The organism is Nocardia sp. 852002-20019_SCH5090214 (assembly GCF_001665865.1).
GTDB classification, from domain to species: domain Bacteria; phylum Actinomycetota; class Actinomycetes; order Mycobacteriales; family Mycobacteriaceae; genus Nocardia; species Nocardia nova.
This window is the reverse complement of sequence record NZ_LZMK01000402.1, coordinates 1-43172: the sequence shown is the minus strand read 5'-3', so window position 1 is coordinate 43172 and position 43172 is coordinate 1. Positions and strand designations below refer to the sequence as shown.

36 protein-coding genes and 1 tRNA gene are annotated in these 43172 nt (G+C 67.8%); 14 read left to right on the top strand and 23 right to left on the bottom strand.

What is annotated here, in order from left to right:
• The coding region (locus A5780_RS33755) for a ClpP family protease (protein ID WP_197521943.1) at positions 1–378 on the top strand (378 nt) is incomplete at its 5' end.
• Positions 379–427: 49 nt separating this feature from the next.
• Here A5780_RS33755 and A5780_RS33750 read toward each other — a convergent pair.
• The 5 genes from A5780_RS33750 to A5780_RS33730 form a co-directional block, all read right to left on the bottom strand.
• On the bottom strand, positions 428–919 hold the full coding sequence (locus tag A5780_RS33750) for a helix-turn-helix transcriptional regulator (RefSeq protein ID WP_082857344.1): 492 nt from the start codon (positions 917–919) through the stop codon (positions 428–430).
• Positions 920–1079: 160 nt separating this feature from the next.
• Positions 1080–1526 (bottom strand): DUF5130 domain-containing protein, encoded by a 447-nt coding sequence (locus A5780_RS33745; RefSeq protein WP_104364151.1) that lies wholly within the window; start codon positions 1524–1526, stop codon positions 1080–1082.
• Between the two features lie 10 nt (positions 1527–1536).
• A complete protein-coding gene (locus A5780_RS33740; RefSeq protein WP_030512693.1) occupies positions 1537–1815 on the bottom strand; it encodes a hypothetical protein in 279 nt (92 codons plus the stop codon).
• A 50-nt stretch (positions 1816–1865) separates the two neighbouring features.
• Complete coding sequence (locus A5780_RS33735) at positions 1866–3449, bottom strand: glycoside hydrolase family 13 protein (RefSeq protein ID WP_064911079.1); 1584 nt, start codon at positions 3447–3449, stop codon at positions 1866–1868.
• A gap of 131 nt (positions 3450–3580) precedes the next feature.
• On the bottom strand, positions 3581–3985 hold the full coding sequence (locus A5780_RS33730; protein ID WP_030512691.1) for a globin: 405 nt from the start codon (positions 3983–3985) through the stop codon (positions 3581–3583).
• A 344-nt stretch (positions 3986–4329) separates the two neighbouring features.
• Here A5780_RS33730 and A5780_RS33725 point away from each other — a divergent pair, with 344 nt between their 5' ends.
• Together A5780_RS33725 and A5780_RS33720 are read left to right on the top strand one after the other, a co-directional pair.
• Positions 4330–5049, top strand: a complete 720-nt coding sequence (locus A5780_RS33725) for an HNH endonuclease (protein WP_227462928.1) — start codon at positions 4330–4332, stop codon at positions 5047–5049.
• A gap of 117 nt (positions 5050–5166) precedes the next feature.
• Positions 5167–6108: an NAD-dependent epimerase/dehydratase family protein gene (locus A5780_RS33720; RefSeq protein WP_063017511.1), complete on the top strand. Its 942-nt coding sequence runs from the start codon at positions 5167–5169 to the stop codon at positions 6106–6108.
• A 15-nt stretch (positions 6109–6123) separates the two neighbouring features.
• Here A5780_RS33720 and A5780_RS33715 read toward each other — a convergent pair whose 3' ends face one another.
• The 7 genes from A5780_RS33715 to A5780_RS33685 form a co-directional block, all read right to left on the bottom strand.
• Positions 6124–6777, bottom strand: a complete 654-nt coding sequence (locus A5780_RS33715) for a hypothetical protein (protein ID WP_063017531.1) — start codon at positions 6775–6777, stop codon at positions 6124–6126.
• A 32-nt stretch (positions 6778–6809) separates the two neighbouring features.
• A complete protein-coding gene (locus A5780_RS33710) occupies positions 6810–7184 on the bottom strand; it encodes a thioesterase family protein (protein ID WP_051755158.1) in 375 nt (124 codons plus the stop codon).
• A 243-nt stretch (positions 7185–7427) separates the two neighbouring features.
• Entirely contained in the window at positions 7428–12329 is a 4902-nt protein-coding gene (locus A5780_RS33705) for an NAD-glutamate dehydrogenase (protein WP_064911077.1), read from the bottom strand.
• Between the two features lie 247 nt (positions 12330–12576).
• Positions 12577–14253, bottom strand: a complete 1677-nt coding sequence (gene ettA / locus A5780_RS33700; RefSeq protein WP_030517883.1) for an energy-dependent translational throttle protein EttA — start codon at positions 14251–14253, stop codon at positions 12577–12579.
• 75 nt (positions 14254–14328) lie between these two features.
• On the bottom strand, positions 14329–14838 hold the full coding sequence (locus tag A5780_RS33695; protein ID WP_082857342.1) for a single-stranded DNA-binding protein: 510 nt from the start codon (positions 14836–14838) through the stop codon (positions 14329–14331).
• 161 nt (positions 14839–14999) lie between these two features.
• Complete coding sequence (locus A5780_RS33690) at positions 15000–15950, bottom strand: threonine/serine dehydratase (RefSeq protein ID WP_082857341.1); 951 nt, start codon at positions 15948–15950, stop codon at positions 15000–15002.
• Positions 15947–17983 carry a cytochrome c oxidase assembly protein gene (locus A5780_RS33685; RefSeq protein WP_064911076.1) on the bottom strand — a complete coding sequence of 679 codons (2037 nt, stop codon included), beginning with the start codon at positions 17981–17983 and terminating at the stop codon, positions 15947–15949. The genes A5780_RS33690 and A5780_RS33685 overlap by 4 nt, the downstream gene beginning before the upstream one ends.
• Positions 17984–18165: 182 nt before the next feature.
• Here A5780_RS33685 and A5780_RS33680 point away from each other — a divergent pair.
• The 5 genes from A5780_RS33680 to A5780_RS33660 all read left to right on the top strand — a co-directional run bounded on the left by A5780_RS33680 (position 18166) and on the right by A5780_RS33660 (position 23414).
• Positions 18166–18239, top strand: a tRNA-Arg gene (locus A5780_RS33680).
• A 328-nt stretch (positions 18240–18567) separates the two neighbouring features.
• Positions 18568–20394, top strand: coding sequence for a glycoside hydrolase family 15 protein (locus A5780_RS33675; RefSeq protein ID WP_064906475.1), 1827 nt, complete (start codon positions 18568–18570; stop codon positions 20392–20394).
• Positions 20391–21764 (top strand): glucose-6-phosphate dehydrogenase, encoded by a 1374-nt coding sequence (locus A5780_RS33670; protein WP_064911075.1) that lies wholly within the window; start codon positions 20391–20393, stop codon positions 21762–21764. The genes A5780_RS33675 and A5780_RS33670 overlap by 4 nt, the downstream gene beginning before the upstream one ends.
• A gap of 6 nt (positions 21765–21770) precedes the next feature.
• Positions 21771–22298: a gluconokinase gene (locus A5780_RS33665; RefSeq protein ID WP_064911074.1), complete on the top strand. Its 528-nt coding sequence runs from the start codon at positions 21771–21773 to the stop codon at positions 22296–22298.
• Positions 22299–22598: 300 nt separating this feature from the next.
• Entirely contained in the window at positions 22599–23414 is an 816-nt protein-coding gene (locus A5780_RS33660) for an enoyl-CoA hydratase/isomerase family protein (protein ID WP_064911073.1), read from the top strand.
• On the opposite strand, the gene A5780_RS33655 is transcribed toward A5780_RS33660, so the two are convergent.
• The 3 genes from A5780_RS33655 to A5780_RS33645 all read right to left on the bottom strand — a co-directional run bounded on the left by A5780_RS33655 (position 23396) and on the right by A5780_RS33645 (position 25752).
• On the bottom strand, positions 23396–23815 hold the full coding sequence (locus tag A5780_RS33655) for a PPOX class F420-dependent oxidoreductase (protein WP_063017493.1): 420 nt from the start codon (positions 23813–23815) through the stop codon (positions 23396–23398). The genes A5780_RS33660 and A5780_RS33655 overlap by 19 nt on opposite strands.
• Before the next feature lie 49 nt (positions 23816–23864).
• A complete protein-coding gene (locus tag A5780_RS33650) occupies positions 23865–24425 on the bottom strand; it encodes a DUF2165 domain-containing protein (RefSeq protein WP_063030408.1) in 561 nt (186 codons plus the stop codon).
• Positions 24426–24528: 103 nt separating this feature from the next.
• Positions 24529–25752: a cytochrome P450 gene (locus tag A5780_RS33645; RefSeq protein WP_064911072.1), complete on the bottom strand. Its 1224-nt coding sequence runs from the start codon at positions 25750–25752 to the stop codon at positions 24529–24531.
• A 171-nt stretch (positions 25753–25923) separates the two neighbouring features.
• Here A5780_RS33645 and A5780_RS33640 point away from each other — a divergent pair, with 171 nt between their 5' ends.
• Positions 25924–27423, top strand: a complete 1500-nt coding sequence (locus A5780_RS33640) for an aldehyde dehydrogenase (RefSeq protein ID WP_063018699.1) — start codon at positions 25924–25926, stop codon at positions 27421–27423.
• Positions 27424–27506: 83 nt separating this feature from the next.
• Here the strand turns inward: A5780_RS33640 and A5780_RS33635 are convergent, their stop codons facing one another.
• Together A5780_RS33635 and A5780_RS33630 are read right to left on the bottom strand one after the other, a co-directional pair.
• Positions 27507–29147 (bottom strand): amidohydrolase family protein, encoded by a 1641-nt coding sequence (locus A5780_RS33635; protein ID WP_064906461.1) that lies wholly within the window; start codon positions 29145–29147, stop codon positions 27507–27509.
• A gap of 44 nt (positions 29148–29191) precedes the next feature.
• On the bottom strand, positions 29192–30349 hold the full coding sequence (locus A5780_RS33630; protein ID WP_063018695.1) for an aromatic ring-hydroxylating dioxygenase subunit alpha: 1158 nt from the start codon (positions 30347–30349) through the stop codon (positions 29192–29194).
• A gap of 220 nt (positions 30350–30569) precedes the next feature.
• Between A5780_RS33630 and A5780_RS33625 the strand changes: the two genes are divergently transcribed.
• Both A5780_RS33625 and A5780_RS33620 read left to right on the top strand, forming a co-directional pair.
• Positions 30570–31280 carry a TetR/AcrR family transcriptional regulator gene (locus tag A5780_RS33625; RefSeq protein WP_231983180.1) on the top strand — a complete coding sequence of 237 codons (711 nt, stop codon included), beginning with the start codon at positions 30570–30572 and terminating at the stop codon, positions 31278–31280.
• Positions 31264–31692 carry a nuclear transport factor 2 family protein gene (locus A5780_RS33620; RefSeq protein ID WP_063018693.1) on the top strand — a complete coding sequence of 143 codons (429 nt, stop codon included), beginning with the start codon at positions 31264–31266 and terminating at the stop codon, positions 31690–31692. The genes A5780_RS33625 and A5780_RS33620 overlap by 17 nt, the downstream gene beginning before the upstream one ends.
• Positions 31693–31736: 44 nt before the next feature.
• On the opposite strand, the gene A5780_RS33615 is transcribed toward A5780_RS33620, so the two are convergent.
• On the bottom strand, positions 31737–32915 hold the full coding sequence (locus tag A5780_RS33615; protein ID WP_063018691.1) for a thiolase family protein: 1179 nt from the start codon (positions 32913–32915) through the stop codon (positions 31737–31739).
• A 118-nt stretch (positions 32916–33033) separates the two neighbouring features.
• The gene (locus A5780_RS33610; protein WP_064911071.1) at positions 33034–34740 is read right to left on the bottom strand and encodes an amidohydrolase family protein; all 1707 of its coding nucleotides are present in this window, start codon (positions 34738–34740) and stop codon (positions 33034–33036) included.
• Positions 34741–34917: 177 nt separating this feature from the next.
• Here A5780_RS33610 and A5780_RS33605 point away from each other — a divergent pair, with 177 nt between their 5' ends.
• A complete protein-coding gene (locus A5780_RS33605) occupies positions 34918–35718 on the top strand; it encodes an SDR family NAD(P)-dependent oxidoreductase (RefSeq protein ID WP_197516544.1) in 801 nt (266 codons plus the stop codon).
• Between the two features lie 24 nt (positions 35719–35742).
• Positions 35743–35931, top strand: coding sequence for a ferredoxin (locus A5780_RS33600; protein ID WP_030517864.1), 189 nt, complete (start codon positions 35743–35745; stop codon positions 35929–35931).
• Positions 35932–36047: 116 nt separating this feature from the next.
• On the opposite strand, the gene A5780_RS33595 is transcribed toward A5780_RS33600, so the two are convergent.
• Together A5780_RS33595 and A5780_RS33590 are read right to left on the bottom strand one after the other, a co-directional pair.
• Complete coding sequence (locus tag A5780_RS33595) at positions 36048–37256, bottom strand: amidohydrolase family protein (protein ID WP_064911070.1); 1209 nt, start codon at positions 37254–37256, stop codon at positions 36048–36050.
• A gap of 104 nt (positions 37257–37360) precedes the next feature.
• A complete protein-coding gene (locus tag A5780_RS33590; protein WP_063018683.1) occupies positions 37361–38437 on the bottom strand; it encodes a Zn-dependent alcohol dehydrogenase in 1077 nt (358 codons plus the stop codon).
• 261 nt (positions 38438–38698) lie between these two features.
• On the opposite strand from A5780_RS33590, the gene A5780_RS33585 reads away from it, so the two are divergent.
• Complete coding sequence (locus tag A5780_RS33585) at positions 38699–39874, top strand: amidohydrolase family protein (RefSeq protein WP_064911069.1); 1176 nt, start codon at positions 38699–38701, stop codon at positions 39872–39874.
• A gap of 168 nt (positions 39875–40042) precedes the next feature.
• On the opposite strand, the gene A5780_RS33580 is transcribed toward A5780_RS33585, so the two are convergent.
• Both A5780_RS33580 and A5780_RS33575 read right to left on the bottom strand, forming a co-directional pair.
• Complete coding sequence (locus tag A5780_RS33580; protein WP_064911068.1) at positions 40043–42331, bottom strand: CoA transferase; 2289 nt, start codon at positions 42329–42331, stop codon at positions 40043–40045.
• A 132-nt stretch (positions 42332–42463) separates the two neighbouring features.
• Positions 42464–43172, bottom strand: a 709-nt coding sequence (locus A5780_RS33575; RefSeq protein WP_064911067.1) for an LLM class flavin-dependent oxidoreductase, incomplete at its 5' end; no start/stop codon positions are given.

Below are 43172 nucleotides of genomic sequence, written 5' to 3'. Positions count from 1 at the left end.
GATCTGTCGGCGAAGCTGGCGATCTACGACACCATGCAGCACATTTCGTCTCCGGTGGCGACCACGTGTGTCGGCCAGGCCATCGCGGTCGGCGCGGTGCTGCTGGCCGGCGGCGCGGCGGGCCGGCGGGCGATGCTGCCGCATGCGCGCGCCGTCCTGCATCAGCCGGCGACCCGCGGACAGGGAGCGATCCCCGATCTCATCATCCAGGCCGACGAACTCGTCCGGATGCGCGCCGAAATCGAGACGATCCTGTCCCGCCACACGGGCCAGGACGTCGCGACGCTACGACACGACACCGATCGCGACCGGGTGTTCACCGCGCAGGCAGCGGTGGAATACGGTTTGGCCGACACCATCCTCGGCGCCCGGACCTGACCGGATCGCGGTGAGCGCTCGCCGGTCCCCAGTGCGGCGCGGCGCGGACTCAGGCGGCGCGGGCGAACATGGTGGGGCCGGCCGGTGGGCGGGCGGCCAGCGGGCGTACCGGCGCCAGGCGAGTGGCACGCAGCAGGTCGGCGGCGATCTCCGCGGTCAGTTCGCCCAATGTGGTGCCGAGCGCACCGGCGAGCGCGGCGATCATCTCGCTCGAAGGTTCCTTGCGACCGCGTTCGATCTCCGACAGATACTGCGGTGAAATCCCGGCTCGGTTCGCCGTTTCGGTCAACGTCTCGCCGTGGTCGTGGCGCAGTTCGCGCAACCGTTCGCCGAGTACCTCACGCCACAGCGGTTCCCGGGCGGTGCGGGACTCCCGAGGCCGCCCGGGGCGCGACGGCACCGACCGCAGCACGTCTCGCTGCGGTCGAGGATCGGTTTCGGCCGGCGGTGCGGACTCTGCCGCAGTGTCCGCACCGGTCGAGGACGGGGACTCGAGGTCACGTCCGCCGGGGATCGAATGCAGTTGCGGATACTCGGCCATGCGGTGAGCCTACGGCCACCGGCGGGCCGGGACCGCTCGCTTACGCTCACAGCGTATTTCGGGTCGTCCGCATACAGCCGCACCCCTCCCCGGTCGTTCCGGGAAGGGGTGCGTGGCCCTGATGCGAACCGGCGCGAGCGTGCCGATCAGTGCGAACGAATCAGCTCGGGCGGCCTATCGCGGACGCCATCACGCGGACGGCGGAGACGACTCCGTCGATGAGCTGGCCCTGCCGCAGCGACGCGAGCGCCGCGGTGACGCCCAGCTGGCAGACCCGGTCGTTCACGCGGTCGGCGACATCGCGACCGGAACGAACCTCGACCGCCTTGTCGTTGGGCGAGACGGCGATGAGCACCGAACGTGCCGCCTCGGGGGTCGACGGAAACACCGCGTCGGCGCCGGCGGCGGCATCCACGCCCAGATCGCCGATGTAGATGTTGAACCGGACCTTGGTAGTGCGGGTCGCCTCGGTGAGGGTGTTGTCCATCAGCAGCCGCTCATGATCGTTGAACGGCGCTTCCTTGAACACGTCACCGGCTTCGTGCACGCCGGATACCCGGCCGCTGGGGGTGATGGCGTACCCGTGCGGCAGGGTGGACGGGTCCACCACAGGCCAATTAGAAGTTGCCACTTGCCCGGCCTCCGATCAGATCTGCCCCGGTGGATTCGATGGCCGCATGGTGCCCATGCGACGACTCAGCGACACCGTGACCGAACGCGGTCACCTCATCGGTCGCGCTCCACAGCACCGGCTCCGCGGTCCACTTCTTCCCGAGGTCGTAGTGGACCGGCTTCTCGCCGGGCAGCGGTTTGCCGAGGAACGACAGTCCGGCGATCACCGCGTAGATCACCAGCGGGATGCCGAGAAAGATCAGCACTGTTTCGAGAATGCTCACGGATCAACGGTAGACGATCGTGGTTTGCCGCTCCGCGCCGAGCCGTCGTGTCACACCAACCAGGCCGCGGACTCCGGTGCGAGCAGGCCATCGTGCAGCGGCACGCTCGTCAGCAGCACCGTGCCCGGCGGCAGTGCGATCGGGTCCGCGGAGGCGTTGAGCACACAGATCAGTCCGCCCGGCCGGCGGAAGACGAGACAGCCGGGCGGCCCGCCGAGCCAGTCGACGGTATCGCCGTCGAATTCGTCTCGGGTGCGGCGCAGTCCGAGGGCGGTCCGATACAGCGACAGCGTCGAGGCGGGCGATTCGAGTTGCGCCGCCACGGTGCGATCGGCCCACTCCGGCGGAATGGGCAGCCAGGAGGCGGGGCCCTCGGTGAATCCGAAGGGCGGACGCACCCCCTCCCATGGGAGCGGCACCCGGCAGCCGTCACGCCCGCGTTCGGTGTGCCCGGAGCGTTCCCAGACCGGGTCGGCAAGCACGTCCTCGGGCAGGTCGTCGACATTCGGCAGCCCCAGTTCGGCGCCGTTGTAGACGAAAACCGCACCCGGAAGCGCGAGTTCGACCATGATCATCGCCCGGGCGCGAGCGATGCCGGACGCGCCGCCGCCGTAGCGGGTCACCTCCCGCTCGATGTCGTGGTTGGACAGCGTCCAGGTCGGGACGGCGCCGACCTGCGCCACCGAGTCCAGCGAATTCTCCGCTGCCGCACGAATTTTCACCGCGTCGAACGGCGTCTCGGCAAGCCGGAAATTGAAGGCGAGGTGCAGTTCGTCCGGACGCACGTACTCGCCGAAGCGGACGTTGTCCTCGACCCACACCTCGCCGATCGACACCGCGTCCGGATACTCGTCGACCACCTTGCGCAGCCGACGGTGGATGTCGTGGACCCCCGGATTGTTGAAGCGCGGATCGCTGTCGTCGTGCACCAGCAGTTTCGCGTCGGCGTCCGGCGTATGGACCGCCGACGGGTCGGCGGAGAGGCCGACCGCGGCCACCACGGCCGGATCCATATCGGGCAGTCCGGGCGGTTTGGCCATGCCGTGCGCCACATCGATGCGGAAGCCGTCGACGCCGAGATCGAGCCAGAACCGCATGGTCTGCTCGAAGTCGGCGACCACCTCCGGATTGTCCCAGTTCAGATCCGGTTGTTCCGATGCGAACAGATGCAGATACCACTGTCCCGGCGTCCCGTCGGGCTCGGTGACGCGCGTCCACGCCGGCCCGCCGAAGATGCTGGGCCAGTTGTTGGGCGGTTGCGCACCGCCGGGCCCGCGACCGTCGCGGAAGATGTAGCGGGCTCGCTCGGCACTGCCGGGTGCGGCCGCCACCGCGGCGGCGAACCACGGGTGGCGGTCGCTGGTGTGGTTGGGCACCAGATCCATCGTCAACCGGATACCGCGTTCGTGGGCCTCGGCGATCAGCCGGTCCATCGTCGCCAGGTCACCGAAGAGCGGATCGATATCGCGCGGATCGCTCACGTCGTACCCGCCGTCGGCCATCGGCGACCGCATCACCGGACAGATCCACAGTGCGTCGACGCCGAGCAGTTCCAGATAGCCGAGCCGGTCGCGGATGCCGGCGAGATCGCCGATCCCGTCGCCGGAGGAATCGGCGAACGAGCGCGGATAGATCTGATAGAAGACCGCCGAACGCCACCACGGCGGCGTCGATTCCTCCGCGTGCCCGGCGACGACCCCCGCCGCGTCGAGCTCAGCCTGCTCCCCGGCCGATGACGATGTCACAGTCGTGTCCCCGGCTCGGCTCACATCGGGGAATTCATCAGCGAATTCGCGGCCATCTCCAGGTAGTCGAGCAGCGCACGCCGGTGTTCGTCGTCGAGAACGTCCGGCTCGATTTCGGCAATCGCGATATGCATGCAGCGCAACCACGCATCGCGCTGAAGTGGTCCGATACTGAACGGCATATGCCGCATGCGCAGCCGCGGATGTCCGCGTTCGTCGGAATAGGTGCGCGGGCCGCCCCAGTACTGTTCGAGGAACATGCGCAATCGGCGCTCGGCCGGGCCGAGGTCCTGCTCCGGATACATCGGCCGCAGGATTTCGTCGGCGGCCACCTCCCGATAGAACGCCGCGACGATCCGCCGGAACGTTTCCGCCCCGCCGACCGCCTCGTAGAACGATGTCGCCGTCTGTTCGCCGGAAGTCATCGACCCTCTCGATCTGCTCGCCTGCCCGTATCCGCCCACCATTGTGCCCGCACCGCCCGCGGACGGCCCACCCGTGCGGGAGCCGCCCGACGGTCACCGGCGGATCACGCGACGTTCAGACGACGGTCGCCGGAGGGACGGCAACACGGCAGATAATCGCCTCCGACACCGGTATCCGAGCATCGGATACCGAGCCGCACCGCGTCGACCACCGGCGATCCGCGTACCCGGCCCGAATTTCGGCACCGAAATCACTGTGCACACGGGCACGTTCCGTGGTCAACTTGGTGACAGTGTCTGCCGATCAGCACACGAACCGACCTAGCAGAATTCGGGGTCCATCAATGAAGCAGCGGCACGGCGCCCGGTCACACGAGGCGAGAACGCACCGACAACTCCAGCCCGCCGATGTCCACAATCGTGGGTCGGGGGCTACTCCGCTGCATATCCTCTCCGCATATTCCTCTCCGGGACATCCGTCCTCGTCACCGGGACGTTCGTCCCCGGGTGCAATCGCGCACCGAAATACCGAATCCGCAGCTACCGCCTGGGTGAAGAACCGGGTGCTGCTTCTGAATGCCACCTACGAGCCACTGACCGCACTGCCCGCCCGGCGGGCCATCGTGCTGCTGGTCTGTGACAAGGCCGATACCGTTCATCACAATCCCGAGGGCCCGGTCGTCCACTCCGCCGGCGCCTCGGTCGCGCTGCCGTCGGTCATCCGGCTGCGCAGCTACGTGCGGGTGCCCTACCGCGCCCGGGTCCCGATGACCCGGGCGGCACTGATGCATCGGGATCGTTATCGCTGCGCCTACTGCGGCGGAAAGGCCGAAACCATCGACCATGTCATTCCACGTAGTCGTGGGGGCGCGCATTCCTGGGAGAACTGCGTAGCCTCCTGCGCTCCCTGTAATCACCGCAAGGCCGACAAACTCCTGAGCGAGTTGGGCTGGACGCTCATGCACCCCCTGGTCTCGCCGACCGGGCCGCATTGGCGGTTGCTGTCGACCACGTCGGATCTGGATCCGGTGTGGTTGCAGTACTTGGGCGAGGGCGCTGCCTGACCCTTTCGCGGTGCAACGATCACAATAGTGAGCGCCGCTCTTGATTTCTCTACGGACATAGGGCAGACTCGTCCATGAACTCAAGAGCAGTGCTCACTGAAGTGATTGGAGCCCACAATGTCGGATCTGCATGTGGTCACCGGAGCCGGACCCGTCGGCACCACGATCGCCGAACAACTCGCCGCCACCGGCGTGACGGTCCGCATCCTGACCCGGTCGGGCAGCGGTCCGGATCATCCGCTCATCGAGCGGCGCCCGGTGGACGTCAACGATCGGCACCAGCTCGCCGCCGCGGTCGACGGCGCCACCGCGATCTACCACTGCATCCACGCCTCGCGATACTCCGCACGGACTTGGCGGGCGGAACTGCCCGGCGCCGAACAGACGATCCTGGACGTCGCCGGACGCGCGGGCGCGGTCGTGGTGTTTCCGGAGAGCCTGTACTCCTACGGCCCGGTCGACCGGCCGATGACCGAAGATATGCCGCGCACCGCCGATTTCGGCAAGCCGGCGATCCGCGTGCAACTCCTGCGCGCCCGCGAAGCGTCGCCGACGCCGACGGTCAGTGTGGCGGCCTCCGATTTCATCGGGCCGCATGTGCGGACCTCGCATGCCGGTGACCGCATGGTGCCGAATATCTTGGCGGGCAAGACCGTTCAGATCTTCGGCAAGGCCGATCTGCCGCATTCGTTCACCTATATGCCCGATCTCGCCGCCGCCATGATCCGGGCGGCCGCGGACAGCTCCGTGTGGAACACCTTCCTGCACGCGCCGACCGCCCCTGCCGTCACGATGCGCGAACTGGTCGCCGCACTGGCCGAGGCGGCTCGGATGCCGATGCCGAAAGTTGTTGCGCTGCCCGGCTGGACGCTGCGCACGGCCGGCGTCGTGAGCTCGATGATGCGGGAGCTGGCGGAGATGAACTACCAGTTCGAGCGGCCCTTCCGGCTCGATTCCACGGACAGTGAACGACTGCTCGGCCTGGCACCGACACCGCTGCCGGAGGTCGCGGCCGGAACGGTCGCGTGGTGGAAAACCGCTGTGGCGGAAGGAAAGTGAACGATGCGGCGCCGGTCACCCGGCCAGCAGCGGCCCGCTGCGACGACGGGCGACCGAGCCGTACCGGGCGTCCAGCCGCAGCCAGGTGCGGGTGGCGCGCACCCGCACGGTCTCGCTGGGCGCGATGCGCCGAGAGTCTGCTTCGCCTCCGGCGTGCGGAATGAAATCCATTGCGGTGAGCGCGAAGACGACTCGCATCGGCACCTCGACCCGCTCGTCGCCGCCGGTGACGGTCAGCACCGTCTGCTCCAGCAGCGAGGCCGGTGGGCCCTGCCCGCCACTGTGTTCGGCGGCCACCTGCGCGCCGCGTTCGGCGAGTTCGACCAGGCTCCGGGCCGGAACATCGTCGATATGGGCGAAGCCCACAGCAGGCGGCAGGGCGGTGCGCCAGGCCGAATCCATCGAATACCCCACCTCGATGCGCCCGTCGGCGCCGGGCCGCTCGAGTCCCGACAACGCGGCGTCGCCGGCGACGGTGACGTCCGCGACGTCCAGTTCGCCGACCACCGTGCGCGCGGCCAGTACCTCGAATCCGGTGGCCGTCCAGGCGGTGACGTAGCGATCGCCGCGGCGATGCAGCCGCACGACGGCAGCCGGATCCAGGCGGATCGCGTGGGTGAGAAAGGTTGCGAGATTCTCCCGCTCGGCGGGATCGGATATGCGCAGCATCGAACCGATGTCGTCCGTGAGTGTCGTCGCCGCTATTCGGCCCGCCACAGGCTCAGATAGTCCCGTTCGTCGTCGGTGAGCCGGCGCAGCCGCTGGGTGTCGATATCGAAGGCCGCGATCTGCGTGGTGGCGACGACGGCCGGCGGTGAATCCAGTGCCACGCCGTTCGCGCGGACCTCGTAGCCGATGGTGAAATCCACCGCGCGCAGCTGTTCGATCCACATCGCCACATCCAGCGGGGTGTCCTCGTGCCGGAGCTGGCCGCGGTAGCGGACGTGCAGATCTGCCAGCACACAGCCGGTACGCAGCCCGGCAGTGGGCCGCTCCCCCTCGAACAGCCACGGAATCCGCGCCTCCTCGAGCAGCGTCACCATGCGGGCATGGTTGATGTGCTGGAAGACGTCCATATCCGACCATCGGACATCGACCTTCGCGTGAAAACGTTTGGGCAGGACGACGGTGCCTCCCGCTCTGGGGGCTCCGTTCACCGAGCCGACACTGGTCACGCTGTTCACCTCCGATCGGATTACCGTCCCGCGCGCATCGTGTGGCGGTGCCGGCGCGGGCGGTCGAGCAAGCCGAAGTGGCGTCCGGCTCCGCGCCGGGACCGCTTCGGCTAACAAGTATGCAGTTCGCGGCGCAACCGCCGATCAGCGAGGCACCTCCGACTGGGCCCCCACCCCGCTGACCATGCTGCGGACCTGCCGCGCCGCCACCGAGAGGGTCGCCAGGTCGTGCGCTCCGGAGGCGAACAATTCCGACAGCGCCGCTCGCGCGCGGCCGAGCCGGGATTGGTTCTTCGACTCCCAGTACGCGATCTTCTCCTCCGCGGTCTCCTCGGGATCGCCGGCGGACAGCACGTCCAGGGTGAGCGACCGCAGTGACCCGTACATATCGTCGCGCAGGGCGAGCCGGGCCAGCGCGTGCCAGCGATCACCGCGCTCGAGATGGCTGACGGCCTGCAGCAGCCAGTCGATCTTGAGGTGCTCGTTGAGCGCGTAGTAGAGGGCGCCGACCTCCTCGCCACTGCGGTCGGTGATATCCGCGATATCGACGACATCGAGCAGCGGGAACAGGTTGAGCAGACCGAAGACCTCGGTGGCGAGGTCCTCCGGTACGCCACGCGAGACGATCTTGGCCGAAGCTTCGGACAGCGTGTCGAGGTGATGGCCGCGCAACCACCCCGGAACCTTCGGCGCGAGTTCGCGCACCGGACCGCTGTAGCGGTGGATTTCCGCACCGACCGCGACCGGCTGCGGGCGGTTGCTCAGCAGCCAGCGCGACGCACGGTCGAGGGTCCGCTTGGTTTCCAGCTCCAATTCGTCCTTCACCGCCGTCGGCACGTCGGCCGCGCGAATGCGCTCCCACAGCGAATGGAGGTCGAAGATCTGGCTGGTGGCCGCGAAGGCGCGCACCACATCCGTTGCGCTGGCGCCGATTTCCTCGTTGAGCCGGTGCGCGTAGGTGATGCCGCCGAGGTCGACCATCTCGTTCACCACCATGGTGGTGACGATCTCGCGGCGCAGCCGGTGGCGTTTGATGGCACCGCCGAATCGCTGCCGCAGCGCTGCCGGGAAGTACTTCGGCAACCGGGCGGCGAAATACGCGCTGTCGGGCAGATCGCTGTCGAGCAGATCGGCCTTCAGCGACAACTTCACATGCGCCAGGAGATTCGCCAGTTCCGGCGAGGTGAGACCGGTCCCCGCCTCGGCACGGCGCGCGAGTTCCTTCGTGGAGGGCAGAGCCTCCAGTTCCCGATCCAGACCCCGCCGCTGTTCCAGGTCCTCGATCACCCGCATGTGCACGTTGAGCATGCGCGGCGCCTCGGTGCGCGACATCCCCATCAGGAAGTTCTGGGAGACGTTGTCCCGCAACACCATTTCCGATACGTCGTCGGTCATCGAGGCCAGCAGCGGATTGCGGTCGCCGACCGGCAGTTCGCCGGCGGAGACGACCCCGTCCAGCAGCACCTTGATATTGACCTCGTGGTCCGAGCAGTCGACTCCGGCGGAATTGTCGAGGGCGTCGGTATTGCATTTGCCACCGAGTTTGCAGAATTCGATGCGTCCCAGAGCGGTGACGCCGAGATTGCCGCCCTCCCCGATGACGCGCACGCGCAGATCGCTCGCATTCACGCGCACCGCGTCATTGGACTTGTCGCCGACATCGCCGTTCGATTCCGTACTCGCCTTGATGTAGGTACCGATTCCACCGTTCCACAGCAATTGCACCGGTGCCCGCAGAATGGCCCGGATCATGTCCGGCGGAGACAGGTATACGACGTCCTCGTCGAGACCGAGGGCGCGCCGGATCTGCGGGCTCACCGGTACGGCCTTCACGGTGCGATCCCAGACGCCGCCGCCCTCGCTGATCAGCGAGGTGTCGTAATCCGCCCACGACGACCGCGCCAACCCGAACAACCGCTTCCGCTCCGCGAACGACACCCCCGCCACCGGATCCGGATCGATGAAAATATGCCGATGATCGAACGCCGCCACCAACCGAATATGCTCCGACAACAACATCCCGTTACCGAACACATCCCCCGACATATCCCCGACACCCACCACCGTGAACTCCTCACGCTGGGTATCGACATTCATCTCCGCGAAATGCCGCTTGACACTCTCCCACGCACCCTTCGCGGTAATCCCCATCGCCTTGTGGTCATACCCCGCCGAACCACCCGACGCGAACGCATCACCCAACCAGAAACCGTATTTCTTGGCGACGTCGTTGGCGATATCGGAGAATGTCGCAGTCCCCTTGTCCGCCGCGACCACCAGATAGGTGTCGTCACCGTCGCGGCGCACCACCCGCGCCGGCGGAATCACCTCACCGCTGGCGTGATCGACATTGTCGGTCACGTCCAGCAGACCGCTGATGAAGGTGCGATAGCACTCCACTCCTTCGCCCTGCAGGGCCTGGCGGTCGGTTGCCGGATCGCCACTGGGCGCCGGCGGGCGTTTCACCACGAACCCGCCCTTGGCGCCGACCGGCACGATCACCGCGTTCTTCACCGCCTGCGCCTTCACCAGACCCAGAATCTCGGTCCGGAAATCCTCCAGGCGATCCGACCACCGCAAACCACCACGCGCCACCGGGCCGAAACGTAGATGGACGCCCTCGACCCGCGGGGAATATACGAAGATCTCGAACTGCGGCCGCGGCCGCGGGAGCTCCGAAATCGCGTGCGGCTCGACCTTCAGCGACAGGTAGTCACGCGGCAACCCGTCGGCGTCGACGACGTAGTAGTTGGTACGCAGCGTGGCGGTGACGACACCGAGGATGGCACGCAGAATGCGGTCGGCATCCAGGCTCACGACCTCGTTGATCCGTTCCCGCACTGCCGCACGCAGCTCGTCCGCACGATCCGCGGAGGCCGAATCGGGATCGAACATGGCCTCGAACAGTCCGACGAACAGCTGCGCGATATCCGGCGAGGCGAGCAGAACGCGAGCGATATTGGCCTGACTGTACGGAAAGTCCGCCTGCTGCAAGTACTTCGAATAGGCGCGCAGAATCGACACCGACCGCCACTGCAGTCCGGCCCGTAACACCAACTCGTTGAGGGGATCGCTTTCCGCCCGGCCGTGCCAGAGGGCGTCGAACGCCTCGGTGAAGCGCTCGCGTAATCCACGTTCCTGCGCGTCGAGGAGATCGAGCCGGTCGGCGGTTTCCACCAGCTCCGCATCCATGTTGCGGTCCAACGACATTCGCAGCAGGTCGGGTCGGGCCTGCAAACCGAAATCGTAGATCCACGCCCTCCGGCCGTCGCCGAATTCGACCTCGTAGGGCCGTTCGTCGACCACCTCGACGCCCAGGCTCTGCAACAGTGGCAACACCTGGCTCAGCGAAATACCGCTGCCGACGTACAGAGTGAATCGCCATGACCCGGGCGCGGCGTCCGGCCTGCGATACAGATGCTGATCGATGGTCTCGCCGGCGAGGCGCTCCAGCCGCACGATGTCGGCCAGCGCCCGGGAAGGTCCGAAATCCTCCTTGTACCCGTCGGGCAGTGCGGCCGCATACCGTTGCACGACAGCGGGATCCAGCACGGTGGACCGAGCCACCTCGTCGCGCAGATGATCGTCCCAGGTGCGGCTGGCCTCGGCGAGCATATTCTGAATCCGCAACCGGTTGGCCTCGGAGGTATCGACCCGAGTGCCCGGTTCGGGCAGATGCACGGTGAAGTACACGCTGGCGAGCTCGTTTTCGGACACGCGCGCCGAGTAGTCGATCGATACACCGCCCAACTCGCGAACCAGGATGTCCTGGATCTCGAGCCGAACCCGGGTGGTGTAGCGGTCGCGCGGCAAATACACCATGGCGGCCACGAAACGACCGTAGGAATCCTGGCGGAGGAACAGCCGCACCTGTCGACGCATGCCCACGCTGAGCACGGCGCTGGCGGTCCGCCGCATCGTGTCGATATCCGAGGAGAACAACTCCGTACGTGGGAAGGACTGGATCACCTCGAGCATCGCCTGGCCCGAGAACGATTCGAGATCGAATCCGCATTGTTCGATCACGGTGCGCACCCGGCGCGCGATCACCGGAATATCGAGCACGTTCTCGTGCAGGGCGGCGACGGTGAACACACCGATGAACAGATGTTCGCCGACGACCGTGCCCGAGGCGTCGGTTTCCGCGACACCGATGAAATACGGATAGACCGAGCGGTGCACCGTCGCCGGGACCAGCCCCTGGGTGAGCATCAGCAGCGGACGCCGGCCGCCGTCGCCCGGAACCTGGAAGTCGGTCCCGACGTTGGGTCGCAGGACACCGAGGCAACTGTCCGGCACGACAACGGATTTCGCTTCCGCACCGGTCGCGGGGCGACGCTGGAAGCGGGCGTAGCCGAGGAGGGTGAAATGCCCGTCTGCCAGCCAGCGGAGCAGATGCGCGCAGTCCACCAGGTCCGTGACCGGGTACGGCGAGGATCCCGCATCCGCGGTCCGGATCAGCTCGCGGGCGAGGCGATCCTGCACCGCCCGCATCGCTTCGGTATCGCCGATGACCTGACGTACGTCGGTGAGCACATCGGGCACCTCGGCCTCGATGCGCTCGAGGACGTCGCGGCTCGTGGACGGATGCAGCTGCACGTGAATCCAGGATTCGCGCAAGCCGGTGACACCGTTGCCGTCGACCTCGTGCGGGGCCGCGGAATGCAGCCGTCCCTCGTCGTCGCGCATCACCTCGAAGATCGGATGGATCACTTCGCTGACGGTGGCGCCGATCCGGGTCAGGGCCGAAGCCACCGATTCGACGAGCAGACGCATATCGTCGGTGACCAGTTGCACCGCCGCCCCGATGCCGCTGCCGTCGTCGGGGTGGTACACCCGCACGCGCGCCGCGCCCGGGGGACGTTGCAGGCCCAGTTCGAGATGCCTTCGGAAGACCAGCGCCGAACTTCCGGTGATCGCACAGTCCACATCGCCGGCATCCACGTGACGGAAGTACGCCGATTCGAGCGTTGCGAGTTCTCCCCGCAGCGGCTCCGGCAGACTCTCCGCCCACGCTTTACTGGACAATTCGGACGAGACCGTCATTTTTTTCGCCAACTCCCTCGGATTCGGTTCCGCAACAAAGTGACGCCGGGGTCGAGAGTAGCTGGGTAGCCGAGGCGCCGGGGTGTATTCCTTCTAAACCCTCGGCGACGCTCAGCTACCTCGAACGGGCCGGTTGGTACGCCCGTGTTCGCAGCCTACGCCGAGACCCGGGTAGGCCGCGATGACGTTGCGCCCCTGAGAGATTGACGCACGTCCGGGTGGTCGGTCGACTGCGCGAGCCGAAAGGTCAGTCGCGAGTCAGCTTACGGTGAGTAACGCGGTGCGGACGGGCCGCCTCCGGGCCCAGGCGCTCGACCTTGTTGGCCTCGTATGCCTCGAAGTTGCCCTCGAACCAGAACCACTTGGCCGGATTCGAGTCGTCGCCCTCCCACGCGAGGATGTGGGTACACGTGCGGTCGAGGAACCACCGGTCGTGGGAGATGACGACGGCGCAGCCGGGGAAGTTCTCCAGCGCGTTCTCCAGCGAGCCGAGAGTCTCCACATCGAGGTCGTTGGTGGGCTCGTCGAGCAGGATCAGGTTGCCGCCCTGCTTGAGGGTCAGCGCCAGGTTCAGGCGGTTGCGTTCACCACCGGACAGCACACCGGCCGGCTTCTGCTGATCCGGGCCCTTGAAGCCGAAGGCGGAAACATAAGCGCGCGAAGGCATCTCCTGATTGCCGACCTCGATGTAGTCGAGCCCGTCGGAGACCACCTGCCAGACCGTCTTCTTCGGGTCGATGCCGGCGCGGTTCTGGTCGACATAGCTCAGCTTCACCGTGTCGCCGACCTTGACCTCGCCGCTGTCGGGCTGCTCGAGTCCGACGATCGTCTTGAACAGCGTCGACTTACCGACACCGTTCGGGCCGATCACGCCGACGATGCCGTTGCGCGGCAGGGTGAACGACAGATCCTTGATCAGCTGCCGGTCGCCGAACCCCTTGTCCAGGTGCTCGACCTCGACCACCACATTGCCCAGGCGCGGGCCGTGCGGAATCTGGATCTCCTCGAAGTCCAGCTTGCGCATCTTCTCCGCTTCGGCGGCCATCTCCTCGTAGCGACCGAGGCGGGCCTTGTTCTTGGCCTGGCGAGCCTTGGCGCCCGAACGCACCCAGGCCAGCTCCTCCTTGAGCCGCTTCTGCAGCTTCTGGTCCTTCTTGCCCTGAACCTCGAGTCGCTCGGCCTTCTTCTCCAGGTAGGTGGAGTAGTTGCCCTCGTAGGGGTAGGCCCGGCCGCGGTCGAGCTCGAGGATCCAGCCGGCGACATTGTCCAGGAAGTACCGGTCGTGCGTGACCGCGAGGACCGCACCCTGGTACTGGGCCAGATGCTGTTCGAGCCAGTTGACGCTCTCGGCGTCGAGGTGGTTGGTGGGCTCGTCGAGCAGCAGCAGATCAGGCTTGCTCAGCAACAGCTTGCACAGCGCCACCCGGCGGCGCTCACCGCCGGAGAGGTTGCCGACCGGCTCGTCCGGCGGCGGGCAGCGCAGTGCGTCCATGGCCTGCTCGAGCTGGGAGTCGATATCCCACGCGTCGGCGTGGTCCAGGTCCTCCTGCAGCTTGCCCATTTCATCCATGAGCTCGTCGGAGTAGTCGGTGGCCATGAGTTCGGCGATCTCGTTGAAGCGGTCCAGCTTCACCTTGATCTCGCCGAGGCCTTCCTCCACGTTGCCGCGGACGGTCTTCTCCTCGTTCAGCGGCGGCTCCTGCTGCAGGATGCCGACCGTGGCTCCGGGCGCCAGGAAGGCGTCACCGTTGTTCGGCTGGTCCAGTCCGGCCATGATCTTCAGCACGCTCGATTTACCGGCGCCGTTCGGACCGACGACGCCGATTTTGGCGCCCGGAAGGAAGTTCAAGGTCACATCGTCGAGGACGACCTTGTCGCCATGCGCCTTGCGAACTTTCTTCATCTGGTAAATGAACTCAGCCATGTAGGAAAGCCTATCGGTGTCGGAACCAGTGGGTCGAAACGGAGGACCGCGCGAGCGGAGCAGAGGTAACGGTAGTCATCCGGCGTCGGCGGCCGCCGCGGAGACCGGCTCGACCGTAGTCGATCCCTCGCCCGTGGCAGGTCCGGACTCGCCCGGCGGCGCCTGTGGCACCGCGTCGTCCCCTTCGGGGACAACGTGTAGGTCCGGGCCGGAGTTCCGGGCGCCGCCCCGCCGCAGCACCGGAGCGGCACAGCGGCCCAGGTCGGGCCCCAGCGCGGCGGCTCGCATCTCGAGATCGTGGCGTTGCACACCTTCCCTGGTCCGGTACTCGTTGGTGCGCAGCTGACCGTAGGCGATGATCGGATCCCCTCGACGGATGGACGCGTCGACCCCCTCCACCAGGCGGCGCCAGCAGGTCACCGTCAGAAACAGGGTGCCGCTGTCCACCCATCCGCCGGTATCGCGATCGAAGCGGCGAGCATTGCTGGCCATCCGAAAGCTGATCACCTGTTCACCACCCGGCAGGCTCCGCCGTACGGGATGTGTGACGACGGTGCCGATAACGGCGGTATTCGCCTCGTACATGGTTGTCCCCTTCGCGATTCGACTGCGCCCCCGTCCGCGGCGCCCTCGGCCGACGTGACCTACTCAGCGTCGCCGATGCCGCGACGCCTCACCAGCCCCGGATGCGAATATGTGGACAACTCGCCTGGGTGTGAACAGGCCCCGTTCCGGAGTCCACGTGGTCAGAGGTTGCTCACGTCCGTATTGGCGCCGCACAGCACGATCACCGGCCGCTCGCCGGGCTCCGGGACATAGGCCCCACTCTGTACCGCGGCCAGGGCGACCGCGCCCGCCGGCTCCACGACCAGCCGGAATTCCCGCCACAGATATTCGCGTGCCATCGCGATCGCGTCGTCGCCCACCAGGACCGAGCCGACGCCGTAGCGAATCGCGGTATCGAGCGCGATATCGCCGATCCTGCTGGCGCCCAGCGCATCCGCCGCGATGCTGTCGACCGGCACATCGACCGGGCGCCCCGCCGACAGCGCCGCGTACAGCGTCGGCGCGCCCTTGGGTTCGACGCCGATCACTCGTGAGCGCGGGCCGAGCGCGATCGCGATACCGGCCATCAGGCCCCCGCCGCCGACCGCCATCAGCACCGGCGGCCGTCCGCGCACCTGACGCTCGATCTCGAGCCCCACCACACCGGCCCCGGCAACCACCGCCGGCAGATCGTAGGCGTGCAGTTGCAGCGCGTTCCGCTCCGCGGTCACCGCGTCGGCGTGGCGTTTGGATTCGGCATAGGTCGTTCCGTGCCACAGCACTTCCGCGCCGTATCCCCACATCGCCGCGACCTTGGTGTGCGGTGCGGTTTCCGGGACGACGACGGTACAGGCGCGGCCGCGCAACGCGCAGGCCAGCGCCGCGGCGATCCCCGCATTGCCACCGGAGGCGATCACCACCGGCCGGCCGTCGTCCTCCGACTGCAGCAGCGCGTTGAGGCTGCCCCGCACCTTGAACGTGCCGCCGTACTGCAGATGTTCGAGCTTCAGAGTGACCTTGACCGGCCCCTCGGGACCGGCCACCTCGGTGTGGAATACGGGCGTGACCCGCACGTCGTTACCCAGCCGCTCGCGGGCGGCCCGGATATCGGCGCGAAAAAGGCGCGGAATCTGCGCGGGCGCCTCGGTCACGGTTTCACCTCGCGGTCACGTTTGGCCAGTTCGGCGAACATGGCGTTGTGCGCGGCGAGGGCGGCGTCGTGGTCGCGCTCGGCGGCCCGGTCGAAGCGCTTGGCCGTGCGGTTGTCGCTGCGCGACCACTGCACCAGCAGCGCCAGCATCACCAGGACCAGCGGAATCTCACCGCTGGCCCAGGCCAGCCCGCCGCCGGTGCGCTGATCGCCGAGCAGATCGGTGTTCCAGCTCAATCCGAGCCCGCGATAGAACCACTCGCCCATCACCGTGGTCATGCTCATCAGCGCGACGCCGAAGAAGGCGTGGAACGGAAGCGATCCGAACACCATGCCGACCTTCGTGAGCGGCTGGACCTGGCGCGGTTTGGGGTCGATACCGAGAACGACCCAGTAGAACAGGTAGCCCGACACCAGGAAGTGCAGATTCATGGCCAGATGGGCGCCGTGCTCGCCGACCACCGCATCGAAGATGCCGCCCAGATACAGCGCGTAGAAGCCGAGGATGAACAACGCCGCAGCGACAGCCGGCTGGGTCAGGAAACGCGAGACCGGGTTGTGTACCGCGGCCAGCACCCATTCCCGCGGCCCGGGCGGTGCGTCGCGGCCGGCGGCGGGCAGGGCGCGCAGAGCCAGCAGCACCGGGCCCCCGAGTGCGAACAGCACCGGCGCGAGCATCGACAGCAGCATGTGCTGGGCCATATGCACGCTGAACATGGCCGGGGCGTACCGGCCCACCCCGGAACTCGTCGCGATCAGCAGCACCGCACAACCGCACAGCCACGCCACGGTCCGCCCCACCGGCCAGGCGTCGCCACGTGCGCGCAGGCGCCGCACGCCCACCAGATACAGCACCGCCAGCACGATGGCGAGGGTGCCGAACATGATGTCGAAGCGCCAGTCGAACAGGATGCGGCCGACGGTCGGCGGCCCGGCGAGGTTGTAGCCGAGTTCGACCTCCGCGGGCGAGGGCACCCGTTTGAGATCCGGCGGCGGGGTGCGGCCGAGCCCGACAGCCAGGCCGATCGTGGCCGCGAAGATCAAGATCTCGACTCCGGCGTAACTGATCAAGGCCGAGCGGTCGCGGGGATTGTCCGCCAGCGCCGGAAGGGCGCGGCGGCGCTGGAGGAATCCGGCGACACCGAGCAGGCAGAGTGCGACCGTTTTCGCGATCACCAACCGGCCGTAGGTGGTGGTGAACAGTTCGTCCCACGGCACCCGCACCCAGGCGTTGAGCACACCCGACACCGCGACGACCGCGAACGCGCACGTCGCCACCAGGGAGAATCGTCGTGCGGCGAGACCGGTGTACTTTCCACCGCGCATGGCATAGGCGAGGACCGCGAACAGTCCGCCGACCCACACGGCCATGCCGACCAGATGCAGGATCAGGCTGTTCGTCGCCACATCGTGGGCGCCACCCGACGACGAATGTCCGGTCAGCGCAACCGGAATCAGGCACAGCAGCGACCAGGCGAACAATACGGGTGTCCAGCCCCAGCGCAAGGCCAGCCGGCAGCCGATGGCGAGCAGAATCGCCATGATCGCGGTGGCGCGCCAGGATCCCGCGACATCGACCTTGCCGATGGCATGCCAGATCTGATCGGGCCGCAACACCGAGCGCACGGGCTGGCCGGTGGTGTCCGACAGCGTCAACGGCACCAGCAGAGCCGAGGTCACCGCCCAGGCCAGCGCCGCGATCCCGGCGCGACGCAGGGCCCGGTAACCGCCGACATCGAGCAGACCATCGCGCTGCGGTGGGCACAGGAAGGCCGCGAACAGCAGCGACCCGACCGCGATCGCGGCCGAGAAATCGGCCACCGCCCGCACTGCGGGCAGGCCGTAGGTAGTCAGCGGGCCGGGGTCGGGAATGCCGAGCAGAGTCAGCGCCTGCGCCGCGGACAGACTCACCACGATCGGCGCGACCAGCGCGGTCAGACCTACCGCCACCACCGCCAGCACCGGGAACGCCGTCGCCTCCGGCCGCACGGCCTGGGGGTCGGCTTCGACGGGCGGGTCCTGCGGTGACGACATACTATTCAGCGTAGTTGGCGGCCCACCTCACAGCCTTCCCGGCCCGAATCCGCCCCGCTCGCTGTGACGAGGGCGACAGTCGTCCACGGCGTTGTCGATGACCAGCACCGATCTGGACGCTCGCTATAATCAACTCGCTGGACACGCTGCCCTAAACCGGGCATGGTGTTTGGTACTGCCATGCCTCCGTAGCTCAGTTGGATAGAGCAAGGGCCTTCTAATCCCTAGGTCGCAGGTTCGATTCCTGCCGGGGGCGCTTTACCACTCTGACCTGCGTATATTCCGGGTTGGACTGTGGTTACCCACTCGCTTCGACGGCTAAACACCCAGGAATTTTTGCGGAAGGTCGGTCGCCGGGCGAGCCTCGCACGCCGACGGGCAGTCAGCACCGCATCCCACACCCCCGAGCCTCCGGCCGCCCTTCGGCCTGTGCGTCCCGCCGGGAAAGCCTGCGTTAGCCAGCCAGTCGATTATTCGTGGTTTCAGGCAGGTATCGGCCGCTCTGTTCCGGTTTCCCACCGGATGCCAGCTGATAGCCTTCCCTCTAGTTGTCGCCGGGCGTTCCACTCGTGGAAGGGGGTGGCGTGCACGATCCCGATCCACCGTTCCGGCCGATCCACCGGAGCGACGGGTATCTCCCGCTGGAGGACTACGGTCTGATCGGAGACGGTACGACGGCCGCGCTGGTCGGGATGGACGGTTCGATCCCGTGGCTGTGCCTGCCGCGCTTCGACACCCAACCGCTGTTCTGCGGGCTGCTCGACCATGCCCGCGGCGGCCACTTCACCGTCGCGCCGGCCGATCCTTTGGAAGGTCGCCAGCGCTATCAGCCGGACACCGGCGTGCTGGAAACCGAATTGCGCAGCGCCACCGGCGTTCTCCGAGTGACCGACGCCATGGTGGTGCGCCCCGGCTCCGATCTCGGCGACGACGCGCCCGCCGATCGCTCGGAACTGGTTCGCTCCGCGATCGTCGTCAGCGGGCACGTCCGGGTGGCGGTCGAGATCGCGCCGCAGGGGGGTGCGCAGTTGCGGCCGGTGCTCAGCGGGCTGGAGATCCGGGTCGCCTCGCAACCGAACCTGCGGCTGCATCTGCGCGCCGACCGGCCGCTGGACGGCGTGCACACCACCTTCGACCTGGTCCAGGGCGAGCGGCTGGAGCTCGTGCTGTCGTGGGGGCGCTTCCACCGCCACCATCGCTTCGACGCCGCGGCGATGCTGCGCCACACCGCCGACGCCTGGCGCTCGTGGATGCGGACGTGTGTCTACGACGGTCCCGAGCAGGCACTGGTCCGGCGCTCCGCGATCACGCTCAAACTCTGCGACCACTGGGTGAGCGGATCCGTCGTGGCGGCACCCACCTCGTCGCTGCCGGCGCCCATCGGCGGCGTCCGCAACTGGGACTATCGCTACGTCTGGATCCGCGACGCGTCGTATGCCGTCTATGCCTTGCGCCGCATCGGTTTCCGCAACGAGGCCGACGCCTTCCTGGGCTGGGTGCTCGACGCGTTCGAGCGCAGCGGCGAGCCACGCATCATGTACGACATCGACGGCGATCCGGTTCCGGACGAGATGGTGGACACCGGCCTGGAGGGCTACCGCGGAAGCGGGCCGGTGCGCTGGGGCAACGGAGCCACCGACCAGCGCCAGCACGACGTCTACGGCGAGATCCTCGACTGCGCCGACCAATGGCTGCGCACCGGCGGTGAGTTGCAGCCGCTGCTGTGGTCGAATCTGTCGGATCTGGCGGAGGCCGCGGGCCGATCGTGGCAGGAGCCGGACCAGGGCATCTGGGAAGTGCGCAGCCCGGGCCGGGTTTTCACTTATTCCGCGGCGCTGTGCCAGGTGGCACTGCACCGCGCCGCGTCGATCGGGGAACGATTCGACCTGCCGGGTCCCGTCGCGATGTGGCGCAGTACCGCGAACGAGATCCGCGAGGCGATCCTCAAGAACTCGTGGGACGAGCGGGCCCACACCCTCAGTGCCCATCTGGACGGTGGCGGCGAGTTGGATGCGAGTTTGCTGGCGCTGCCGCTGCGCCGCGTCGTGCCCGCCGATCATCCACGCATGACGGCGACGACCGAGGCGGTGGCCGATCGGCTCGGAGCCGGCGACGGACTGCTGTATCGCTACCTGCACGACGAATCACCGGACGGCCTGCCCGGCAACGAGGGCGCGTTCGTCCTGTGCAGTTTCTGGATGGTCGACAACCTCACCGCGCAGGGACGGCTCGAGGACGCCGAGCGGCTCTACACCTCCCTGTGTGCCCGCGCGAGCACCGTCGGCCTGCTCGCGGAGCAGATCGACCCGACGACCGGCACGTTCATGGGTAATTTTCCGCAGGCGTTCAGTCATATCGGCATCATTTCCAGCGGGGTGAAACTCGCGCGAGCGAAGGCAGGTGCGACATGATCACGCGTCTGGCCGTCTTCGGCGGCACCGGTGATCTCGCTGGGCGCTACCTCTTGCCGGCCGTGGCCGCCCTGTTCCAGGCCGGGCATCTGGACAGCCGTTTCGAGATGGTGTGCGCCGATCGCAAGGGCCGCAGCGACGAAGAGTTCCACGAGTGGGTGGTAGCCCAACTCGAGGACCATGCCGCGGAGGCGCCGCCCGACGCCCGGAAGGCGGTCGCCGCCGCGACGCGGTACCGCAGGGCCGACATCCAGAACGCCGACGAGGTGGCGGCGGCGATCGCCGGCGACGGTCCGGTGGCGGTCTACCTCGCCCTGCCCCCGGCGGTGTTTCCCGCCGCGATCACGACCCTGCACGAGGTGGGACTGCCCGCAGGCAGCGGGATCGTGCTCGAGAAACCGTTCGGCGAAGACCTCGACAGTGCCGAGAAACTGAATCGGCTACTGGCCGATCTGGTGCCCGAGCGAGCCGTCTTCCGCGTGGACCACTTCCTCGCCATGACCACGGTGCAGAATCTGCTCGGCAGCAGGCTGGCCAATCGCGTCCTCGAATCCATTTGGAACAGCGCGCATATCGCCAAGGTGGAGATCGTCTGGGACGAAACCCTCACCCTCGAGGGCAGGGCCGGATACTACGACCACGTCGGCGCGCTCAAGGACATGGTGCAGAACCATCTGCTGCAATTGCTGTGCCTGATCGCCATGGAACCCCCGATCACGCTGTCCGAACGGGACCTGCGCGACCGCAAGGTCGATGTGCTGCGCTCGGTGCGTCCGCTGACCGATGCCGATGTCGCCGCCCGCACGCGTCGCGGACGGTATCTCGCGGGACGGATCGGCGATCGCGACGTTCCTTCCTACGTCGACGAGGAGGGCGTCGACCCGCGTCGCCGGACCGAGACCTTCGCCGAGGTCGAACTGACGCTGGACAGCTGGCGGTGGTCGGGAACGACCTTCGTGCTCCGCAGCGGCAAGGCACTCGGGACCGATCGGAACGAGGTCGCCGTCCATTTCCGCCCGGTCCCGCATATGCCCTTCGGCCATCAGGGAACGCCGGAGCCCAATGTGCTGCGGTTCGGGCTCGACCCCGAAAGCCTGTCGCTCGGTCTGACGGCCGTCGGCGCCACCGCCGGGACCCTGGTGCCGCTCACTCTGACCGCTCAGGTGCAACCGCCGGAGTTGCCGGCCTACGGCAGGCTCCTGCTCGACGTACTGAACGGTGACCCGGCCCTCTCGATCCGCGCGGACGAGGCCGAACAGGCCTGGCGCGTGGTGACTCCGATCCTGTCGGCGTGGTCGCGCGATGTGGTGCCGCTCGACGAGTATCCGGCCGGGTCGCAGGGACCGGCCGGCGCCGATCACAGCGAATGATCACCTGTGCCCGCGCAGACGCCCCGCCGGACGGTCCCGCCCTGCGTCGTCGTGACCGGAGTGTCGGGAACCGGCAAGACCACGACGGCCCGGCTGCTCGCCGCACGGCTCGACCTGCCGTTCGCCGACGCGGACGACTTCCATCCGCCGGCCAATATCGCCAAGATGACCGCCGGCATCGCGCTGAGCGACGCCGATCGCGAACCCTGGCTGATGTCGGTGAGCCACTGGCTGCGCGACCGCCATCTCCGCGGAGACGGCGGCGTGGTCGCCTGTTCGGCGCTCAAACGCCGCTACCGCGACATCCTGCGCTCCGCCGCGCCGGAGACCGTCTTCCTGCTCCTGGTCGCCGACCGGGAAACCCTCAGCGAACGCATCTCCCACCGCCACGGCCACTACATGCCGGTGTCGCTGCTCGAATCCCAGCTCGCGACACTCGAACCGCTCGAACCCGCCGAACGCGGCCTCATCCTGCACGCCGACCGGCCGCCGGACGCCGTCGCCGACCAGGCCGTCGCCTTTCTGACCGGATGATCTCGTCCCGCGCGGTGAGCGATGCTCGAAACTGTCCCCGGAACGCCTGCGGCCCACCACATCCGTGATGTGATGGGCCGGGTTGTGTCGTGATGGGTGGTCAGCCCGCGCTACCGCTGGCCCCCAGCGCAGCCAACATGTCCACGAGCACAGTCAGAAAGTCCATTCGGGTCTTACCTTTCGATCAGCGGAGGGTGCCAGCATGCATGCCCAACGTTGCCGCAAGGTTATGCGCCGGTGAAGTCGAGTCGCCCGGGTGAGAATGGAATATCCAATAAGTGAGATTGATATTCTTACTCCATGACTGACGATCTCGGTGCGGCGGGGCTGCGATTCGAGCGCGACGGCGTGATCGGATGGTGCGTGATCGACCGGCCCGCAGCACGCAACGCGCTGACGCCGGCGATGTATTTCGGCATCAAACGTGCGGTGCACCTGGTCAATTCGGATCCGAATCTGGCGGCGTTGATCATCACCGGGACCGATGACGTGTTCGCGCCGGGCGGCGACCTGGGCGGGCGCGCCGAGCCCGGGGATGCGTTGCCGCCGGAGCTGTCGGGTCAGGATGTGCTGCCCTTCCTCGCCATCCGTGACAGCCGCGCTCCGGTGGTGTCGGCGGTGAACGGGATCTGTCAAGCGGGCGGTCTGCTCATCGCGATGATGTCCGATATCACGGTCGCCAGCGAGCGGGCGGTGTTCCGGGTGCCGGAGCTACTGCGCGGCATTCCCGACGCCACCTACGCCGCGGTGCTGCCCGCCCATGTCGGCGTGGCGGTGGCTCGGGATCTGCTGTTGTCGGCGCGGCGATTCGACGCGGACGAAGCGCGGCGACTCGGCGTCATCAGCCGGGTGGTGGCGCACGAGCGGCTGCGCGAGGAGGCCGTCGCGGCCGTCTCCGAAATCCTGCAGACCGCACCGCAGGCCCGCGCCCAGGTGAAACGCATGCTGAACGAGCGCTACGGCAGCATCGACTATCAGACCATGTTCCTTGCCCTGGAAACCTCGCCGGAACCGCGGGAGGGAATGCGTGCCTTCATGGAAAAGCGCGCGCCGCAATGGATTCCTGAGGGTCTGCCCACGTCCGGCGAGCGCAGGCCTCAGGGCAGCATGCCGTAGGCGCGGGTGGGACGCAGACGCGCGATCACCCGGCGGTCGGCGACCATCGCGCGGCGATAGTCCGCCCAGTCCGGATGCTCGCCGCTGAGCGCCCGGTAGTAGGCGATCAGCTCCTCGACGGTGGCGTCGTCGGCGGTCGCGGCCACCGGGGTCAGTTCGACATCGGCCTCCAGGACGGCGTAGCCCCAGAAGTCGTCACGGGTGACGTGCAGGGCCGCCCACGGCTCCCGGCGCAGATTGGCGTATTTGGCCCGGTCCGCCGTGATGGAGATCCGGATGATGCCGTCGGGGGCGACCCAGTGGGTGACGTTCGACAGCTGTGGACGCCCGTTGCGGCGCAGGGTGGTCAGGACGGACCGCGAGGTCGTACGGGCGAAGTCGAGCGCGGTGTCGAGTTCCATACGCGCTGCAACCCCGGCCGCGCGGACACTGTTCCCGCACAGCCGCAACTCATTCCGACGGCGCGGCGGCACGCGGCGCCGAGTCGGGCAGATGTACCAGCACCAGGCCGATGCCCGCGATCAGGAAGTTCTGCAACGCCGCCGAGGAGGCGTTGACCTCCTTGTTCGCCCACATCCGGAACCACTCCCCGCCGACGGTCAGGAACGCCCCCGCGAACAGCAGCACCGCCATCGTCCAGCCGATACTGGACAGCTTCGCCGCGGTGCCGGGTCGCACCGGCACCCGGCGTGGCCGCCCGCTCAGCTCCCGCAGCCAGCAGGCCGCGGCGACGAGCAGCACGAGAGCGATCGAGAACTCCCAGATCACCACGAGGATGTAGACGACGAGCGCGATGTCGCCGTTGGTGAGGGCACGCCAGTCGGTGCCCGGATTGTGGATCGTGGCCCGCATCGAAAGCACGGCGGCCACGCCGCGGCGATTGGTGACGGTGTCGGTGCAGTTGGTGATCGCGACGAACAAGTAGTAGAAGCCGGTGATCGTCGCGAGTACCGCCACCGCCGTCCGTCGGCTACCGAGCACGTCGAGAATTCCCGCACCGCCGATTCGCATGATGCTTACCTAAACGGTTCGGCGAAACCGCGTCAACCGCAGCGGCTTCCCATCAACGACCAAGTGCGAAGGGGCTTTTCGCCGCCGGGAGCCACAGCCGGTGCTAGGTTCGATCGGGTTCGCGGGCGACGAAGGTGATCGGCAGGCTCAGGGGCGAACGGGTGAGACCGGCGTGATACCGAATCTCCGCCCCGTCCCGGACGGCGATGTGATCCATGCGCCGCACGATCTCCTCGAGCGCCACGCGCAGGTTCAAACGGGCCAGGTTGGAGCCCGCACAGCGATGCGGGCCGGCGCCGAAGGCGAAGTGGCGGTTGCGAGTCCGGGTCGGGTCGAATCGGTCCGGATCCGGGAATTCGCCGGCGTCACGATTGGCCGAGGCCCAGTGGATGAGCATCTTGTCACCGGATTCGATGACGTGGCCGGCCAATTCGGTGTCGCGCACCGCGGTGCGGCCCACCGAGACGAACGGCGAATCCAGCCGCAGCAGTTCCTCGACGGCCTTCGGCATGAGCTCGGGGCGTTCGCGCAGCAACTGCGGGATCTCCGGTTCGCGGCAGAACCGCTCCACCATCAGTCCGAGCGCACCGGCGGTGGTTTCGAGCCCACCGAGGATGAGAAGTTGTACCGCTCCGATGGTTTCGTCCTCGGTCAGCGGCACGTCGTCGATCTCGGCGGCCAGCACCGCATCGACCACATCTCCGCGCGGCGGTTGCTCGCGCCGGGCGGCGAGAAAGCCTTTGACCCAGGCGTACAAGCCCTTCCAGCATTCGCGCGATTCGGGATGATTCGGAATCGATGACCGAGAAGCCAGTCGCGACACCGTATCGAGTTCGTCGGCGGGCGCGCCGATGGCGAGTTCGAAGAAGGCCAGACTGGGCAGCGGCCGCGCGAAGGCGTTCATGAATTCGCACTCCCCGGCGGCGAGGAAACCGTCGAGCAGGCGGGTGACCAGATCGCGCGTCGGCTGTTCCCAGTCGGCGACCGCCGCGGGGGTGAAGTACGGGGTGATCAGGCTCTTGTAGGCGCGCTGTTCGGGCGGATCGACTTCGACAGGCAGATTGCGCACCACCCCCTTGGTGCCCGTGACCGACAGACCGTGCGCGGAGCTGAACACCGACCAGTTCTGCGCCACGCTCAGCACCTCCTCGTATCCGGAGGCCACCCAGAATCCGCCGTAGCGGTCGCTGTGCGCCACCGGGCACAGCTCACGCATGCGGGCCATCGTCTCCGGCAGTGTGGCGGCGAGTTCGGGTGCGAGGTGGTCGAACTGGCGCAGACACCAATCATCGGGCAGGCGTACGCCGTTCGGCGTTGTCTTCTCCATGGTTTCCCCTGGCGGCTCGGGCACCGAGTGGGCGCCAACTCACAGTAACAGGGTAAGTGATCACTTTCTAGCGGATGACCGGAAGCCGTGACCTACCATGTGTTAGTAAGTTCTTACTCACAACCTGTCCGGCGGCGGCCGCTCGATGTGCCGTGGTCAGGAAGGATTTCCATGTCGACAAGCACCGGAGCAGTCGCTTCACTCCCCGCGTTCCTCGACGGTCGCACCAAACGCCTGCTGATCGGCGGCCGATGGGAGGCCGCGGCCTCGGGGCGCACCTTCGTCAGCATCGATCCCTCCACCGGCGCGGTGATCGCCGAACTGGCCGCCGCCGATGCCGTCGATGCCGACCGCGCGGTCACCGCGGCCCGCTCGGCGCTGGTGGGCCCCTGGCAGCACTTCTCCCCGCGCGATCGGCAGGCCCTGCTGTGGGCGTTCGCGGACAAGGTGCAGGAGCACTTCGACGAACTGCGCCTGCTCGAATCGCTCGATATGGGTTCGCCGCTGGGCCGCCGCCGGCCGGGGTCGCGCGCCTGGGAAGCCGAGGTGTTGCGGTACTACGCGGGCTGGGCGACCAAGATTCACGGTGAAACGCTGCCGAATTCGATTCCGGGCTCGGTGTTCAGCTATACGGTCAAGGAGCCGGTCGGGGTCGTCGCCGCGATCGTGCCGTGGAATCGCCCGGTCGCCAACGCGGTGTGGAAGATCGCCCCGGTGCTGGCCACCGGATGCACCCTCGTGCTCAAACCCGCCGAGGAGGCGAGCCTGGCCGCGCTGCGGCTCGGAGAACTGTTGAGCGAGACCGGGATTCCCGACGGCGTGGTGAATATCGTGACCGGCGACGGTGAATCCGCCGGCGCCGCGCTGACCGCGCATCCGGGCGTGGACAAGATCGCGTTCACCGGATCGACCGCGGTGGGTCGCGAGATCATCCGATCCTCCGCCGACACCCTCAAACGCGTGTCGGTGGAACTGGGCGGAAAATCTCCCGACGTGGTCTTCGCCGATGCCGATCTGACGAAGGCGGTTCCCGGCGCCGGAATGGGCGTGTTCTCGAATTCGGGCCAGACCTGTTGTGCCGGGACCCGCATCTTCGTCGAGCGGCCGATCTACGACGAATTCGTCGACCGCCTGTCGGATTTCGCGCGGTCGCTCACCGTCGGCAACAGCCTGGACCCGCGCACCCGGATCGGCCCGCTGGTCTCCCGGCAGCAACTCGACCGCGTATGCGATTACCTGGCGATCGGCCCGGACGAGGGCGCGCGCACCACGGCCGGTGGGGCGCGCATCGATATCGGCGATCTCGCCGCCGGCTATTTCGTGGAGCCGACGGTATTCGCGGATGTGCGCGACGAGATGCGGATCGCGCGCGAGGAGATCTTCGGTCCGGTCGCCTGCGTGCTGCCGTTCGACACCCTCGACGAGGTGGCCGAGCGGGCCAACGATTCCGATTACGGCCTGGCGGGCGGAATCTGGACCCGCGACATCGGCACCGCCCATCGGCTGGCGGCCCGATTGCGGACCGGCACCGTCTGGGTCAACACCATGCTGCTGTTCGATCCGGCGGTGCCGTTCGGCGGATACAAGATGAGCGGATACGGACGCGAGATGGGACCGCATTCGCTGGAGGAATACCTCGAGGTCAAATCCGTGTGGATCGATACGGATTGACCGTTCGCGCCGGTGCCGCGCAGCGAATGCCGAAGGGGCCGAGCGATATTCGCCGGCCCCTTTGGCACGCCGGAACGACTCGATCAGCTACGCAGCAGCCGCCCCGCAGCCGTGTCGGCCACATCCACTCCGTCACGGCGCGTCTGGACGCCGTTGACCCACATGTGCGCGACGCCGGTGCTGCGCACGACGAGCCGATCCGCTCCCCCGGGCTGATCGTGCACCCGCTCGATCGGGGTCGTTCCGACGGTCGCGGGATCGAAGGCCACCAGGTCGGCGAAATACCCCTCGCGAATCAGCCCGCGCTCGCGGATGCGGAAGGCGTGCGCGGGCTGACCGGTCAGGCGCCACACCGCGTCTTCCAGCCCGATGGCCTTGCGCTCGCGCACCCAATGTCCCAGCAGATGGGTGGAGTAGCAGGCGTCGCAGAGCTGACTGGCGTGCGCGCCCGCATCGGACAGGCCCAGGATGGTGCGCTTGTCGGCGAGCAGATCACCGATCTCGTCGTCGCCGTCGTTGTCGAGGACCACGCGGAAGCGCGTCGACATCCCGTCGGCGAGCGCGACGTCGAGCATCAGGTCGAAGGCGGTGGTACCACGCTCGGCGGCCAAGCGGTCCAACGGGATTCCCACCGCGGCGGGATCGGCGACGGTTTCCTCCACGGCGACCTTGGGCCACCGATGCGCCCATGCGGCCAGCGTCGCCGGGCGGGCCCGCTCCCGCCATGCCGCGTCCCGGTAGAGCGCGGCGCGTTCCTGCCGCGGCCGGGCGAGGACTTCCTTCCACTCGTCGATCTCCCCCAGCGGCGTGGGGTCGGCGAGGCTGACCTGCATCACGATGGGCCGGCAGGCGATCTGCGGGTACACCTCACCGGGCAGCGCACCGCCGCGCTCCACCGTGCGCATGGCGGCGCCGGGTTTGTCGGCGCGCGCCACCAGCGCTGTCCAGGTGACCGGAATGCCGTAGCGCACGGACAGATCCGAGAACTGGTTGACGAACATGCCGGGCCCGATCGACACCTGCAGGATGCCCTTGCCCACCGCGCCCAGTTCCGCCGCCAGCGCGTCGACCTCGTCGACCTCGGCGAAGCGACTGGGCACCGGGCGGCCGAACGCACCCTGATGGGCCGGTTGGCGGGAGGTGGACAGTCCGACCGCACCGGCGGTCACCGCCTCACGGACCAGCGCGCGCATGGTGTCGAGTTCCGCGGGGGTGGCGGCGCGTTCCTCTCCGCCCAGGACGAACAGCCGCAGGGGCGTATGTCCCAGGAACGCACCGACATTGAGCCGCTTGCGGCGCCGCTCGAGGGCATCGAGATACTGCGGGAAGGTCTCGAAGCACCAGTCGATGCCGGCATTCAGCGCCTCCATCGACATACCCTCGACGTTTTCCAGTGTGCGCACGATGATTTCGCGATGCGGCGGCCGGGTCGGCGCCACCCCGAAACCGCAATTGCCCATGATCACGGTGGTGACACCGTGCCAGCAGGAGGGCGTGAGATCGCCGTCCCAGAGGATCTGCGCGTCGTAGTGGGTGTGGATATCGATGAAACCCGGTGTGAGGGTGAGCCCGTCGAGATCGACGATGCGCGTGTCCGGTCCCGGCGTCAGCTCGCCGGGCGCGCCGACGGCGGTGATGCGGTCCCCGGTGATTCCCACCTCGGCGGCCCTGCCGGGGTCGCCACTTCCGTCCACCAGCCAGGCGCGGCGCAGCAACAGATCCATGGGTCCTCCCGGGGAGTGTGAATCGGCAAGGGGGTCGGGCATTCTCACGCCCGGCGGGCGACGGCCAGCGCGTCCTCGAAACCGCGGTGCAGATGCTGGGGGGCGGGCTCGTTGCGGCCGAACACGATGGTGTCCAGCACGCCTGCCCGGATACCGGGCTCGGTCCGCGCCGCCACCCAGAAGTCCTCCCCGTCGACCACGGTCTCGCAGATCCAGGGGGCCATCTCCACGGCCTTGCCCCGTTCGGACTCGCTCAGACCGGGCCGCAGATATGTGCTGTGCACGACTTCGGAGGAGTTCGCGTCGACCGGGACGATCTGCCACAGCTCCACGTGCCGGCTGTCGAAGGTGAGGCTGGTGTTCGGAAACAGCGCGTACTGCAGGCTGATATGGCCCATCACGTCGCCCCACTGCTCGTCGGGCAGCTCGCGCAGTTCGTCGATCGAGCGCAGTGCGGAGCAATTGCGCAGATGCCGGCCGAACGGGTCGAAGGTCAGCACGCCACCGTAGGCGTATTTCGCCAGGGTCCGGCGGTGCAGAAAGCGGAAGTGGTAGTTCTCACGGAAGGTGTCGAGGGTGACCTTCCAGTTGGCCCCCACGCGGTGCACGTGCGGTTCGCCATACAACTCCCAGTCCGCGAACTCGAGCACCGCCAGTTCGTCGGCCAGGCCGGGGCCGAGATATTCGTCGATGTCCACGGCAGGCCCCGGGCGCAGCGATCCGACGATCAGCCCGTACCCCTCGCTGACGGGCAGTTCGACAAGTCCCTTGCGCTCCAGGCACATTCCGGTGAAGGCGTCGTCCACGGGCACGGCGACCAGGCGGCCGTCGAGATCGTAGGTCCACGAGTGGAACGGGCAGGCGAATCGGCTGCGGGCGCCGCCGCCGTCGACCACTCGCACGCCGCGGTGGCGGCAGGCGTTGGCGAAGGCGCGGACGTGGCCTTCGTCGTTGCGGGTCAACAGGATCGGGACGCCGCACAGGTCGACAGTGCGGTAGGTGCCCGCGTGCGGAAGCGCGCCCGACAGGCACAGCACCAGAGGGTGGCCGCGAAACAGGACGTCGAATTCCTCGGCATGCCGCTGGGTCGAATAGATATCGGTCGGCAACTCGAGGATTTCCGGCGCCAGATCGGTGGTGCCCTCGTCGATGTGGTCGAGCAATCGGCGCGCGAGGCTGTGTTCCAGCGCTTGCCTGTCCATAACACACTCCACCCGAAACTCCGGACCCGAAGGACGGTCACCTCGGAGCTTAGTAGGTGATTACTTACTCCGCAAGGAAATGCGAGAACCCGGTTCTACCTGGAGAGATCGCCGTGATCACGCCGAGCGGTGGATGCCGTCGCGAGCGCATTAGGATAAAGTGTGTACCCACTAACAACGCCGATCGGCACCGGCGTCGGCCCGGAAACGAGGAGGACTCGTGGCCAGAACCACGACGACCGGGAGTTCCACGATCCCGCCCACCCCCGCCAATGGCGCACCGCCGGTACGGCGCCGGCTCACCGCCGAGGCGCGCAAGAGTTCGATCCTGGCCGCCGCGCGCCGCGCCTTCAGCGAGACCGGCGATATGAACGGCACCACGGTCAAGATGATCGCCGAGCACAGCGGCATCAGCGAGGGAATCATCTACCGGCACTTCGAGAGTAAGGATCAACTGTTCTTCGAAGCGGTGGTGGAACCGCTCAAGTCGGCCGTCGACGATCTGGTCGCCGCGACCGCCGTCGTCGACCGCGATCAGCCGCTGACCCCGCAACGACAGCTGGAGACGCTCAAAGGTCTGTACCGCCAACTGATTTCGACGCTCGACGAGGTGCTGCCGCTCCTGGGCCTGGTGCTGTTCGGCGATCCACAGGTGGCCCGGCGGTTCTACCGGGAGAATTTCGCGGTCGCCATGGACCGGCTCGCCGAGGCGTGGCGCGAGGTCGAGGATCGTTACGGATTCCCCTTCGAGTCGCCCGACATCTCCGCCCGCGCGGTGATGGGCATGGCACTGATGCAGGCCCTGGAAACCCGGCACGGCACCGCCAAGAAGGCCGACCGCGACCGGGCCGTCACATTGATCAGCGAGGGCACGGTCAAGGGATTCTTCCCGGTGATCGAGGGGGCCGAATCCGATGAGCCCACAGCATGATTCACCGCGCGGCACCGCGTCGCGCAACGGCTTGGAGATCGTGACGGAGTTGTCGCGCCGCTTCGCCGCCGGTGACGGCGCGGGCGCGCTGGCGCTGTTCCACCCCGACATCCGCATCGAACAACCGGCCTCACTGCCACACGGCGGCAGCTACCACGGACATGCCGGGGTGGCCGCCATGGGCGAGTCGTTCGGACGGTACTGGGAGCGCAGTATCGACAATCCGCGCATCTTCGGCTCCGAGGAATCGGTGGTGCAGTTGACCACCCAGACCTGGACGGCCAAGGAATCGGGGCGGCACGCCACGGTCGACGTGGTGGAACTGTTCTCCTTCGCCGACGGCATGGTCCGCGAGATCCGGGTGTTCCAGCAGGACACCCACGCCCTGCTGGAAACGCTCGAACCACGGTGAGAACCTCGGCAGCCGAACATCTTCCGGCTGCCGAGGGCGCGAGCTCAGGGCACGTCGACGACGACCGCGGTGCCCATCCCACCTCCCGCGCACATCGCCGCGACGCCGACCCCACCGCCGCGGCGCCGCAGTTCGTGCACGAGGCTCAACACCATCCGGGTTCCCGTCATCGCCACGGGATGTCCCAGACTGCAACCACTTCCGAGGACATTGACCTTCTCCTCGTCGAGCCCCAGCGCCCTGGTCGCGGCGACCGCGACCGAGGCGAAGGCCTCGTTGATCTCCCAGAGCGCCACATCGCCCACCGACAGTCCGGCGCGCGCGAGCACCTTCTCGATCGCGGGCGCGGGCGCCAGGCCGGTGTCCGCGGGCGCGACGCCCACCGACGCCCAGGCCCGGACCACGGCCAGCGGCTCGATTCCGCGCTCGCGGGCCAGTGCGCGGTCCGCGACCACCACCGCACCGGCCGCGTCGTTGATGCCCGCGGCGTTCCCGGCGGTGATGCCGAAGCCCTCGATCTCGGGATGCAGCGGTTTCAAGGAGGCCAGCTTCTCCAATGACGATGTGCGCCGGGGATGTTCGTCGACGGCGAAGGTGACCGTACTGCCGTCGCGACGGGTCACCTCGATCGGCACGATCTCCTCGGTGAAGCTGCCGGCGTCGATCGCGGCCACCGCGCGCTGATGGGAACGCAACGCCCACTCGTCCATCTGCGCGCGCGTTATCCCGGCCTTGACCGCGGCGTTCCACCCGACCGTGATCGACATATCCCGCACGGGTGCGTCCGGAGTTTCGCGGTGACTGGGCGCGAGCCAGTCCTCCTCCCATTCCTCGGAGCCCGGAATGCGCCGATTCACCGTCGGTGCGGTCGAACTCGACTGCACGCCGCCGGCCACCACGATCCGATCCATCCCGGCGATCACCGAGGCGGCCGCGCTCTGCAGGGTGGACAGTCCGGAGGCGCAGTGCCGGTTGTGCGCGATACCGGGCGCGTTCACCAGCCCGGCCTCGATGGCGACGTACCGGCCGATCGCCCCGCCGCCGTACAGCGATTCGCCGAGGATGACGTCGTCGACGAGGTCGGGTTCGACGCCCGCTCGGCGCACCGCCTCGGCGACGGCCGCCGTTCCCAGTGTGAAGGCGTCGGTTTCGGTGAGCGACCCCTTGTATGCCGTCCCGATCGCCGTGCGCGCGCCCGAAATGATCACGGCCTCATGGCTCATTGGTGCCACCCCGATTCTCAAATAAGTAAGTGTTCTCTAACTTAAGCATCGTAACGACGGCCCGGCGCACGGGCAACGGCCCGCTTCGGCGGCAACGCGCCATCGGCCCGCGAGATTCTCAGCGCGCGGTGACCAACCGGCCGGGGACCGCACCGGTGGTTTCGTCGTGGTCGACGAGCACGTGTCCGTTGACCAGCGTGTAGTCGTAACCGCGTGCCCGCTGCACGAATCGCTGTGCACCCAAGGGGAAATCGGAAGCCATCTCCGGGGCGAACAGGTCGAGATTCGCCAGATCGATGACGTTCACATCGGCGTACGCGCCCGGTGCGAGCACCCCGCGATCGGCGATTCCGAACAGATTCGCGGCATCGACGGTCAGTCGCCGGACGGCCGGGCCGATCCCCAGCAGTGCCCGATCCCGCACCCAGTGCCGCAGGAAATAGGTCGAATTGCCGGCGTCCATGGTCAGCGCGACGTGCGCACCCGCATCGGCGACGCCCAATACGACGTCGGGGTTGGTGATCATGCGCGCGACCGCGTCCAGATCCTGATTGAGCACCGGGTAGTACAGCAGTCCACGGCCGTTCGTCTCGAGCGTGTAGTCGATGAAGGCGGCCGCGGCGCCGACGCCGCGCCGACGCGCCTCGGCGGCCAGGCTGTTGTCCGCCCCGACGTCGTAGGCGGCCGAACCCGGCGGCAGCAGATACATTTTCGCCGGATCCTTCGGCGCCAGCGGACCTGATGCCTGCGAGGGCAGTTCGGCTTCGGCGATCAGGCGGTCGCGGACGTCGCCGCGGGCCAGCAACTCGAGCCGCGTAGCCGGCGGTTCGGCCATCACCTCGGACCAGGTGGGCAGTGCGTCGTACGGGGTGCGTCCGGCGATTCCGTAGACGATCGCGCTGCCGCGCACCGCGGTCATCGGGCGCAGATCGGCACCTCGCGCGCGGGCCCCGGCCGTCTGTTCCATCACCCAGGACCACAGTCCGGGACGCCGGTCGCTCTGCATGATCGAAAAGGTCAGGGGCCGAGCGGAATTCAGGCTCACCTGTTCCATCCACGCCATTTCGGCGCGGGAATTGGCACGGTCGGCGCCGTCGCGCTCGCCGATGCGCGGGACCACCTGGAAGGTGCCGCGCCCGCGTTCGGCGAGGACGCCGGCGATCGCCGACAGCTCCTCCACGTCGGCGAAGGTGCCCGGCACCGGCCGCCCGTCCGGCACGGTGTGCATATAGGTCCTGGAGGTCGAGAAGCCCAGCGCTCCGGCGTCGACGGCCTCGCCGACCAGTTCCGCCATCGCGGCGCGGTCTTCGGCGGTGGCGGGCGCCTCGTCGAGACTGCGCTCCCCCATGACGTAGTAGCGCAGGGCGGCGTGACCGATCAGCCCGCCGACGTTCACGCCGAGTTCGCGGTCGCCCAGTGTTTTCAGATAGTCGCCGTAGGTCTGCCAGCCCCAGTCCAGCCCGGCCATGATCGTGTCGGCCGGGATGTCTTCCACCGACTCCATCATCGCCGCCAAGTAGCCCTCCTGCCCCGGCCGCACCGGCGCGAAGGTGACGCCGCAATTGCCCATCACCACCGTGCTCACGCCCTGATAGCACGAGGGCGTCGCGAGCGGATCCCAGAACAGCTGGGCATCCAGATGGGTGTGCACATCGATGAACCCGGGGGTCACGAACCGGCCCGACGCGTCGATCACTCGGCGCCCGGAGCCGACCGCCGGGCCGATGTCCACGATCCGGTCCCCGTCGATCGCCACCTCCGCCCGACGCGGCGGCGCACCCGTTCCGTCGACCACGTCCCCACCGCGAATCACGATGTCATGCATGGTTTTCCATCCTTCCCGGTGCGGGCCGCCCGAGCATAAATAAGCAGGTACTCACTCAACATAACCCGGGAAACGCTCGCGTATCACCGGGTACCGTGAGAAAGTAGGTACTTACTTGTTAGGCCCTGCTCCGGATTACCGTCCGGAGCACTCAGCGCAGGAGTCGACGTGGGATCGATGGACGGCCGGACCGCACTGGTCACCGGCGCGAGCCGCGGCATCGGCCGGCGGATCGCCGAACGCTTCGCCGCCGAGGGTGCGGCGGTGGCGGTGGTGGCTCGCACCGCCGAACCGGGCGCCTCGACGCTTCCCGGTTCCATCGAGGAGGTCGTGGCGCACATTCGCGATCAGGGCGGCCGGGCAGCGGCGATTCGCGCCGATCTGACGGTTCCCGCGGAGGTCGAGACGGTCGTGGCACGGGCCGAAGCGCTACTCGGGCCGGCCGACATCCTCGTCAACAATGCCGGGGTGAACTTCTACGGCCCGGCCCTCGACATCCGCCCGCACCGCTACGGCCTGATGTTCCAGATGATGGTGCACACCCCGTTTCGCCTGTGCCAGTTGGCGATTCCCGGGATGATCGAGCGCGGGCGCGGCTGGATCCTCAACATCACCTCCAAACAGGCGCGCCACCCCCTGGGGCCGCCCTATCCGGAGTGGGCCGCCGACGGCTGCGTGCCCTACGGCATGTGCAAATCGGCGCTCGATCGCCTGACCACCGGCCTGGCGGCGGAGGTGTACGGCACCGGCGTGCGGATCAACAGTCTGGGCACCTCCGGTCTGGTCATGACTCCCGGCGTCGCCGTCGTCTCCCCGCACACGCCGGACAACACCCCGGTCGAACCGGACGACGCCATGGCCGACGCCGCTGTGCTTTTGTGCACGTCCCCCCACGACACCGGACGCATCGTCTACAGCATGGAACTGCTCGGACGGCCCTTTCCCGACGGCCCGTGGGCCCTGTCGGCCACCTACTGAATCGCGCGACACCGAAGGACAGTCATGCACGTATCCGTCGATCCCGACCGCTGCCAGGGCCACGCCCGCTGCTGGGAGATCTGCCCGGAGGTCTTCGACCTCGACGACGAAGGGCACGGCCGCGCAACGCTTTCCGAGGTGCCGGCCGACCTTCGCGACCGGACCCGCGAAGCGGCCGACAACTGCCCGGAACGGGCAATCGTCCTGAGCTGAGCCACCCGCTCTCGGCCACCGCCGGCGCATTGCGCGCCCGGCCTATACGTCGAGGTCCGCCCACCGTCACGGGGGCGGACCTCGACGTACGCGGGCCGCAGCCGGCCCGCGACATGTCACGAGTCGGGAATCGAGGCCGGATCGGCGGGGGTGAAGTCGTAGACCCGCGACGCATTGCCGACGGTGATCTTGTCCTGCACGTCCTGCGGAAGGTGCCCGAGCCACTTGCCGGCCATCTGCACGGTGTCCGGCCAGGTGGAATCCGAATGCGGGTAGTCGCATTCCAGCATCACGTTGTCCTCACCGATGATGTCCAGCAAGCGAATTCCCGCTTGGTCCTCGATGAAGGTGCCGTACACGTGGTCGCGGAACAACCGCCGGATATCGGTATCGAGATCGAAGGTCGCTTCGCCCTTCTGCTCGCCGCGTTCGTGCGTGGCGTTCATGCTGATATCGAACCGCGAGGCCCAGAACCGCTGTTTGTCGACCACCTGCTCGGCGCGTTCGAGGAAGTACGGAATCCAGCCGATGGACCCCTCGGAGAGGGCGATCTTGAGATTCGAGTACTTCACGAAATTACCGCTGAACAGCCAATCCAGCAGTGTCCCCGCCTGATTCGCGGCCGCGGAGTAGGCCATGAAGGCCAGCGTCGGCATATCCTCGGAGGTCCGAATCATATTCGAGGACGATCCGACGTGCATCGAGATCACGAAGCCGGTGTCGTCGCAGGCGCGAAAGACCGGATCCCAGAAGTCGGTGTGGATCGACGGCAGGCCGAGTTTGGTCGGGTTCTCGGAGAAGGCAATGGATTTCGCCCCCAGCGCTGCGGTGCGCTCGATTTCGGCCGCGGCGGCGACGGGATCCCACAGCGGGATGATCATCATCGGGATGAATCGGCCGGGATAGGCCTGGGCGAATTCCTCGAGAATGAAATCGTTCCACGCCCGCACGCACAGCAGCGCGAGCTCCTTGTCCTTCGCCTCGTGGAAGATCTGGCCGCAGTAGCGCGGGAGCGAGGGGAACAGCATCGACGACAGCACGTGCCCCTGGTTCATATCGGCGACCCGCGCCGCCGGGTCGTAACAACCCAGCCGCATCTCCTCGTAGGTGATCGGCTCGGGGGAGAATTCCTCGCGCTTCTTACCGGCCACGGCGTTGAGGCCGGTGGTGACGATCTGGCGATCCTCGTAGATCCAGAATTCCGACTTGTCCTCCCGGACGATCCGGGGGCCGGTCTCGCGCCACTTCTCCGGCAACCGCTCCTGCCACAGCCGCGCCGGCTCGATGAGATGGTCATCAACCGATATGAACCAGCTGAACGACATGGGATCTCCCAACTCCGGTAACAAAGCGAATACTTACATACAAGGTAGCCCGATGCCGGGGCGGGCGCCAGGGCTGCCGACGATTCGTTGCCCGGTCAACCGGTTCACACGATGACGGTGCGCACGCCCTCGGCCCGGGAGAGCAGCTGCACACCCTTGTTGATCTCGTCGAGCGAAATGCGATGGGTGATCATGGATTCCAGATCCAGGCGCCCCGCCTCGGCCAGCCGGATGAAGCGCGGGAAGTCGCGCAGGATCTGGGCCCCGCCGACCACCGATCCGGCGATCCGCTTGCCGGAGAACACCGTCGAGATCGCGGGCAGCGTCAGTACATCCGCGGTCGAGGGCATGCCGACCAGCGTCACCACACCCTCCACCCGGGCCATATCGATGGCTTGGGTGACGAGTTCGGGACGGCCGACCACCTCGAAGGTGAAGTCGGCGCCGCGCCCGCCGGTCAGCTCCCGTACCTGCGCGACCGGATCGCCGGCCTGCGGGTCGACGGTGTGGGTGGCGCCCACTCCGATGCTCGCGTCCCGGCGGCCGGGCATCGGATCGACGGCGACGATCGTGGCGGCACCGGCGATATGCGCCCCCTGGATGACCGACTGCCCGACCCCGCCGCAGCCGATCACCGCCACCGACGAGCCCGGGGTGACGCCGGCGGTATTCAGTGCGGCCCCGAGGCCCGTGGTCACCCCGCAGCCGAGCAGGGCGAGCTGTTCATCGGCCAGATCGGTCTGCACCGCGACCACCGACGCCTCGTGCACGACCATCGCCTCGGCGAAGGTTCCGCAGCCGCACACCGCGGCGGCACTGCGGCCGTCGGCGAGCCGGAAGCGTTGTCGCCGTTTGACTTCCGCGTTGAGCTCGCAATGGTTCGACATGCCGTTGACACACGACCAGCAGTGCCCGCAGGCCGGTGTCACCGAGGCGAGCACCCGATCGCCCACGCGCACCCGGCGCACCTCGGCGCCCACCTCCTCGACCACCCCACACCCCTCGTGGCCGGGCACGATCGGCAGCGGCAGCGGCGAGAGCCCGTTGATGACGGTGAGGTCGGTATGGCAGATGCCGCTGGCGCTCAGGCGCACCACCACATCGTGGGGGCCGGGTTCCGGCAGGGGCAGATCTTCGATTTCGAGGGGCTGGCCGACCTCGTAGGCGACAACGACTTTCACTGCGTACCTCTGACGATCGATTCGGATGGGCCGCGACTCCCGCCGCCGCGCCCCGCTTGTCAAGCGAGTGCTTACTCATATTAGGAGCGCGACGAGTGTCCCGGCGCCGATTCGCCACACCGGAGCGGCGAGGCCTCCGTCTGCCGCGGAATGCGGCGCGACCTTGACATCCTCTATCGCCGGTGCGAAGTTAGTAACTGTGTGCTCACTTACTCAAGGCACACTTTCCTGACCGCGGGCGATCCCGGAGGTAGCGCAGAGATGGAATACGGGTTGATCGATGCCGACGGGCACTACTACGAGCCCGACGACTGCTTCTCGCGCCACATCGAGTCGCGCTTCGCCGATCGCACCATCCGGGTGGAACGCGGCACGGACGGACTGGGTCGCATCTTCCTGCGCGGGCAGCGCACCTTCATGAGCGTGATGCCCGGCGACTACGCCTCGGCGCCGGGCGCGCTGCAGGGACTGTTCGTCGGCGGCGTCGCCGACGGATTCACCCATCGCGAGGTGGTGACCTCGAAGGACCACCCGGAATTCGCCGAGCGCGGTGCGCGTTTGGCCGTTCTCGACCGGCAGGGCGTGGATGCCACGATCATGTTGCCGACACTGGGTGTGGCCGTGGAGTACGACCTGCGAGACGACATCGAGCTCACTTATGCGAGCCTGCGGGCATTCAACCGCTGGCTCGAGGAGGACTGGGGATACGGCGCCGACGGGCGGCTGTTCGGCGTGCCGATGCTCTCACTGCTCGATATCGACCAGGCCGTGCGTGAGCTGCACCGGGTACTCGACGCCGGTGCGCGGATGGTGCATCTGTGCCCCGGCCCCGTCGCGGGCCGCTCCCCCGCCGACCCGATCTTCGATCCGTTCTGGGCCACCGTCTCCGATGCCGGAATTCCGGTGGCCTTCCACGTATCCAACAGCGGCTACCAGCATTTCTACGGCACGCACTGGTCGGAGAACCCGGACAATCCGTCGCATCAGCAATCGCCGCTGCAATGGGCGCTGTGCAATACCGAACGCCCGGTGGTCGACACCTTGATCGCGCTCACCCTGCACAACCTCTTCGGCCGCCACCCGGGGGTGAAGATCGTCTCGATCGAGAACGGCTCGAATTGGCTTCGCCCCCTGTTCAAAACGATCGACAAGGCCGCCGCACTCGGCCGCCGCGGCCCGATGATCGGCGGCAAGTTGCCACCCCGACCGAGCGAAGCACTGGCCGAACACCTGTGGGTCTGCCCCTTCCCCGAGGACGACGTGCACGACCTGATCGACGCCATCGGCGCCGACCACGTCCTCTTCGGCTCGGACTTCCCCCACCCCGAGGGCCTGCGCGAACCACGCGACTACCTGCCCCGGCTGGAAACCTGCGATCCCGACGTCCGCCACCAGGTTTTGCGCGGCAATACAGCGGGACTACTGGGACTGCACTGAACATCTCCCTGCCACAACGGCAACCGACACCCAGGCATTGTGGCCGAACCAATCGTGCAAACCCCGCCGCATGACGCGGTTTTCTCCGATTTTTACCGAGGTTTGCACGATCTGTTCGGCCGGCACCCGACCCGACCACATGGGCCAGCCGGTCGCGAACCGATCCCGTCAATCCATCTGGCGCGCGACTTTCGTGGCGAGCAACTCGTCCACCTGAGAGTCGTCGAACCCCAACTCGCGCAGCACTTCCGCGGTGTGCTCGCCCACGCCGGGAATCATCAGGCGGGGGCCCCCGGTCACGTCGGGGCCGGTGCGCAGCAGGGGGCCGATCTGTTCGAAATAGCCCCAGTCGGCGGTCCGATAACCGACGACCCGGCCGATTTGGTGGTTCACCGGATCGTCCAGGATGGCGTGGCGGAAGCGGTTGCGGTCCATCGGCTCGATGAGTTCGGCGAGGATGCCGAGTTCGCGTAGCCGGCGCACCCAGTCGGCGGCGGGGGCGGTCGCGAAGGTGAATTCGAGTGTCGCCTCGGCCGCGCGGGCGGCGCTGTCGTCGCCGCCGCTGCGGAGCGGGACGTAGTCACCCAAGCCCGAGCTCGGGCCACCGGCGGCGGCAGCGACGAATCCGTCCAGCTTCCACCAGGATTCGGCGTCGGCGACCACGAGTGCGAACCACTCGCTGTCGGAGCCCTCGTAGATTCGATAGCCGGGACCGTACCCGGTCTGCCGCTCGTCCAGTGCCGGGTCGGCGACGAGTTCGCCGTCGCGCACGAAAACACCGCAGTGCATGAGCATTCCGGCGCCGAGCAGACTGGTGATCACTTGCTGACCGCGCTGCTGGGTGGCCCGGGCGTAGAGACCCAGCGCGATGCCGGCGGCGGCGACCCAGCCGCCCGCCATATCGATCGGTATCCAGGTCGCGGCCAGCGGCTCGTTGTCCGCGCCGCCGATCGCCCGCTCGAAACCGGTCAGCGCCTGCATCAAGGCGTCGTTGCCCGGGTAGGCCGCCCGCGGACCGGTGGCGCCGAAAGCACTGGCGTGGCAGTACACCGCGTTCGGATTCAGGCGTGCCACGGTGTCCGCGTCGATACCGAGCCGCTCCGCGACGCCGACGCGAAAGTTGTGCAGCACCACATCGGCGCAGGTGAGCAGCTTCCGAACCACCGGCCGCGCCTCGGGAGCGTTGATATCCAGTGCGAGACTGCGTTTTCCGCGTTGGCAGGCCGCCACCGCATAGGCGGCGGCCCGCATCGCCTCACCACTCGGTGGCTCCACCTTGATCACATCGGCGCCCAGGTCCGCCAGCACCTCGGCGGCCAGCGGCCCGGCGACGAACGCCGAGAAGTCCACGACGCGTAAGCCCTCGAAAAGCCCTGCGGCAGCGCGCGTTCGCGAGGCGCGAGGCAAACCCGAGGCCGGACGCAGCGGGTGGATCTCGAACGGCGAGCCGATCATCAGATCCTCGTGTCCGCGGTCGGAACGGGTGACGGCCAAACCGGTTGCGGTGGTGTGCGGATCGCGCAGCACCTCTCCCGGCCCGAGCACCGGCTCGCAGGCCACCCCCGCGGCGCGCAGCCGCTCGATCCATTCCTCGCGCGGTCGTGTGGCGAACAACGACGTCCACCGCTGCGCGCGGGCCCGCAGTTTGCCGGTGGTCTGGTCGGTGTAGTAGCCGTCCGGACTGGGTTCGTCGCCGAGGACCTCGATCACCGCCTGATACATGCCCTTACCGCCGAACCACACCTGCAGCAGTTCGCCGTCGGCGCAGCGGTAGAGGAAATTCGGGAAGGTCGAGCCGTGTTCCCAATACGATTCGACTTCGGGCGCGGCGCGTTCGGATCGGCCGATCATGCAGCCGAGGGTGGCCAGCATCCCGTCGTAGAGCGAGGTTTCGCTCCAGCCGCCCGTCCCGGTGCCGACGCGGCGATGCAGCAGCGCGAATACCGAGGTGAGCAGTAGGAAGGCAGCCCCCATGCCGGACGCGCGCACCTCGGGGAAGATCGGCCCGGGCCGATGGCCCCGCAATTGCGTGCAGAAGCCGGCCCGCGCCTCGACCAGGAGTCCGAAATCCTCGACCGTTCCGGCTGCGGTGCGACTCGGCCGGCAGCGTGCGTACACGAGCGCGGGATTACTTGCGGCGCACTCACGAAACCCCAGTCCGCGCGCCTCGACGAGATCCTCCGGACCGTAGACCAGCGCGATATCCGCCGTCCGCAACAACTCGGAAATTTCCGCCGCCTCGCTGGTGGTGAGGATGCGCTTGTCGCGATGCCAGACGCGGCCCCACGGCACCGCGGCGTCGATCGGCGCATCCTCGCCGACCACCCGCACCACACGTGCCCCGAGATCGGCCAGCAGCATTCCCGGCAGCCCAGCGGCCAACCCCAGCCCGAGATCGCTGACCCCCACCGCGATCTCGACCACCGTCAAACCCGTGCAGGGACCTTCGCCACTCATATCAGAGCCCTTTCGAACAACCATCCGACGTCGCCGGGACCGCTGGACAAGCCGGTGAACCGACAGCCGGCGCACTCTGCGCGGGCACCCCCGCCGGAACCGAAACGCCCTCGGCCCCTGCACATTCGGTGTTCATCGCCCGACCCGAACGGGCAGTTCCAATCTCGGCAGCACCTCTTCGGCGGCCAGCCGAACCACGTCCAGCGTGTCCGATCGCGTCGCCGGCGCGATCACGAAATGCCGCACGCCCGCGTCGACGTATTCCTGCAGCCGCACCGCGACCTCGTCGGGTGTACCGGCCGGCGCGATTCGCAGCAGCATGTCGCCCGGTTTGCCGCCGTAGGCGCCACCGAGGAAATCGGCCACCTCGGCGCGGGCGCGGTCACCGTCGCGGCGAATCGAGCAGTACAGATACATCGTCCACTCGAAGCCGGTGAGGTCGCGGCCGATCGTCGCCGCTTCCTGCCGAATCGCGGTGACCGAGCGGGCATACGCCGACGGCGACACGAGATACGGCATCCAGCCGTCGCCCCGGCGCGCGGCGCGACGCATCGCCGGAGCTTTGCGCCCGGACACGATCAACGGCGGGCCGCCGGGTCGCATGGTGGAGCCGTCGGGGTTGCGGACCGGGCGCAGATGCAGATCGCGGAATCGGAAGAACCGGCCCTCGTGATCGACCGGTTCGGCGCGCCACAGTGCGCGCAGCACATCCATCGCCTCGTCGGTGCGGGGGCCGCGTTCGGACAGCGGCACACCGACGGCCTCGAATTCGTGCCGGAACTCCCCGCCGACCCCCCGCCCCACCGCCCCCCGCCCGCCCGAACGGGCCGCCCAATCGGCG

Bases quoted from the DNA above. Each gene is read 5' to 3' on its own strand.
- A5780_RS33695 (WP_082857342.1), bottom strand. From the start codon at position 14,838: ATGTACGAGGCGAATACCGCCGTTATCGGCACCGTCGTCACACATCCC.
- A5780_RS33645 (WP_064911072.1), bottom strand. From the start codon at position 25,752: ATGGAGAAGACAACGCCGAACGGCGTACGCCTGCCCGATGATTGGTGT.
- A5780_RS33670 (WP_064911075.1), top strand. From the start codon at position 20,391: ATGATCACGCGTCTGGCCGTCTTCGGCGGCACCGGTGATCTCGCTGGG.
- A5780_RS33635 (WP_064906461.1), bottom strand. From the start codon at position 29,147: ATGGATCTGTTGCTGCGCCGCGCCTGGCTGGTGGACGGAAGTGGCGAC.
- A5780_RS33580 (WP_064911068.1), bottom strand. From the start codon at position 42,331: ATGAGTGGCGAAGGTCCCTGCACGGGTTTGACGGTGGTCGAGATCGCG.
- A5780_RS33685 (WP_064911076.1), bottom strand. From the start codon at position 17,983: ATGTCGTCACCGCAGGACCCGCCCGTCGAAGCCGACCCCCAGGCCGTG.
- A5780_RS33640 (WP_063018699.1), top strand. From the start codon at position 25,924: ATGTCGACAAGCACCGGAGCAGTCGCTTCACTCCCCGCGTTCCTCGAC.
- A5780_RS33650 (WP_063030408.1), bottom strand. From the start codon at position 24,425: ATGCGAATCGGCGGTGCGGGAATTCTCGACGTGCTCGGTAGCCGACGG.
- A5780_RS33715 (WP_063017531.1), bottom strand. From the start codon at position 6,777: ATGCTGCGCATATCCGATCCCGCCGAGCGGGAGAATCTCGCAACCTTT.
- A5780_RS33620 (WP_063018693.1), top strand. From the start codon at position 31,264: ATGAGCCCACAGCATGATTCACCGCGCGGCACCGCGTCGCGCAACGGC.
- A5780_RS33730 (WP_030512691.1), bottom strand. From the start codon at position 3,985: ATGACTTCCGGCGAACAGACGGCGACATCGTTCTACGAGGCGGTCGGC.
- A5780_RS33595 (WP_064911070.1), bottom strand. From the start codon at position 37,256: ATGTCGTTCAGCTGGTTCATATCGGTTGATGACCATCTCATCGAGCCG.
- A5780_RS33720 (WP_063017511.1), top strand. From the start codon at position 5,167: ATGTCGGATCTGCATGTGGTCACCGGAGCCGGACCCGTCGGCACCACG.
- A5780_RS33710 (WP_051755158.1), bottom strand. From the start codon at position 7,184: ATGGACGTCTTCCAGCACATCAACCATGCCCGCATGGTGACGCTGCTC.
- A5780_RS33605 (WP_197516544.1), top strand. From the start codon at position 34,918: ATGGACGGCCGGACCGCACTGGTCACCGGCGCGAGCCGCGGCATCGGC.
- A5780_RS33610 (WP_064911071.1), bottom strand. From the start codon at position 34,740: ATGCATGACATCGTGATTCGCGGTGGGGACGTGGTCGACGGAACGGGT.
- A5780_RS33585 (WP_064911069.1), top strand. From the start codon at position 38,699: ATGGAATACGGGTTGATCGATGCCGACGGGCACTACTACGAGCCCGAC.
- A5780_RS33705 (WP_064911077.1), bottom strand. From the start codon at position 12,329: ATGACGGTCTCGTCCGAATTGTCCAGTAAAGCGTGGGCGGAGAGTCTG.
- A5780_RS33600 (WP_030517864.1), top strand. From the start codon at position 35,743: ATGCACGTATCCGTCGATCCCGACCGCTGCCAGGGCCACGCCCGCTGC.
- ettA (WP_030517883.1), bottom strand. From the start codon at position 14,253: ATGGCTGAGTTCATTTACCAGATGAAGAAAGTTCGCAAGGCGCATGGC.
- A5780_RS33630 (WP_063018695.1), bottom strand. From the start codon at position 30,349: ATGGACAGGCAAGCGCTGGAACACAGCCTCGCGCGCCGATTGCTCGAC.
- A5780_RS33725 (WP_227462928.1), top strand. From the start codon at position 4,330: ATGAAGCAGCGGCACGGCGCCCGGTCACACGAGGCGAGAACGCACCGA.
- A5780_RS33655 (WP_063017493.1), bottom strand. From the start codon at position 23,815: ATGGAACTCGACACCGCGCTCGACTTCGCCCGTACGACCTCGCGGTCC.
- A5780_RS33750 (WP_082857344.1), bottom strand. From the start codon at position 919: ATGGCCGAGTATCCGCAACTGCATTCGATCCCCGGCGGACGTGACCTC.
- A5780_RS33660 (WP_064911073.1), top strand. From the start codon at position 22,599: ATGACTGACGATCTCGGTGCGGCGGGGCTGCGATTCGAGCGCGACGGC.
- A5780_RS33615 (WP_063018691.1), bottom strand. From the start codon at position 32,915: ATGAGCCATGAGGCCGTGATCATTTCGGGCGCGCGCACGGCGATCGGG.